At 70.2% G+C, this 57,671-nt stretch carries 43 protein-coding genes (1 of these 43 running past the window's edge); 24 read left to right on the top strand and 19 right to left on the bottom strand.

Annotated features, from left to right (window positions below; all coding sequences use genetic code 11):
* Together ACIBF5_RS18145 and ACIBF5_RS18140 are read left to right on the top strand one after the other, a co-directional pair.
* A protein-coding gene (locus ACIBF5_RS18145; RefSeq protein WP_396812957.1) for an LD-carboxypeptidase crosses the window boundary here: on the top strand, nucleotides 1-115 show its 3' portion. The gene continues 920 nt to the left of window position 1, outside the view; only the last 115 of its 1,035 coding nucleotides appear in the window; the start codon falls outside the window, past its left edge; it ends in the stop codon at nucleotides 113-115.
* A gap of 48 nt (nucleotides 116-163) precedes the next feature.
* A complete protein-coding gene (locus ACIBF5_RS18140) occupies nucleotides 164-1,372 on the top strand; it encodes an amino acid--tRNA ligase-related protein (protein ID WP_396812955.1) in 1,209 nt (402 codons plus the stop codon).
* Between the two features lie 87 nt (nucleotides 1,373-1,459).
* Here the strand turns inward: ACIBF5_RS18140 and ACIBF5_RS18135 are convergent, their stop codons facing one another.
* The 4 genes from ACIBF5_RS18135 to ACIBF5_RS18120 form a co-directional block, all read right to left on the bottom strand.
* Complete coding sequence (locus ACIBF5_RS18135) at nucleotides 1,460-6,430, bottom strand: carbohydrate-binding protein (RefSeq protein ID WP_396812953.1); 4,971 nt, start codon at nucleotides 6,428-6,430, stop codon at nucleotides 1,460-1,462.
* A gap of 532 nt (nucleotides 6,431-6,962) precedes the next feature.
* Nucleotides 6,963-8,786, bottom strand: a complete 1,824-nt coding sequence (locus tag ACIBF5_RS18130; RefSeq protein ID WP_396812950.1) for a glycoside hydrolase family 15 protein — start codon at nucleotides 8,784-8,786, stop codon at nucleotides 6,963-6,965.
* Between the two features lie 73 nt (nucleotides 8,787-8,859).
* Nucleotides 8,860-9,393, bottom strand: coding sequence for a hypothetical protein (locus ACIBF5_RS18125; RefSeq protein WP_396812948.1), 534 nt, complete (start codon nucleotides 9,391-9,393; stop codon nucleotides 8,860-8,862).
* 188 nt (nucleotides 9,394-9,581) lie between these two features.
* Nucleotides 9,582-9,809 carry an ester cyclase gene (locus tag ACIBF5_RS18120; protein ID WP_396812945.1) on the bottom strand — a complete coding sequence of 76 codons (228 nt, stop codon included), beginning with the start codon at nucleotides 9,807-9,809 and terminating at the stop codon, nucleotides 9,582-9,584.
* 22 nt (nucleotides 9,810-9,831) lie between these two features.
* On the opposite strand from ACIBF5_RS18120, the gene ACIBF5_RS18115 reads away from it, so the two are divergent.
* From ACIBF5_RS18115 to ACIBF5_RS18095, 5 genes are read left to right on the top strand one after another with little or no spacing between them, the layout of a single operon-like run.
* The gene (locus ACIBF5_RS18115; RefSeq protein WP_396812943.1) at nucleotides 9,832-10,362 is read left to right on the top strand and encodes an RNA polymerase sigma factor; all 531 of its coding nucleotides are present in this window, start codon (nucleotides 9,832-9,834) and stop codon (nucleotides 10,360-10,362) included.
* Complete coding sequence (locus tag ACIBF5_RS18110; RefSeq protein WP_396812941.1) at nucleotides 10,359-11,153, top strand: zf-HC2 domain-containing protein; 795 nt, start codon at nucleotides 10,359-10,361, stop codon at nucleotides 11,151-11,153. The genes ACIBF5_RS18115 and ACIBF5_RS18110 overlap by 4 nt, the downstream gene beginning before the upstream one ends.
* A 20-nt stretch (nucleotides 11,154-11,173) precedes the next feature.
* On the top strand, nucleotides 11,174-11,929 hold the full coding sequence (locus ACIBF5_RS18105; RefSeq protein WP_396812939.1) for an ABC transporter ATP-binding protein: 756 nt from the start codon (nucleotides 11,174-11,176) through the stop codon (nucleotides 11,927-11,929).
* Nucleotides 11,926-13,185 (top strand): hypothetical protein, encoded by a 1,260-nt coding sequence (locus ACIBF5_RS18100; RefSeq protein WP_396812937.1) that lies wholly within the window; start codon nucleotides 11,926-11,928, stop codon nucleotides 13,183-13,185. Before ACIBF5_RS18105 ends, ACIBF5_RS18100 begins: the two co-directional genes overlap by 4 nt.
* Nucleotides 13,182-13,856 (top strand): hypothetical protein, encoded by a 675-nt coding sequence (locus ACIBF5_RS18095; protein ID WP_396812935.1) that lies wholly within the window; start codon nucleotides 13,182-13,184, stop codon nucleotides 13,854-13,856. The genes ACIBF5_RS18100 and ACIBF5_RS18095 overlap by 4 nt, the downstream gene beginning before the upstream one ends.
* Before the next feature lie 128 nt (nucleotides 13,857-13,984).
* Here the strand turns inward: ACIBF5_RS18095 and ACIBF5_RS18090 are convergent, their stop codons facing one another.
* The 3 genes from ACIBF5_RS18090 to ACIBF5_RS18080 all read right to left on the bottom strand — a co-directional run bounded on the left by ACIBF5_RS18090 (nucleotide 13,985) and on the right by ACIBF5_RS18080 (nucleotide 19,691).
* A complete protein-coding gene (locus ACIBF5_RS18090) occupies nucleotides 13,985-15,289 on the bottom strand; it encodes an SGNH/GDSL hydrolase family protein (RefSeq protein WP_396812933.1) in 1,305 nt (434 codons plus the stop codon).
* 1 nt (nucleotide 15,290) lies between these two features.
* Entirely contained in the window at nucleotides 15,291-17,705 is a 2,415-nt protein-coding gene (locus ACIBF5_RS18085) for a glycosyl hydrolase family 95 catalytic domain-containing protein (RefSeq protein WP_396812931.1), read from the bottom strand.
* 117 nt (nucleotides 17,706-17,822) lie between these two features.
* Nucleotides 17,823-19,691 carry an alpha-galactosidase D gene (locus tag ACIBF5_RS18080; protein WP_396812929.1) on the bottom strand — a complete coding sequence of 623 codons (1,869 nt, stop codon included), beginning with the start codon at nucleotides 19,689-19,691 and terminating at the stop codon, nucleotides 17,823-17,825.
* 726 nt (nucleotides 19,692-20,417) lie between these two features.
* Between ACIBF5_RS18080 and ACIBF5_RS18075 the strand changes: the two genes are divergently transcribed.
* The 5 genes from ACIBF5_RS18075 to ACIBF5_RS18055 all read left to right on the top strand — a co-directional run bounded on the left by ACIBF5_RS18075 (nucleotide 20,418) and on the right by ACIBF5_RS18055 (nucleotide 32,493).
* Entirely contained in the window at nucleotides 20,418-20,786 is a 369-nt protein-coding gene (locus ACIBF5_RS18075; protein ID WP_396812927.1) for a PadR family transcriptional regulator, read from the top strand.
* A gap of 2 nt (nucleotides 20,787-20,788) precedes the next feature.
* On the top strand, nucleotides 20,789-22,153 hold the full coding sequence (locus ACIBF5_RS18070; protein ID WP_396812925.1) for a permease prefix domain 1-containing protein: 1,365 nt from the start codon (nucleotides 20,789-20,791) through the stop codon (nucleotides 22,151-22,153).
* A gap of 786 nt (nucleotides 22,154-22,939) precedes the next feature.
* Nucleotides 22,940-28,090, top strand: a complete 5,151-nt coding sequence (locus ACIBF5_RS18065; RefSeq protein ID WP_396812923.1) for a hypothetical protein — start codon at nucleotides 22,940-22,942, stop codon at nucleotides 28,088-28,090.
* Nucleotides 28,090-31,272 (top strand): hypothetical protein, encoded by a 3,183-nt coding sequence (locus ACIBF5_RS18060; protein ID WP_396812921.1) that lies wholly within the window; start codon nucleotides 28,090-28,092, stop codon nucleotides 31,270-31,272. The genes ACIBF5_RS18065 and ACIBF5_RS18060 overlap by 1 nt, the downstream gene beginning before the upstream one ends.
* Nucleotides 31,273-31,413: 141 nt before the next feature.
* Nucleotides 31,414-32,493, top strand: a complete 1,080-nt coding sequence (locus ACIBF5_RS18055; RefSeq protein ID WP_396812919.1) for a glycoside hydrolase family 19 protein — start codon at nucleotides 31,414-31,416, stop codon at nucleotides 32,491-32,493.
* Nucleotides 32,494-32,580: 87 nt separating this feature from the next.
* Here ACIBF5_RS18055 and ACIBF5_RS18050 read toward each other — a convergent pair whose 3' ends face one another.
* From ACIBF5_RS18050 to ACIBF5_RS18040, 3 genes are all read right to left on the bottom strand, one after another.
* Entirely contained in the window at nucleotides 32,581-33,201 is a 621-nt protein-coding gene (locus ACIBF5_RS18050; protein ID WP_396812917.1) for a TetR family transcriptional regulator, read from the bottom strand.
* Nucleotides 33,202-33,308: 107 nt separating this feature from the next.
* Nucleotides 33,309-34,292 carry a zinc-dependent alcohol dehydrogenase family protein gene (locus ACIBF5_RS18045; protein WP_396812916.1) on the bottom strand — a complete coding sequence of 328 codons (984 nt, stop codon included), beginning with the start codon at nucleotides 34,290-34,292 and terminating at the stop codon, nucleotides 33,309-33,311.
* A 59-nt stretch (nucleotides 34,293-34,351) separates the two neighbouring features.
* Nucleotides 34,352-34,924: a TetR/AcrR family transcriptional regulator gene (locus ACIBF5_RS18040; RefSeq protein WP_396812914.1), complete on the bottom strand. Its 573-nt coding sequence runs from the start codon at nucleotides 34,922-34,924 to the stop codon at nucleotides 34,352-34,354.
* 252 nt (nucleotides 34,925-35,176) lie between these two features.
* Between ACIBF5_RS18040 and ACIBF5_RS18035 the strand changes: the two genes are divergently transcribed.
* Nucleotides 35,177-36,109, top strand: coding sequence for an SDR family NAD(P)-dependent oxidoreductase (locus ACIBF5_RS18035; protein WP_396812912.1), 933 nt, complete (start codon nucleotides 35,177-35,179; stop codon nucleotides 36,107-36,109).
* 85 nt (nucleotides 36,110-36,194) lie between these two features.
* Here ACIBF5_RS18035 and ACIBF5_RS18030 read toward each other — a convergent pair whose 3' ends face one another.
* Complete coding sequence (locus ACIBF5_RS18030) at nucleotides 36,195-37,559, bottom strand: aldehyde dehydrogenase family protein (protein WP_396812910.1); 1,365 nt, start codon at nucleotides 37,557-37,559, stop codon at nucleotides 36,195-36,197.
* A 228-nt stretch (nucleotides 37,560-37,787) separates the two neighbouring features.
* Here ACIBF5_RS18030 and ACIBF5_RS18025 point away from each other — a divergent pair, with 228 nt between their 5' ends.
* From ACIBF5_RS18025 to ACIBF5_RS18005, 5 genes are read left to right on the top strand one after another with little or no spacing between them, the layout of a single operon-like run.
* Complete coding sequence (locus ACIBF5_RS18025; protein ID WP_396812908.1) at nucleotides 37,788-38,609, top strand: helix-turn-helix transcriptional regulator; 822 nt, start codon at nucleotides 37,788-37,790, stop codon at nucleotides 38,607-38,609.
* A gap of 57 nt (nucleotides 38,610-38,666) precedes the next feature.
* Nucleotides 38,667-39,233, top strand: coding sequence for an RNA polymerase sigma factor (locus ACIBF5_RS18020; RefSeq protein WP_396812906.1), 567 nt, complete (start codon nucleotides 38,667-38,669; stop codon nucleotides 39,231-39,233).
* A complete protein-coding gene (locus ACIBF5_RS18015) occupies nucleotides 39,230-40,045 on the top strand; it encodes a zf-HC2 domain-containing protein (RefSeq protein WP_396812904.1) in 816 nt (271 codons plus the stop codon). Before ACIBF5_RS18020 ends, ACIBF5_RS18015 begins: the two co-directional genes overlap by 4 nt.
* Nucleotides 40,046-40,054: 9 nt before the next feature.
* Nucleotides 40,055-40,867, top strand: coding sequence for an ATP-binding cassette domain-containing protein (locus ACIBF5_RS18010; protein WP_396812902.1), 813 nt, complete (start codon nucleotides 40,055-40,057; stop codon nucleotides 40,865-40,867).
* Entirely contained in the window at nucleotides 40,864-42,183 is a 1,320-nt protein-coding gene (locus ACIBF5_RS18005; RefSeq protein ID WP_396812900.1) for a hypothetical protein, read from the top strand. Before ACIBF5_RS18010 ends, ACIBF5_RS18005 begins: the two co-directional genes overlap by 4 nt.
* 14 nt (nucleotides 42,184-42,197) lie before the next feature.
* On the opposite strand, the gene ACIBF5_RS18000 is transcribed toward ACIBF5_RS18005, so the two are convergent.
* Nucleotides 42,198-44,510 carry a low temperature requirement protein A gene (locus tag ACIBF5_RS18000; RefSeq protein ID WP_396812898.1) on the bottom strand — a complete coding sequence of 771 codons (2,313 nt, stop codon included), beginning with the start codon at nucleotides 44,508-44,510 and terminating at the stop codon, nucleotides 42,198-42,200.
* A 212-nt stretch (nucleotides 44,511-44,722) separates the two neighbouring features.
* A complete protein-coding gene (locus tag ACIBF5_RS17995; protein ID WP_396812896.1) occupies nucleotides 44,723-45,568 on the bottom strand; it encodes an SDR family oxidoreductase in 846 nt (281 codons plus the stop codon).
* 213 nt (nucleotides 45,569-45,781) lie between these two features.
* Here ACIBF5_RS17995 and ACIBF5_RS17990 point away from each other — a divergent pair, with 213 nt between their 5' ends.
* Entirely contained in the window at nucleotides 45,782-46,249 is a 468-nt protein-coding gene (locus tag ACIBF5_RS17990; protein ID WP_396812894.1) for a MarR family winged helix-turn-helix transcriptional regulator, read from the top strand.
* A gap of 131 nt (nucleotides 46,250-46,380) precedes the next feature.
* Here the strand turns inward: ACIBF5_RS17990 and ACIBF5_RS17985 are convergent, their stop codons facing one another.
* On the bottom strand, nucleotides 46,381-47,712 hold the full coding sequence (locus tag ACIBF5_RS17985; protein WP_396812893.1) for a hypothetical protein: 1,332 nt from the start codon (nucleotides 47,710-47,712) through the stop codon (nucleotides 46,381-46,383).
* Nucleotides 47,713-48,000: 288 nt separating this feature from the next.
* On the opposite strand from ACIBF5_RS17985, the gene ACIBF5_RS17980 reads away from it, so the two are divergent.
* Entirely contained in the window at nucleotides 48,001-48,366 is a 366-nt protein-coding gene (locus ACIBF5_RS17980) for a hypothetical protein (protein WP_396812891.1), read from the top strand.
* A gap of 76 nt (nucleotides 48,367-48,442) precedes the next feature.
* Here ACIBF5_RS17980 and ACIBF5_RS17975 read toward each other — a convergent pair whose 3' ends face one another.
* Both ACIBF5_RS17975 and ACIBF5_RS17970 read right to left on the bottom strand, forming a co-directional pair.
* The gene (locus tag ACIBF5_RS17975; protein ID WP_396812890.1) at nucleotides 48,443-48,829 is read right to left on the bottom strand and encodes a hypothetical protein; all 387 of its coding nucleotides are present in this window, start codon (nucleotides 48,827-48,829) and stop codon (nucleotides 48,443-48,445) included.
* 95 nt (nucleotides 48,830-48,924) lie between these two features.
* Nucleotides 48,925-50,403 (bottom strand): PepSY-associated TM helix domain-containing protein, encoded by a 1,479-nt coding sequence (locus ACIBF5_RS17970; protein ID WP_396812888.1) that lies wholly within the window; start codon nucleotides 50,401-50,403, stop codon nucleotides 48,925-48,927.
* Between the two features lie 334 nt (nucleotides 50,404-50,737).
* Here ACIBF5_RS17970 and ACIBF5_RS17965 point away from each other — a divergent pair, with 334 nt between their 5' ends.
* The 4 genes from ACIBF5_RS17965 to ACIBF5_RS17950 all read left to right on the top strand — a co-directional run bounded on the left by ACIBF5_RS17965 (nucleotide 50,738) and on the right by ACIBF5_RS17950 (nucleotide 54,482).
* Nucleotides 50,738-51,448, top strand: coding sequence for a YcnI family protein (locus tag ACIBF5_RS17965; RefSeq protein ID WP_396812886.1), 711 nt, complete (start codon nucleotides 50,738-50,740; stop codon nucleotides 51,446-51,448).
* Nucleotides 51,445-51,639, top strand: coding sequence for a DUF5959 family protein (locus ACIBF5_RS17960; protein ID WP_396813218.1), 195 nt, complete (start codon nucleotides 51,445-51,447; stop codon nucleotides 51,637-51,639). The genes ACIBF5_RS17965 and ACIBF5_RS17960 overlap by 4 nt, the downstream gene beginning before the upstream one ends.
* A gap of 112 nt (nucleotides 51,640-51,751) precedes the next feature.
* Nucleotides 51,752-52,315, top strand: coding sequence for a TetR/AcrR family transcriptional regulator (locus ACIBF5_RS17955; protein WP_396812884.1), 564 nt, complete (start codon nucleotides 51,752-51,754; stop codon nucleotides 52,313-52,315).
* Nucleotide 52,316: 1 nt separating this feature from the next.
* Entirely contained in the window at nucleotides 52,317-54,482 is a 2,166-nt protein-coding gene (locus ACIBF5_RS17950) for an MMPL family transporter (RefSeq protein ID WP_396812882.1), read from the top strand.
* Nucleotides 54,483-54,675: 193 nt separating this feature from the next.
* Here ACIBF5_RS17950 and ACIBF5_RS17945 read toward each other — a convergent pair whose 3' ends face one another.
* The 3 genes from ACIBF5_RS17945 to ACIBF5_RS17935 form a co-directional block, all read right to left on the bottom strand.
* Nucleotides 54,676-55,194 (bottom strand): DUF6879 family protein, encoded by a 519-nt coding sequence (locus ACIBF5_RS17945; RefSeq protein WP_396812880.1) that lies wholly within the window; start codon nucleotides 55,192-55,194, stop codon nucleotides 54,676-54,678.
* Nucleotides 55,195-55,320: 126 nt separating this feature from the next.
* Nucleotides 55,321-56,595, bottom strand: a complete 1,275-nt coding sequence (locus ACIBF5_RS17940; RefSeq protein WP_396812878.1) for an MFS transporter — start codon at nucleotides 56,593-56,595, stop codon at nucleotides 55,321-55,323.
* Nucleotides 56,592-57,671: thioesterase domain-containing protein (locus ACIBF5_RS17935; protein WP_396812876.1), on the bottom strand; the 1,080-nt coding region annotated here is incomplete at its 5' end. The genes ACIBF5_RS17935 and ACIBF5_RS17940, both read right to left, overlap by 4 nt.

Below are 57,671 nucleotides of genomic sequence, written 5' to 3'. Positions count from 1 at the left end.
CGAGTTCGAGATCGGCCACACCAACCCGATGCTCACCATCCCCAACGGGGTCGAGGTCGCCGTGGACGGCGACGAACTCGTCATCCTCCAACCGGCGGTCGAGCCGCCCGCCTGAACCGCCGCTCATCCACCTGACACCGCACTGAATTCGGGGGTACCTTCCATGTCCCAGGTCAGCCTGACCGGCCGGGTGTACGGTCTGCGCCCGATGGGCAAGCGCCTCTGCTTCGGCACGTTGCGCTGCCCCGAGGGCGAGTACTTCTGTGTCTTCCCCGGCCGCCCCGACTTTCCCGCCGAGAGCGTGGTCCAGGTCCACGGGACACTGCGCCCGAGCGAGCGTTCGAGGCAGTTCGCGCAGGAGTTGTCGGTCGAGTCGTACGCGCTCGTCTCCGCCGGCGGTACGCTCACCAGCGCGCAGCTGAAGCAGGTCCCGTACAGCAAGGCGGTCCTGCCGAACCAGCACGTCTACATGCGGCTACCGGAGGTGCGCCGCCGGCTGTTGCACAAGTGGAATGCCATCAGGGACATCCGGGACCTGATGGCCGGGGAGAGTTTCGTCGAGGTCCAGTCGCCCCGGATCGTCGGTGGCATGGCCGATGGCGCGACCATGAAGTTCAAGGTCGACTTCTTCGGCACGCCGGCCAGCCTGAGCCTCAGCAACCTCCTGTTCCACACGGCGTTCGTGGCCGCCGACTTCAGCTCCGTGTTCGAGGTCGCGCCGTTGTTCCGGGCCGACCTCAACTACAGTTCCCAGCACCTGAGCGAGTTCCTCATCCTGGAGGCGACGGCCGCGTACCGCAGCCGGCGGGACATGATGCGCCTGTCGGATCGCGTCGTCCGGTCGGTGTGCGCGGGGGTGGACTCGCACATCCCGGAGAAGCATCTCGACGACATCCCGACGGTCACGTACCACGAGGTTTGCGCCATCACCGCACGCGCGGACACCGCTCCGCTGCGACCCGGTGGCAAGATCAAGCGTTATCACGCCCAGGCCGTCGCCGAGCATCTCGACCGGACTTTGTTCTGGGTGGTCGACCTGCCGGCGGAACACAAGGCGTTCTTCTCCTCCACCCGGTACGAGCCGACGGTCGACGCAGACGTCGCCGACGACTTCCGGCTCTACTGGGAGGAGATCGACATCGTGGACGGCGGCGAGCGGGTCACCGACCCACACCGGCTGCGTGAGCGTCTCGCGGAACAGCACCTCGACCCCGATCACTTCAGCTACTACCTGGAGGTCCTGAACAGTGGTGTTCCGCCGCTGACCGGATTCGGACTCGGCATCGAGCGGCTGCTGGCCAAGGCGATGGGCCTGGACAACATCCGCCAGCTCGTACCGTTCCCCCGTTTCGTCGGACACCTGGAACCCTGAGTCCGCGCGCGGACCCGGCCGGATACCGCCCCGCCGGGACGACGCCGGCCCGGCACCGTTCGGTGCCGGGCCGGCGCGAGTCAGAAGCTAGCTGACCAGCTTCCACGGACCGTTGGCGTCACCCGGTTCCTGGTTGCGGGTGTACCACTTGGCCTCGTACACGTGACCCTTGTAGGACACCCGGTCCCGGGCGTTGTAGACCGTGGTCGGCGTCCAGGCCGCCGGGCTGTTGTCCGGCGGCGGCGGAGCGATCTCCTCCCACGGGCCGTTCGGGTCACCCGGCGTCTGGTTGCGGGTGTACCAGCGGGCGCGGAACTTCTTGCCGTTGTGCGTCGCGACGTCGCCCGAGTTGAAGACCCGTGACGCCGTCCAGGTCGGGACACCGTCCTCGGTCATGCCGAGCTCCTGCCACGGCCCGTTCGGGTCGCCCGGCTTCTGGTTCTGTGCATACCAGGAGGCCAGGTAGACCTTGCCCTGGTAAGTAACCTTGTCGCCGTTGTTGTAGACCTTCGACGAGTTCCACGCCGCCGGCAGGTTCACCGTCACGGTGACGGTGCCCTGCGCCGGGTTGAGGAACGCGCTGCCGGAGTACGACGCGGTGAGCGTGTGGTTGCCGGCCGCGAGACCGACCGGAAGGACGAACGTCGCGGTGTCGCCGGTGAGGGCGGCCGATCCGCGGACCGTGGTGCCCTCACGCAGTTCCACCGTGCCCGCTATCGGCGCGGTGCCGGCGGCTACCTTGACCGTCACCTTCGCCGCCGTGCCCCAGTCCGTCGGGACCGAGGTCGCGGTGACCGTGGGCGCACCCTTGGCGGTGCTGAACACGGCCGGCTGGGCCACAGCCACGCCGTCGTCGGCGCTCTTCGCCGAGACGATCCAGGCGTAGGCCCTGCCCGGGAGCAGTCCGGTCCAGTTCAGCTCCGCGGTGCCGTTCGCGGTGACGTCGTCCGTCCCGATCGCGCCGGACGGCACGTACGCGGCCAGCGAGTCGGTGGAGAAGGACGTCTTACGGGTGGAGAGGTCCACCGGCAGGGTCAGATTGTCCTCCGCACCGTTGTACCTCGGCTTGGTCTGGCTGCCGTCCTGGCGGATGTCGTACTCGGTCGCACCGAAGTTCTTGAGGAACGGCGAGTACGTGTCGATGTGCATCTCGGCGCGATCGACGTCGAACTGGAGCAGGCGCAGGAAACTCGCGCCGAACTGCAGGCGATCGGTGGACCTGTGGTCCGGGGTGCCGTCGCCGTTGATGTCGATGTTGCCGTTGATGTCGACCAGACCGGGCCAGAGTTCACCGGCGGGCACCGTGTAGAACTGGTAGTCCGCCAGCAACTCGACCACGTCGTGCGACACGGTCACGCCGACCTTCGACTTCAGGTTGGTGCCGACGCCGTGCTCGTGGCCGGCGAGGACCAGGAACACGTTCGGGTTGGTCTCGACGACCTGCTTGTAGAGCGGTGAGCCGTCCGGTGCGGAGAACTCCGCCCCCCGCCCGTCGGGGTTGGTCGACGGCTTCAGGTAGTCGTGGGAGAGCAGGATCCCGTTGCGGTCCCTGTACCGCTTGAAGATCGAGTCGGCCCATCTGGCCTCCGGCGCCGTCACCCCGTACGACAGGCCCACCGCGACGAAGTCCAGCCCGCCGGCGGAGAAGAGGGTGTAGTTGTTCTGGTTGTCCTTGCCCGGAGTGACGGTGCCGTCCGCGTTGTCGACCTCGTCCCACGCGTGGTACTCGGTGCCGGCCGGCCACGACTTCGCCACCTGGTAGTAGCGGTCGGCGCCGAACGTCTTGCTGAACCGCGAGGTGGGACCGGTCTCGGCGCCCAACTGGTTGTCGTGGTTACCCGCGATGACCTGGTTGACCACGCCGTTGTCGTCGAGGATCTTCTGGTAGCCCGATGCGAGCGCGAGTTCCTTGTCGACCTCCGCGTTCAGGCCGGGGCGCTGGAGCGAGCCGTCCGGGTTGGTGGCGAGCGGATCGTAGTAGTCGTTCTCGATGATGTCGCCGGTGTGTGCCGCGTACGCGATCTTGCGGTCGGCCGCGTTGTCGGCGATCCACTGCATCTCGTCGCGGTACGTCGCCGCCCAGAGCGCCTGCTCCTCGGCGGTCGTGACGTCCGAGGGCTCGGCCTTGCCGTCCCAGTCGTCGTACGTCCCGCCGGCCGCACCCTCGGTCAGGTACTGCGTGTCGGTGAAGTGCGTGATCGCGAAGTCATACGAGTCCGGGTCCTCGAAGTGGTCCTTGTCGTTCTGCGCGGACGAGTCGCGTGGGGACAGGTCGTCGGCGAACGGGTCCTCGCCGGTGACCATCACGTGGAAGGCGTCACCGTCGCGGTACTGCGCACCCAGCGGGGCGGTGAGGACGGTGCTGTGTTCCGCCTGACCGCGCGAGCTGGTGACCACGTCCCACTTCTTGGCGGCCGGGTCCCACACGCGCAGTGCCACGACGCGCGCCGGGTCGGCGGTTCCCTCCCACCGCAGGGTCGGCGTCTGGTTCGTGGCGCCGAGCGGTACGTCGTACCGTTGGAACACCACGTCCCGGCCGGACGGGGTGTCGATCGTCTTGCCGTCGAGCGGACGCAGCGAGCCGACATCGACGGACTTGTCGTGCTTGACGTCGAGCGTGGTCGGCACCACGGTCGCCTCGCCCTGGTAGCCGGTCGACGGGCTCGCAAGGTCCGCCTTGGTGAACGTGGCGGTCAGTGCGACTCCCTCCTCGCCGGGAATCTTGGCCGAGAGCTTGGCCGAGGGTGAATTGGTGCCCGAGACGACCGCGTTCAGTTCGGTCGGGACGTCCGGGATGCTCGCGCTGGTGAAGTGCACCTCGCGAGTGACCGTGTTGCCGAGCGTGTCGGTTGCCGTCATCGCGATCGTGTGGGCTCCGGCGGGCAGGCCGTGGCCGATCTGGTCACCCTGGTTCACGGCGACGCCGTCCAGCGTGATCGTGGGCGCGCCGGCGATGCCCGTGGCGTCCTTGATCTTGATATTCAGCGCGACGGTCGAGGTCAGTCGCTGCCCCTCGGCCGGAACGCTGCTCTCGATCTCCGGCGCGGTGTTGTCGACGGTGAACTGCCGGGTCGACGTCTTGTCGCCGACGACGGCCTTGATCGAGTGCTTGCCGTCCCCGATCGACGTCGTGTCGACGTCCGCCCGCTTGCCCAGCGCCCGCAGCGCGGAGCCGTCCGACGCGGTCACATCGAACAGGATCGTCTTGTCCAGAGCGGCGTTGTGGCTACTGCCGCAGGTCCCGTCACCGATGAAGACGGTCACCGGTGAGCCCGCCGGGTAACTCGCCGAACCGATCGTGACGGTGTTCTGGGCGATCGCCTTCGTCAACTGGGTCGCCTTGCCGTCGACCGGGACGAGTGCGAAGTTGCTCAGCGTGAAGTCGTCGAAGTTGTCGCAACCGCCCGGTGTCGCGCTGCCATGGTTGCTACCGGCGACGAAGTCCAGGACGTTGACGCCGGGAACGAGCCACTCGTTCGGGAAGGAGAGGTCCGCGACCTCCCGCTCCCAGACGCCGAGGTCCAGCGGGATGCCGTTGATGAGCACCTTGTTGTCGTACCCGCTGTCGGTGCCGTTGCCGCCGACGAACACCCTCAGATGCGCGTCTCCCCCGCTGCCGAGGGTGTCGATGGTGCGGGTGGTCGGCGCCCCTGCGACGGTGAAGTGGAATTCGGCGTCGTTGTTGGCGCCGCACGTCCCGTCACCGAGCGGGAGCGAGGCCGCCGTGGTGGGTGACTTGGTCACGGTCGTACCACTGGTGGTGACGAGGTACGTGGTGCCGGCCGTGACCGTCCCCGGCGTACTCAGCGCCAGACTCGCCGTACTGCGGGTGATCTTGAAGTCGTCGTGGTTCGCGCAGGTCGCGCCGTTGGCGGTGCCGTTGTAGTCACCGGTCTTGACCTCGACGGCGTTGTCCCCGATTCGCAGGAGGCGAGAGGGGAACCTGAGGCTGACGTTCTCCGCACCGCCGACGCCGTAGTCGCCACCGAGGTCGACCCGGTTGCCGTTGACGAGCACGTAGTTGTGGTACCGAGCCTCGACCGAGTTGCCGGCCTCGATCGTGAGGCCGAGGGTCGCCGTCCCCGTGCCGACCGTTTCCGCGTTCTGCGCGGGCCGGTCGTCGATGGCCAGCGACTCGACGTTCTCCTTGCTGCCGTTCGGCAACGCGGCGATCACCGGACGCGTACCCCGGACGAGGGCCCCGTCGGCGGGGGTCACCTTCGCCGCCCCGGGCGACGCGTTGTTGACCTCGACGGTGACGCTCTCCTTGGCGCCCGACCTGGTGGTCGCGCTGACGGTGTGCGTGCCGTTGGCGAGGGCGGTGGTGTCGAGGTCGGCGCGGAGACCGGCCGTACTGCCCGGCTCGCCGGAGACGACGAAGGTCAGATCCTGGGTCAGCAGGCGACGCGAACTGCCGCAGGTGCCGTCGCCGAAGCTGTAGCTGAACAGGTTCTGCTCACCGTCGGCGACCACGCCGAGCAGGCTGAGGCTGGCGCTGCTGACCGCGAAGTCGTCGTAGTTGGGGCAGCGCCCGCCCTCGCCGTACGGCAACGCCTCGTACCCGACAGCGCTGGTGTTGGTGGAGTCGACCCAGTTCGCCCCGGCGTGGACGGTGATCGTGTTGACGCCGGAGTGCAGCCACTCGCCGGGGAAGTCGAGGGTGCCGCTGCGTCCCCCGGCAATGTCGGGGAAGGAGACACGGTCCGCCTCGGTCGTGTGTCCGTTGACGGTGATGTAGTTGTGGTACCGGGCCTCGGTGCCGTTGCCGCCCATGTCAAAGGCGAAGTGAGCGGTGCCGGCGGTCTTGCCGGAATCGATCGACTTACCGTCGACCGCGATGCCCGCGACGGAGTCGTTCTCGGTGGTGGGCTGGGCGGTGACACGAACCGTACCTTCGAGGGTCTGCCCGCCGCTCAGATGGAGCGTCGGTGCACTACCTACGGTAGGTGGTGGGGTTTCCCCCGCTCCCGCCACCGACGCTCCGAGTGCCGTTCCGGCCCCGGCGACGAGTGCGATGGCCACCACGGACCAGAGCACACGCACGCGCTTGCTACCCAAGCGCAGTTGATGCGCCATAACGAGGTTTCTCCTTAGGTGACTGTCGGACAGCACCAGCGTGAGAACGCACGCCGGACCTCGGCCCGGCCGGCGTCATCCGGGTATGCGCAAGGGCCACTCCGGGTCCACGGGTGCGGTGGCGCGTCAGCGGACGCGACCGGGCCGGAACTATGCCGAGCCTTGGCGAACCCGCAGACGTGGCCCAGTGATCAGAAGAGGATGTCGACGTGAACAGTTGGTCGATCAACTATCGGTCGACGACGGACAGCCCGGCGAAACCCAGTGGTTAGGCCCAGATCGGCCTCGCGCCGGCCGGGCTGCCAGGTACGGGAAATAGTGCCGACTGTGGACCCTCCACGCGTGCAGCGCGTCGAGGCCGGCGTCGCCGCCCTCGCTGGTGTCGTGACCGTCGCCGCCGGCTATTCGTGGTGGTGGCCGCTCGCTCTCTTCCTCGCCTTCGACCCCTCGATGCGGAACGTTCCTTCAGGCGGTCCGGGCGATGTTCTGGCGGACGCGCTCGGGTCGACAGCCGTCACCGCGCCGACCCGACCTGTGCCGCGCGGATGGCGAGGGCGGCCTGGACGAGCGTGGCGTGGGTCAGGGTCTGTGGATAGTTGCCGAGGTGGAGCCCGGTCGCCGGATCCATCTGCTCCCCGTAGAGCCCGAGGGGACTTGCCCGGTCGAGCAGCGACCGGAACATCTCGATCGCCTCGTCCACCCGACCGGTTCGGGCGAGGGCCTGGACCAGCCAGAACGAGCAGGGCAGGAACGCGCCCTCGGTGCCGGGAAGGCCGTCGTCTCCGGGCGGGTAGCGGTAGAGCAGTGGCCCACCGGCGGAGAGCTCGGTACGGATGGCCTCGATCGTGCCACTGGTCCGGACGCAGGTGCTGGGCTCGAAGTCCAACAGCGGCAGGACCAGCAGCGACGCGTCGAGTTGAGTTGACCCGTAGGCCCGGACGTAGCTGGACCTGAACGGGTCGAAGCCGTGTGCCCGTACGTCGGCGGCGACGGCGTCACGGGCGTCTCGCCACCGCCGCCGTTGCCGGTCCGGTAGCCGGTGGCTCTCGGCTACGCGCAGCGCCCGGTCCAGTGCCAGCCAGCCCATCAGCTTGGAGTGCACCTGCTGGGAGGTGTGGCGCAGTTCCCAGATCCCGGCGTCGGGTTCGTGCCATCGGCGGGCGACGACATCGGCGAATCCGCGCACCGCCCGCCACGTCTCCGGATCGAGCCGGTAACCAGCCTGTACGTACACCCAGGCGGCGTCGATGACCCAACCGTAGCCGTCGAGCTGGTGCTGACCGGTCGCGCCGTTGCCGGTCCGTACCGGCACGCTGCCCGCGTAGCCGGGCCAGCCGTCGAGGGTCCGCTCCCTCGGCACGGCCAGTCCGTCCAGGGTGAACAAGGCGGGCAGACGCGGTCGCTGCAACCGGCTCGCGCGCAGCAGCCACGCGAGAAATCCTCGGGCCTGGTCGGCCTTGCCGACGCCGAGGAACGCCGCGACGCCGATGCTGGCGTCGCGTGGCCAGACGTAGCGGTAGTCCCAGTTCCGTACCCCGCCCGGATGCTCGGGCAGCGACGTCGTGGCCGCCGCGACCGGGGCCTGTGCGGGCGAGTAGGTCAGCAGACGCAGGGTGAGCAGGCTGCGCGCCACGGCGTCACGGAACGGAAGGTCCTGGTCGATCTCGGCGATCCAGTCGCGCCAGCGCGTCTCGTCCCGGAGCAGTACCTCCCAGGCCGCGTCCGGCGCGACGTCGACCAGCGGCTCACGGTGGGCCACGGTCAGCACGGCGAGGACAGGTCGGTCCGGGGTGACCGTCACCTCGCTCGGTCGACCGGGTACGGGTCTCAGCTCGGGGGCGCAGTGCAGGGAGACCGCCAGACCTCCCCAGACGCAGACGAGCACCTCTCCCCGGTACCGGACGCGCGGCGCCCGGTGCCTCGGTCCCAGGCGAGGGTCGAAGTCGACGACCGCCGACACCGGGCCGCCCTCGACGGACAGACGGCGCACGAGCAGGGTCGTCGGTAGGAGTTCCCCGGCGACCTCGGCCACCATCGCTTCGGTGAGCGTGAGCCGGCAGCCGCCGACCGCCCAGACGGTTTCCATGGTCGCCGTGTGGGGCAGGTACCGCCGCCCGACGACGGGAGCCGGGGCAGCCGGGCCGATCCGGTACGTCCCCGCCGCCGCCCCGCCGATCAGCCGGCCGAACAGCGGCTCGCCGTCGAACCGGGGTACGCACATCCAGTCGATCGCTCCGCCGCTGGAGACCAGGGCGGCGGTGCGGGTGTCCCCGAGCAGCCCGTAGTCGCCGATCGGTGGGGGCGCCACCCCGTACGTCGGGTACGGGTGGTGCGTCATCACGCTCCCTTCCCTCGGGTCGAGGCCCGGCGCGCGCCGCCGTAGGGCAGGTTGACCGGGCGGTGTCGGCGACTCAGCGGGCCTGGAGGAACAGGCCGAGGACGATTCCGTAGAGGATGTGTACGACGGCGGTGACCACCGGCGTCTGGATCCCGTAGTTGAGGGCGAACAGGCCGGGGGGTTCGAGCAGGGCCCTGCTCGATGGCCCGGCGCGCAGCGAGGCCATGCGCGGATGCACCCCTGGCAGCAGTGGCAGGAGCACGGTCAGGGCGACCCCGACGTGCACCACGCCGAGGGCGGCGCCGAGCCACCAGCTGGAGCGTCCGAGCAGCGCGAACGTGGCCGCGTAGCCGAGCGCGAAGCCCTGGCCGGCGGCAAGGTGGATGAGGAAGCCGGCGACCCGGGCTCGGTCGGGATCCTCGACGACCATCGAGCCGAGGATCAGGGGCAGGTCGACGCGGGTCAGTCCGACCAGTTGAGCGATGATCATCGCTGCGGTGAGCGCGGCGGTGGCCAGCACACCGAAGAGTGCCCAGCCGGCCCAGTCCATCTCAGTGGCGGATTCGGGTCGGGGCTCGCCGATGATCCGGGCCACGGCGCCGTACATCCATCGGTCAGCCCTCCCAGCGCCGCGCGGGTCGTCAGTCGTCCACGTGCGTGCGTCCCCGCTGGCTTCTCGGACCCCACGGTAGGCCCCGGGTACCGGGCTGACCAGGCAACTCGCCGGTGCGGGGGACGGCAGTACGGGATGCCGGACCAGATTGCCGCGCCACCGGTCGGCGACCCTGCCGGAGTTCAGCCGATCTGTTGGTAGAGCGTCGCCATGTCCGAGCGGATCCACTCCTCGGCGACGAGCCCTCCGGCGATGCGGTAGAACTCGTGGCTCTGGTACGCCACCACTCGTCCGGTCGCCGGGATGCCCTGGAATTCGCCCCGGTGGGTGCCCCGACGCGTCATGCGAATGGCGACGCGGAACCTTTTGCAATGCAGTCGCAATGTTAATCGGAGAACCGATCCGCCCACCGCTGCGTCCTAACCTTGCGTGATGGAGGAGGACGACAGGCAGCTCCTGCGCCTCGTCGGCAAGGGTGACCGACGGGCGTTCGAGGTGTTCTATGCCCGTAACGCCCCCTGGCTGGCGCTGCGTCTGCGCCGCCGGTGCCGGGACGCGGACCTGGTGAGCGAACTGCTCCAGGAGACGTTCCTCGCCGCCTGGCGGGCCGCCGACAGCTATCGGGGCGACGGCGAGGTGGTCGGCTGGCTGTGGTCGATCGCCTCGCGTCGCCTGATCGACGCGAGCCGCCGGGCCCAGGTCCGTCCGCAGACCGTCGACGCGCCCAACGAGGCACAGCTCACGTCGCCGTCCGCGGAGGAGGAGGCCATGGCCGGCGCGTACGACGCCAGGCTGGAACAGGCGTTGGCCGGATTGTCGCCCGAGCTGCGGGCGGTGCTCCAGGCGACCGTTCTCGACGGCCTCAGCATCCGGGAGACCGCCCTGGTGCTGGGGTTGCCGGAGGGCACCGTCAAGACCCGCGCGATGCGCGCCCGCCGAGAGCTGAGGGCTGCACTGTCATGACCGCCGAGGACTTTCACATCCACGACCTCGTACTGCGTGCCTATGCCGAGGACCGGCTCGGCGACAGCGACAGTTGGTCGGTCGAGGCCCACCTCGGCCGCTGCCCGTCCTGCCGCGCCCGCCTCCCGCTGGACGAACCGACGAGCCAGCAGATCGCCGTGGTCGGCGCGAGCCTGCGGGACGACCTGCCCCGACAGGGGCGGCTGCGGGCCGGCACCCGCTGGCGGCGGATCACCGTACTCGTCGGATTCGGGCCGGCGGCCAGACTGGGCTGGTTGATCTCCGTCGCTGTCACGCTGGGCCTGCTGGTGGCGCTCGCCGCCAGCCCCGCGCCGTCCCGCTCGTGGCTGCTCCTGCTGATCGCACCGGTCCTGCCGGTGCTCGGCATCGCCGCCTCGTACGGCCTGCGCACCGATCCGCTGCACGAGCTTGTGGCCGCCACCCCGTACGCCGGGCTGCGGATCGTGTTGTGGCGGACCGTGTCGGTACTCGCGGTGACCGCCCCGGTCGCGTTCGTGGCCGGGACGGCGTCCGGCATCGGGCTACCGGTCATGTGGTTGCTGCCGTGCCTGGCGTTGACCGGCCTGACCCTCGGGCTCGGCACGGTGATGGAGATCGGGCGGGCCGCGGCGGTGGTGGTGGCCGGCTGGGCCGTCGTGGTGCTCGCACCGCTCGGCGAGGCGTGGATGGTGGCACCGGCGACCGGCACCGCGTGGGTGGTGGTGACCGGCGTCGGGGTGGCGTTGACGTTCTGGCGCAGGGATCGGTTGGAGACCGGGGTAAGACGATGACAGGGATGCTGGAGGGGACGATGACAGTGGTCGTGGAGGGCCTGCGGGTCGGTTACGGAAAGCGGGTGGTCCACGACGGCCTGGATCTGGTGCTCACCCCGGGCGTGCACGGACTGCTCGGACCGAACGGCGCCGGCAAGACCACGCTGATGCGGGTGCTGGCGACGGTGGCCCGGCCGGACGGCGGTCGGGTGCGGCTACTCGGCCAGGACATCGCCGACCGGACGGCGTTGCGGAGGATTCGCCGACAGTTGGGCTATCTGCCGCAGACGTTCGGGTTCTATCCGCGCTTCACCGTCCGCGAGTTCGTCGAATACTTCGCCTGGCTGCGGGAGCTGCCCCGGGAGGAGATCCCCCTCGCGGTCGACCGGGCGTTGGCCAGGGTGGGGCTGTTGGAGCGGGCCGACGACCGGATGAAGCACCTCTCCGGCGGGATGCTGCGCCGGGCCGGCATCGCGCAGGCGATCGTCAACGACCCCCGCCTGATCCTGCTCGACGAGCCGACCGCCGGACTGGACCCGGAACAGCGGGTCGAGTTCCGCGCCCTCCTGCGCGAACTGGGCGTCGACGCCTGCGTCCTGGTCAGCACGCACCTGGTCGAGGATGTCGCCGCCGCCTGCACCCAGGTGAGCCTCGTCGACGGCGGCCGGCTGGTCTTCGCCGGCACACCGCAGGAGCTGGCCGCCACGGGCGGAGACAGCGACAGCGGCGACTCGGCGATCGAGCGGGGATACACGGCGGTCCTGCGCGGCGCACGCGCGGCGGTCGCCCGATGAGGCGTCCGCTGCGGGTCGAACTTCTCCGGGGTACGGCACCAGCGGCGGCACTGGCCACGGCCGGCGGCACGGTGTGGATGCTGAGTGTGCACACCAACGCCTGGGCCGGCCGCTGGGCGGGACTGGCCGGCTACTTCCGCTCCACTCTGCTGATCCTCTGCGCCCTGATGGTCGCCGCCGGTGCCTGGCAGGCCGGCCGGGAGCGTCGCCGCGCGATGGGCGAGATGCTCACCTCGACCGCACGCCCGGCGTGGCAACCGATGCTGGTCGCCTGGTTCGCCGTCGCCCTGGGAGGCACGATCGGCACGGTCGCCGTGCTCGGCGGCGCGGCGTTGCTCATCGCCCCCGCCGCCACGTACGTGGGGCACGGCTGGTGGTGGGCGCTACTGGTGGGGCTGCTGGCCCTCTGGACCGCCGCCGCGCTCGGGGTGTTCGTCGGGCGGCTCGTCCCGTTCCGGGCGGTCGCCCCGGTGGCCGGCCTCGCCACCTTCGTCGGACTGTCCGCGGCCACCTACCGGAGCAATGACAGGGCCTCCTGGCTCTCCCCGATCCAGGACACCAACCTCGCCGCCGGACAGTTCATCCCCGGCGAGCTGCACCTGACACAGGCCGCGTGGTTACTCGCCCTCGCCGCCGCCCTGCTCGCCCTCGCCTCGCGGCTGCGGTGGGCGACGCTGCTCACCGTGGCGCTCGCCGCCACGGCGGCGGTGCCGTTCCTCACCGGACCACGGGTAGGACGCCTCCCGACCGATCCTCAGGCGATCGAACCGGTCTGCACCGTCGACGGGCCAACGGTCTGCGTGGCGCGGATCAACGCCTTCATCCTCGGCGACGTCGCGGCGGTGACCCAGCCCCTGCTGGCCCGGATGACGAAGATTCCCGGTGCCCCGACCCGGGTGGCGGACCTGGACACCCTGCCCGACGGGCAGTACCCGGAGGACCACGTCGACACCGTCTGGCTGAATCTGAGCGAGCAGCCGAGGGCGCTCGGCGGCCTGGCACGTGGCGACTCACTGCGTCACATGTTCGGTCAGGCCAGCCTCCCTACCTGTGACGGGGTGGCCGAAGAGGCCGACAGGACCCAGTACGTCGCCCGGGAGTGGCTGACCGACGAGCCGCAGCCCTTCGCCGACCTGCCGACCGACCAGCTCCGGGCGTTGCCACCGGACCAGCAGCGCGCCTGGTTCGGCGAGTACCTCGCCGCAGCGCGGGGCTGCGACCAGGAGCGCCTGGTCCAGCTCGGGGCGCGACTGTGAGGCGGTCCTACCCGAGCGGTGGCCGCCACACCGGGACGGCCCCGAGGCGCGTCCGCCTGGCGGAGTTGCACCTGCGGGCCCGGGGCGGGCCGGTCTTCGCCACAGGTCTGGGGCTGGTCACCCTGCTGACCTGGGGCGCCGGGACCTGGATCGCCGGGAGGCCGTACTTCGACGGGCCGGCGTCCCGGGTGCCGGTCGTCATGCTGGCCCCGCTACTCGCCGCGGTGTTACTCAGCCCCACCCTGGCTGGTGCGGACGAAGAGCTGGAACGTGGCACCGCGCGGCCGTGGCGACGGTGGCGCCTCGGCCACCTGCTGCTCGCCGTCGCCGGGATCGGCGCGGCACTCACGTCGACCGGACTGCGAGCGCCCGAGGTGTTCGGGGCACACGCCCTGCTCCGCAACACGCTCGGCTGCGTCGGTCTGGTCGCACTCGGCGCGGCGCTGCTCGGCGCGCGGCTCGCCTGGCTACCCGCCTTCGGATACGTCTGCGCCGTCTACGCCGCCGGGCCGCGAAGCGGCGACGCGGCGCGCTTCTGGGCCTGGCCGCTACAGCCGTCCTCGGTCAGCGCCTCGTGGCTGACCGCTGGCACCCTCTTCGCAGTCGGCACGTTCTGGTACGCCAGCCGCGGCGCCCGCGCCGGTCAGGGCCAACGCCCACTGCCCGGCTGAGACGAACTGCCCGGCTGAGACGACCCGAACCTGGGACGGGACGTCACCCGCCCCGGCCGACCACCACGGTGGCCGGGCGGGACGGGTGACGCCTACCGCGGCACGACCGGCGGAGCTGCGCTCGTCGCTCAGCGGTCGCAGCGCAGCACGGACAGGTCGACGGCGTCGGCCATCGCCTGCATGCCCTTGTCGTTCGGGTGGAGGTGGTCTCCGCTGTCGAAGAACGGCAGCATCGCCTGCGGGTCGTACGGACTGCGCACGACCCTGTCGAAGTCCACCACCGCGTCGAACGTTCCGCTGTGCCTGATCCAGTCGTTGACGCCCTGGCGTACCGCCTCGCCTGCGGCGTCGTACTCGTACCAGCCCTTGTACGGCATGACGGTCGCGCCGACGACGCACTTGCCCGCCGTGTGGGCCCGGTCGACGATCTGCCGATAGCCGGCGACCAGGTCGTCCACCGTGACGCCGGTGTGGGCCTTGATGTCGTTGACGCCTTCGAGCACGAACACCGTACTGACCCCGGGCTGGGAGAGCACGTCCCGGTCGAGCCTGCGCAGGGCCGCCTCTCCGGCATCGTCCGCCAGCACCTTGTTACCCGAGATGCCCGCGTTGGCGACGCCCTTGACGGTGTTGCCCGGTGCCGCCTGAAGCCGCCGGGAGAGGTAGTCGGGCCAGCGACGGTTCTCCTCCGACGTGGAGGCCCACCCGTCGGTGATGGAGTCCCCGAGGATCGCCACCGAGCTGATCGTCGGGGACGTCTCCACGCTCACGGCGTCCAACCAGTACCAGGAGCTGGTCGGATCGGTCCAGTTGGTCGCCCCCTCCTCGGCGGCGTGATTGCCCGCGGTCGCATAGGAGGTCTGCATCGCCATGCCGTGACCGGTCGTCGGTCCCTCGGCACCCGTGACGTACAGGCTGACGACGAGGTTGCTCTGGGCGGCCAACGTACCGGCCAACGGATCGCTGAGTACGGTGCCACCCGCCGCGACGGTGACCGACCGCTGCCCGCCGAACGTCAACCGGCGGTTACTGCCCCGCACCAGTTCCGCACCCTGCCGTTGCAGGCCGGCGTAGGCACTGTCGAAGGTCACCGGGTGGTCGCCGAAGGCGTTGGTGAGACGGATCCGCAGGTCCGTCCCGCCGACGCTGGTGCGTACGACCAGCCGGTAGCTGCGGTCGGCGGGCCCGGCGCCCTGCCGGTCCGCGCTGGCACCCCAGGTGATCACGGAGTGCCGTTGCCCGCCCGTGTGGTCCGCTGCCAGCCCAGCCTGCTCCGACACCTGTGTCTGCGTCGCGGCGGGCCGGGCCTGCGCGGCCGTCGAGGCGGTCAGGGGTACGCAGACCGCCGTGACCAGCGCGGAGACGGCGGCCAACGGTCGGCGCCAGGAGCCGGGATGTCCTCCTCGCGAGGCGAGGCGCCCCAGGTCGACCATCTCAGAAGCTCCTCAACGTGACGGACTCACCGGGCTTGAGGTGGACCGGGCGGGTGGTGCCGCCGGCGACCACGGTCGTGCTCCGGCCGCCGACGCTCGTCAGCCTGGCCTGGGTGACCTTGCCGTTCTTCCAGCCGAGGTCGACGACGAAGCCGCCTCGGACGCCCACGCCGGAGACCGACCCGGAGGCGGCCCAGGCTGCGGGCAACGCGGGCAGCAACTCCACCCGGCCCGGCCGCGAGTAGACCAGCATCTCGATGATCGCGGCGGGCGTTCCGAGGTTCGCGTCGATCTGGAAGATGCCGCGCCCCGGCCCCGTCTCGTAGATGTCGAAGAGGTTCATCGCGGTGCCGTTGCCGCCGCCCGTCGAGGGCCTGAGGTTGTTGACGACAAGTTGGTACGCCTTCTCCGCGTCCTTCAACCGGGCCCAGCACAGGCTTCGCCAGGCGTTGGCCCAGCCGAAGCTGTTCATGCCGCGTGCGGTGAGCAGTGCCTTCGTGCCGGCGACGATGTCCTGCGGCGTGGAGTCGTCCGGGCGGATCCGGTCGCCGGGGAAGAGTCCGATCAGCGGGGAGAGGTGCCGGTGTGTGGTCTCGCCGAGGTTGTCGGGCGACATCCACTCCTCCAGCCAACCGGTGCTGGGGCTGACTCCGGGGAGGTACAGGCGCTTACGGAGGCCGTCGATGGTCCGGGCGTAGCGGGTGTCCCGACCGAGCACCTCCGTCGCGGTGCGGTAGTTCTCGAAGAGGTTCCACACCAGTTCCTGGACGTACGTGATGCCCAGGGCGTCGAGCGGGCCGTGCTCCGGCGACCAGTCACTGTCGGCGACCAGGACCTCCCGGGAGGCTCCGGACGCGTCGGTGACGGTCGTGCTGATCAGGCGGGCCTCCCAGAACTCCACGGCTCCCTTGATGAGCGGGTAGACCTTCTGCAGGTAGGCACGGTCCTGGGTGTACTCGTAGTGCTCGAACAGGTTCTGGCAGAGCCAGGCGTTGCCGGCCGGGTGCCACCACCAGCCGCCCCCACCGTACGGGTTGGTGGAGATGGCGACGGTCCATCCGGCGATCCTGCCGCTGGAGTTGCGGTACCGGTTGGTCGGGCTGTTGAACAGGCGCCGGGTGACGTCCGTCCAGGAGGAGAGCTGTGCGAGGCAGTAGTCGGCGAAGGCGTCGAAGTAGTCGCCGAGGCCCGCCCGGTCGGCGAGCCAGTAGTTCATCTGGATGTTGATGTCGGTGTGGTAGTCGGCCATCCAGTCCGGGTCGTTGCCGTCCAGCCACGGGCCCTGCAGCCCGATCGGCAGGCTCCCCCGCGACCCGGAGATCATCAGGTAGCGGCCGAACTGCAGGTACGCGGCCTCCAGTTCCGGGTCGGGAACGTTGTCCCGGTGGCGTGCCTGCACCCGTTCCCAGGTGTCCAGTTCGCGCTGCGCGGCGGAGGACGTACCGAGGTTGACGTCCAGTTGTTCGAACGCCCGGCGGAAGTCGGCGACGTGGGTGTGCAGCAGGTCCCGGGCGGACTCACGGGCTGCGGTCAGGACCTTGCTCCGGGCGAGTCGCTCGGGGTCCACGGACGGGTCGCGGAAACGCGTAGCCGCGTCGGGGGTGTAGTTGGTGCCGCCGGTGACGACGACGGTGAGGTCCCGGCAACCGGTGAAGGTGATCGACGTTCCGTCGACCACGACCTTTCCGCCGCTGCCGTAGGCGGTGACGGCGGCACCGTACCTGAGCCCGTTGGCGAAGGCGGCGCCGAAGGTGGCGTACCGGCCCGCGCTGTTGGCGGTGGTGGACTCGCCGTGGGTGCCGGCCAGGGAGATCGTGCCGGTGTAGGTGCCTCGGCCCTGCTGGGAGAAGTAGGCGACGATGACGTCGTCGGGGTGGCTGGCGAAGATCTGCCGCTGGTAGGTGACGCCGGAGACGTCGTACGCGGTGGTGACCAGGCCCTGGGCCAGGTCGAGGGTACGGCGGTAGTTGTCGACGGAACCCAGGTCGTGATCGGGAATGTCGACGGTGAGCGTGGCCAGCAGGGTCAGGGAACCGAAGTCGTCCCGACCGTACGGGAACTGCCCGTCGCTCTGCAGGTTGTCGTTGAGGCCCCCGGTCCAGAGCGTGGCATCGGTGATCATCAGGAGTTCGCTGGCCGGGTCGTTGCTCACGAGCGCGCCGAGGCGACCGTTCCCGACCGGCAGCCCCTGCTCGATCATGGAGTTGGCGGAGCCGGGCGCCTGCCACCAGAGCTGGTTCCTCGTGGCGTCGTGATCGGCGAGCACGGGTGATTCGGCGGGGCGCCGGGGGGCCGCCGAGGCGGAGAAGGCGGGCAGGCCGCCGAGGGCGGTGACCGCACCGGAGGCCGCGGCCATGGCAAGAAAGCCTCTGCGGCTCGGGCGGAGGTCGGGCGAGTCGGTGTTCCGGTTGTCCACGGATACTCCATCTTGGGCGAGCGGCGGATGCGCGGCGACAGGTGTGGCGCCTCAAGTGCCTGGTCGGTGGTCACTCGTCGTGGGGCCCGGCGTGCGCACCGGGCCCCACGGGGTACGTCAGAGGGTCCGCGGCACGTCGATCTTGTCGATGTCCGGTGCGAACCAGGTGCCGCTGTCGAAGGTGACGGTGTTGGCGCCCGCCTTCAGGGCCAACTGGACGCTGACGTTCTCGACCGTGCCCCAGTCGCCGGTGAGGGGGAACTTCAGGCTGGTCCCGTTGCCGCTGTTGGAGTAGACGGTTACCGAGCGCGAGTCAGCGCTGATGTAGGCGACGTTGATGGTGTAGATCCCGTCCTTGGCCACGGTGACGTCGTTGAACTGCACTTTCCCGCCGACGTAGAGGTTGCCGATCTTGTTGCCGCCGGAGCAGGCGTCGCATCCAGCGACGACGGCGTTACCGCTGAGGGTGTTGGCCGCCGACTCCGCCTCGTAGGTCGTGGTGACCAGCGTGGTGCCGCTGGGCCGGACCGTGAACAGCCGTGAACCATGAGCGGGCAGCGCCTCAGTGATCTTGTTCTTGTACGTCCCGAGGTTCTTCTTGTTCCACAGGTCGCGGACCGAGGCGTTTCCGGTGAACCCGAGCGACGCCCAGTGGGCGGTGACGGAGGCGGGCGCCTCGCCGAGATTGAACAGGGCGACGGTCCAACTGCCGTCCGGGTTCTTCGCGGTCCAGACCTGTTGGTCGCCGACCGCGGTGACCGGCCGGGCCGGGGCGGCGCCGTTCTGGTCGATCGCGATGACCTCACGGTTGGTCAGCAGGGACAGCCCGTAGTCGTCGAGGCGGGTGAGGTCGTCACCGGTGTAGAGGGGAGACTTCGAGATCGCCCACAGGGTCATGTACGTCTGCCGTTCGGCCTTGGTGAGGCCGTCCATGGCACCGTTGCCCACGTTCAGGGCGTCGAGGTCGTTCCAGCCTCCGGGCCCGGCCTTGCGGCTCCAGGCCGGCGCGTCGTCGAACCGGTCGTCGACCGAGTTCTCCCAACTGACCAGGGTGTTGCAGTAGCACTCGACGTCGGTGTCGATCCGCCACCCGTTGGAGTACCTCTTCCAGTCGGCCGCGTGGTTGATGTCCAGCGACCAGGAGAGCTCAAGGTGGATCGGTCGGCCGGTGGCGGCGATGGCGTCGTGCCAGGCGGCCACGTCGGCGACGTTGTTGTAGTTGTCGCCGGACTTGAACGATCCTGGGCCGACGCCGTCGAGCTTGAGGAAGTCGTATCCCCAGTCGGCGAACATCTGCGCCTGCGAGTCGACGTACTCGCGTGCGCAGGCGTTGTCGAAGTTCAGCTTGTAGGCGCTGTCCCAGCCGTTGGTGGTGCGCAGGTCCGGGTAGACGATGTCGGCGGTGGTGCATCCGGGCGCATTCCAGATCGGTGTCACCCCGTTGCCGTACGCCTCCTTCTCCAGACCGACGGGCAGGTAGATGCCGGCCTTCAGGCCCTTGGCGTGGATGTGGTCGGCGACGGCCTTCATGCCACGGGGGAAACGCACCGGGTCCGGCGTCTGCCGCGCGTACTGGTCGAACTCCGGCGTCCAGTTGTTGTCACGCCACCAACCGGCGTCGATGTTGACGTACTCGTAGCCGTACTGCTTCAGCCTGGCGGCGAGCGCGTCCGCCTGCTTCAGCACGTTCGCCTCGGTGAGGTAGCTGTAGTCGCCGTCGGGGTTCAGGCCCGGGTACCTGGAGGTCTGCATACTCCAACTGCTCCAGCCCAGGTAGGGGCGGGCGGCGAGGGCGGCGGTGGCGGACGGGGACGCGGTCGGCACCGCCGATGTCGACTCCGGCTTCAGGGTGGGCGCGGCGGCCTGCGCCGGCACGACGCCCGCGCCGAGGGTCGCGGCGAGCGTGGCGGCCAGGACGGCGGTGCGTGCCCGGCGCCGGCCGGCGCCGGTTCGGGGTTGTCTGCCTGGTGTGCTTGGTGACTGCATTGTCAACCTCCTGCTGACGCGGTGGGTGGTGGCGGTCGCGTTACGGGTCGGACGGGGGCCCGGTGATGCCGCGGGTCAGGGAACGGCGCGCGATCGAGGTCCTGTCGCGGCCGGCGCCGCCGGCCGTCCCGGTGGACCTTCGGCCAGCGGCGCCGCCACCGCCGGCAGCCCGGCAAGCGAACCGGTATCGCTCTCGGGAAACATGGCCGAAATCCTAGGACAATAATTAACTTCGTCAAGTATTGATTTGGTTCACGAGCCGCCCTACTGTCGACGGCAGCGACGGATCCACCTGTGTCACGACCAACACCACCCGGCCGGCGTCGTGGACACACTCCGGTGGGGACGGTCGGGTCGCACTCAAGCGCACGTCCGACGGGTGCCGGACGTGCACGGGCCCAGCTCAGCGCAGCCCGGTGGACACACCCGCGACACTCGGCACACGGCGTCGAAGGCCCCGCCACCGAGCGCCCCGCCTCCGCCGGGTGTGCGAGCGCGCTACGCGGGAGTCGGCGGTGCCGGTCGGAGCGGAACCGGTGCCACGGCAGCCCCTCGGATCTCCAACGGATGACGTGGTCATCGGTTAGTTGTCGCCGGCGTCCGCGGTATCGGCCGCCAGCATCCCCTCCCCCGCGTACGGCCCGTCACCGTTCGCCGCTGGCCGGGATTGCGTGGTCGCGATACCTAGAACTACTATGCATTGCAGTTCTAGGGTTAGGAGGTCACATGCACATCACCAAGGACCTCGTCGCGGCCTCGGCGACGCCGCTCGTGCTGGGGATCCTCGCCGAAGGAGACAGCTACGGATACGCGATCCTCAAACAGGTCAATGAATTGTCGGGTGGGCAACTGGAGTGGACCGACGGCCTGCTCTACCCGCTGCTGCACCGCCTGGAGCGGCTCGGTCACGTCGAGTCGGCATGGGAGACCCCACCCGGGGGACGCCGCCGCAAGTACTACCGCATCACCAACCAGGGCCGCGCCGAGCTTGCCGAGCAGCGTCGCCAATGGGCTGCGGTCGTCGACGCCCTGCGGGGTGTCTGGAGCACGACCCAGTCCGTCAAGCCGATCATGACACCGGCATGGGAGGCGTGACGATGCCCGTCGAGAGTGACCTTGAGGGCCAGATCGCCGAGTGGCGGGCCTACATGAATCGCCGCCGGGAGCTGCACCGCACCGACACCGAGGAGTTGGAAGACCATCTTCGCGGACGAATCACCGACCTGACCGAGTCGGGCCTGCACACCGACGAGGCGTTCCTCATCGCCGTCAAGCGCATGGGCAGCCTCGACGAGCTGTCCCGGGAGTTCGCCCGCGAGCATTCCGAGCGGCTGTGGAAGCAGCTCGTACTCCCCGGGGAGCCGGACGCGCCGGCCGCCGCCCGTATCCGTCGCGAATTGCCCGTCATGGTGCTCTGCGCGGCCATCGCGGCGCTCGCGATCAAGGTGCCGGGCTGGTTCGGGCTGGACATGGCGGGGGACGATTCCGGCTTCTACGCGCGAAACCTCAGCCTTTTCGCGCTGCCGGCGCTGGCCGCGTACTTCGCCTGGCAACGCCGGGTCGGCACCCAGGTCATCGGGATACTCGCGCTGCTGTTCGTTCTCGGCGCGGTCGCCGCGAACGCCTATCCGCTCGACAACGACTCGCACACCACCGTGCTCACGGCGATCCATCTGCCGCTCGCGCTCTGGTTGGTCGTCGGTGTCGCGTACGTCGGCGGCGACTGGCGTTCAGACCGGAGGCGGATGGACTTCATCCGATTCACCGGGGAATGGCTGATCTACCTCACCCTCATCGGGCTGGGTGGTGGCGTACTCATGGCCTTCACGATGGGCACCTTCAGTGCCATCGGGCTCAACGCCGAGGGATTCGTCCAGTCGTGGCTGCTGCCGTGCGGCGGAATGGCCGCCATCATCGTCTCGGCGTGGCTGGTGGAGGCCAAGCAGAGCGTCATCGAGAACATGGCGCCGGTGCTGACCCGCGTCTTCACCCCGCTTTTCGCGGCCACCCTGCTGGCCTTCCTGATCGCGTTCATCTGGACCAACAACGGCATCGACGTCGAGCGCGACGTGCTCATCCTCTTCGACCTGCTGCTCGTCGTCGTGTTGGGTCTGCTGTTGTACGCCATCTCCGCCCGTGACTTCGCGGCCCGATCCGGTTTCTTCGACCGCTTGCAGCTCGCGCTCGTCGTCAGCGCTCTGCTCATCGACGTCATCGTGCTGGTGGCGATCACCGGCCGGATCACCGAATGGGGCTTCAGCCCCAACAAGACCGCGGCACTGGGCGAAAACGTCATCCTGCTCACCAACCTGGCATGGACGGCATGGCTGTTCCTCGGCTTCGTACGCGGCCGGATGCCCTTCGCCCGCCTGGAAAACTGGCAGACCCGTTACGTGGTCGTGTACGCCGCCTGGGCCTGGGCCGTCGTCCTCGCCTTCCCACCCCTGTTCAACTTCGCCTGAGCCGGATCCGGCCCGTTCGACCCCGCCACTGCCGGACGGGGTCGGGCGGGCCGTCCCGCATCTTGGCACCGGCGCTGGGGAGCACCGGCAGCGAAGCGACCAAGACCGAGGGCACCTGGGCCGCTGACCGGGGCCGGCTCGTCTGAGTCGTACGGACGGTTGCGCTGGTTCCTCTCGTTCGCCACGTCGTGCCACGTCGCACATTGACGGCATTCCAGCGGAACTGTTGGATCTTCGACCGTTACCGGGCATGGCGAGGATTCCCGGCCGGCAGCCCGGTACCCCCTGACCGGACGGCGGTTCCACGACCACGGCCTGCGGACACGGTCTTCCACGATCGGTCCTCGCGCGCGTTCGGTCCCCGGCCCGGGCCCCTCCCGCACGATCGGTGCGGACCGAACCCGATCGTTCGACGCCAGTAGATCCTCCAGCCATGGACATGCTTCAATAGCTGCGTACCGTCCCCTTCGAAAGGCGGCGGCCATGCGCCTCCGTGGTCCAGGTCCTTGTCGTTTAGCCGATGACCGCCAATCCCGCCGGAAGAGTCACGTAGACGATCGACGCGGGGGCGGCTGACCGTGACGAGATTCGCGGCTGCCCCACTCCATGCGGGTCGGGGTACCAGTCGTCGGTCCGACAAGTGGTCTCGGCGCATTCACGACCTGCCACTCGGCCTGCCCGACGAAAGCTGATTCCCGATTCAGCTCCCCCGTGCCGGATCGTCGACTCCCGTCGATCCGGGGTCCCTGCACGGCTTGTGAACACGAAGTGGATGGGGATTCTCTGATGGCCAACTTGCGGGATTACCTGGACTCTCGAAGCCTCACCAATCAAGTGCTGATCGCACCGGACATCGACACGTTGCTGCGGTCGGTGGATCAGGTGGTGGTCCGTCCCGGCACACCGACGACGCTCGACGGTCGAATCCTGGTGAACCCGGTGCTGCCCGGTTTCCTCAGCTTCACCGTGGCCACCGGACACCCCGCGATGGTGACCGTGGAGGGAACCCCCGTCAACTGGCGCGTGGACATCGCCCTGCTGGGCACGGCGGGCCCGCTGTTCTACCTCCCGACGACGCCGCCGCTCGTGCCCGCCGAGCCGCGTTCGGGCGGCACGGGCGCCGGCCGGCAGGAGTGGCTGGAGCCGGTCGCGGGGCGGCTACGGGTGGACGGCGAACTGGTCGTACGGGTGACGGGTACGGCGGGTCAGGCAGCGCGGATGCGGTTGCTGCCCAAGGGACTGGCCGAGGACGAGCTGATAACGGTACGCCTCAACCCCCCGGCGATGTTGTTCGGTACGACCGGCGTCGGTATGGCCTTCACCGGCGGCGTCATCCTGATCGACGACAACCCGACGCTCTCCCCGCCCGGTCAGGAGCCGGCGTGGCGTGGACTGTCGATCCCGGAACTGAAGCTGTACGTGCCACGTGGTGTTCCGCTCGCCGGCGGCACCACGGTCACCGCCAGCCTCTCGCTGACCAGCCCGGCGGGAGTGGACGCCACGGCAACCGTACGACTGCCGGCGGTGGACGGCCGCCCCGAGTTGACCGCCACCGTCGAGTGGCGGGACCCTGCGGCGACCCGCCTCGGCGACCTCCTGCCGACGCTCGTCGACATCGTCGCGGTGCTGCCGATCGACGGCACGACGGTTCCCGCACTGGGTGAGGAGCTGACTGTCGGCGGCGGCAACCCGACGAGGGTCCGGGTCCGCTACGCTCGCGACCCCCGGCAGAACCCGGTGGTCATCGGGTTCACCGCGGCCCTTGAGTCCGACGGTGACCAGGGCCTGATCGCCGTACGCGCCACCGCGCAGTCGTCGGTGGCCCCCAAGGCGGTCATCACCGCCGCGGCACTGGCCACCGCGGTCATGGCCGACGCACCGAAGCCCCCGCCACGCCCCGGCGACGACGGCAGCGGGGCACTGGTGCACGGCCTGCTCGTGGCCGCGCTCGGGCTCAGTGCCCTGCTCACCCAGCAGGGCCAGGTCGTCGTGCACGGGGTCACCATCGGCTACACCACGGCCTCGGTGTTCGACTTCACCGTCGACTACAGCGCCGACATCGTGGTCAAGCCGCTCACCGTGGGCGGTGGCAACGGGTTCGGCGTGAGCATGGATCCGGCCCGGCCGATGCGGGTGCGCTTCCACGGAGTGCGGCTGCGGGTCGACATGTCCGCCACCGGGCTCGACCGCTACACCCTCGACTACCGCACCGCGCGGGTGGACGTCGAGGACCCGGGGGGCTGGCAGGTCGAACACCTCGGGTCGCTCTTCGACGTACTGGGCACCCGGTCGGGCAGGGGCTCGACGTGGTTCGAGGTGGATCTGTCCTTTGCCCTGGACCTCGGGCCGGTACGGGTGGAGGGCGCCACCATCCGGGCCACGGTGGACGGTGGCACGCTCGACGTCTCCCTGCGCGGGCTGGCGGTGACGCTGGCCTTCCCCGGCGCGGGCGGTGGTCTGGACGTCATCGAGGGAAGGGGACAACTCAAGATCCTCCCCGACGCCACCACCGGCCGCCCGATCACCGACATCCGGTTGGCGGCGAGCATCCCGCCACTGAACCTCGCCGCCGACGCGTACCTGATGACCGCCGACCACGGCCCGGACGGCAACCAGATCCTGGTCGCGTTCGCCATCGACCTGCCCGGACCGGTGCCGCTGGGCCCGACCGGCCTCGGCGTCTTCGGCTTCATGGGCGTCTTCGGCGCCAACACCGCGATCACGCTGCCACCCGGTGACGACATCGTCGCCCAGCAGCTCTCCTGGGACCCACGCCGGACCGGCCACACCCGGTTCGAGCCGGGTAGCACGACCCTCGGCATCGGCGCGGTGCTGGGCACCGTTCCGGACCTGGGGTTCACCTTCTCCGCCAGGGCGATGTTCGCGCTGAGCGTGCCCGACGTGGCCGTCAACGCCAGTCTCAAGGGCACACTGCTCGGGCCGAGGGCACGGCTCAGCGAGATCGGAGCCCCGCCGAACGGAGACATGATCAATTACCTGGGCGGGCTGGCGTACGGCGACGACGGCCTCACCATCGGGCTGCGTGGCAGCTACCGCGTACCCGTGCTGTTCGAACTGACCGTGCCCATCGGCGCGCACTTCCCCAAGCACGGCAAGGACTGGTTCCTGCGGGTCGGCGGCGACCGCAAGCACGACCGGGGCGCCCCGGTGCTGGCGACCATCCTGCCGGACATCCTCGACGAGCACGCCTGGGCGTTCCTCATGATCGGGGGCGATGGCCTGCCCGACCTGTTCGACGACGGCCGCGACCTCAGCGGCTTCTCCGTGGGCATGGGCGCCGGCTGGCATCGCGACCTGCGTTTCGGCCCGCTGGGCCTGAAGATGTCCGCGTCGCTGGTCGCCGGGATCGGCACGATGCCCTACGAGAGCGGAGGGGAACAGTCACCGGTCCTGGCCGCCGAGGGCCACCTGGCCGGGTCGCTCGACCTCGGCCCGGTGTCGGTCGCCGCGAGCGCGGCGCTGAAGCTCCAGGTCGGTCCCGGCACCCGGCACCTGGTCGACTTCCACGTCTGCGGGGAGGTGGACCTGGCCTTCTTCTCCATCGGCGGCTGCGTGGACTTCCGCCTCGGCGACGAGCCAGGGGCGCCGCCGATCCCGCTGGTCAGCCCGCTCACCGGGGTCGCGCTGATGGACCGCAACGGCCGTACGATCGCCGACGCGGCCACCGACCCGGACAACGCACCGGTGGTGTGGCCGGACGTGGTGCCGGTGCTGGCCTTCACCGTCGGTCCCCGCCCCGAGGCGGACACGCCCGGCGACCTCGGACCGTTCCGGCTCGTCGACCCGCATCCCAGCACCGGTGAGGTCGGCACCACGGAACTGCGGTACCACTACGCGCTCACCCACCTGAACATGGTCAGCGTCACCGACCAGGGCGAGATCCCGTTGCCCGGCAATCCGGACGCCACCTGGTGGATACCGGCCGCCGACCAGAACTCGCCCAACCCACTGACCAGCGCGCGGCACCTCAGCCTGCTCTCCACCGACCCCGTCCCGTGGATCCAGACCCTGGCCGACGGCGGCGAGAGCCTGCCGGAGGACCCGCTGATCCCGCTGCGCAACCTCTGCGGACCGTCGCTCACCGCCCAAGCCGGCTGGCTGCTGGGCGCCGACGCCAGACGTACCGCGACCGGCTGGGAGGTGCCACCGGAGGCGTTGCCAGCCGACCGGTTCCGCTCGCGGGTGACGGGGCGGGTGACGGTCACCCTGGACAACGAGCCGCTACGGGCGTCGTGGTTGGCCTCGGTTGGTCTCCCCGCCCCGATCCACCCCGGTGGTCCCCGTCAGATCACCGGCGGGCTCTCCACCCCGGACCGCGCCTTCACCGGCGGGCTGCTCCTGCCCCATCCCCTCCAGGGAGAATGGCGCGCGGCTACCGGCGCGCCGATGCTCGCCCTCGCGCAGTTCACCTTCGACGAGCCCATCTCCCAGCCCAGGCTCTGGCTCCGGGTGCGGGCGACCACGACGGAGGACACCATCCGCGTGTTCTCGTGGAACTCCAACACCGAGTGGACCCGCGCACACACCCTCAGCCCGGACCCCAACCATCGCGTCTACTGCTACACCCCGCCCCCGAACGTGCTTGAGCGCGGCTTCCGCCTGTACTACTACGCGCGCAACCGGGTCGAGGTGCTGGGCGTACGCGGGATGCACCACCTGGCGCAGAACGATGCGGCAGCAGTGAACGCAAGCAGGTCACAGGCTGCCGCCGCCGGCCGCACGGAGGCCGACCGGCCGCTGGACGACACCACCAACCTGCTCCGGCCCGACACCCTCTACAAGATCACCAACACGGTGTTGGTGCGGGCCGGGCAGGAGCAGGCGGTCCTGCCGAGCACGGACTACTACTTCCGCACCGCACCGGAGACCGGCACGAGAAAGGCGCCACCGCCCTTCGCCGCGAGCGCCTTCACGCCGATCTTCCGAGCCGTCGACCGGTTCGACCCGGCCTACCTCGAGCGGTACCTGCTCGGCTACGTGCCCGGCGACGGCACCCGGTTCTGGTATCACGACGATCCGGTCGCGGCGAGCTTCAGCCGGAAGCACATCACCGCGCTGGCGGGGCGCTACGAGTACGACACGCTCCTGCGACTGCGCCGTACCGACACCCAACCCGAGGCGTCCCCACCGCCCGACCCGGTCACCGCACGCCTGGTCGGGCTGATCGGGGCGTGGCAACTCGCCACGGCTGACCGGCGGCTGCACGCCCTGGCGCTGGCGTCCACCGGGGCATGTCGTCGCCCGGCCGTCGGGGCGTCATTGGTGCCCGAGGTCCCCCTGGAGCCACGCGGGACCTACGACCTGGCCGTCTGGTTCCGCAGGCGCGGACAGAGCCATGGGGGTGTCGGCCTGCCCGGCGTGGTGTTCACCACCTCCCGCTACGCCTCCGCTCTCGAACAATTCGGCGACCTGGGTTTCATCAGCACCGGGACCACCGGCATCGCCAGTGACCTGGCGGTGACGGCACCCACGACACTGCCCCCGCCGAGCAGCGGCGACGGTGTGTTCGCCCGGGTACTCCGCGACCTGGGCCTCGACCTGCGCCCGGCGCCCCGGGCCAGGACGAGCGCGCTGTGGATCCGCAGCGGCTCCGGTTGGGTGCTGTCCGGGGTGCTGCTGGAGTCGCCGGAACCGCTGGAGCGGCCGGACATGGGCCGGGAGCCCGGTGCCGACGGGAACGCCCCGCCCCGGGTCCAACTGCGGTCGCTGAATGCTCCCAACGTCTTCGACCAGGTGTGGCGGGACAGTTCCGGGTGCCGGGTGCTGCTGCGTACGACCTCACCCGCGGTGCCCGCCTACGGATTGCGGCTGGCCATCCAGGAAAACCGCCCCCTCGCCACCGGCGGGACCACCACGGTGACGACGAACTTGCTCTGCTCGTGCAACACCACACCCCGCTTCGCCGAGGAGATCTGATGTCCGACAAGGGATTCTCGCGTCGCACCCTGCTCGGCGGCGCGGTGGCCAGCGGCGTCGCGTCGGTGGTGCCCGGCAACCCGGCCGCCGCCCAACCGGCGGCAGAACTCGCCGCCGCCGGCCGGTCGATGGTGGCCCCGTCCCACCTGCTGCGCGCGTCGGCGATCACCACGGCGGGCGACCCCTGGCTGCCCGACGGCACCCACCTGCGGGTGAACCTCGCACCACGGCTGGGCTTTCCGCTGCACCCGTTCACCGCGTTCCGGATCGACGTGGTGCCGATCTACACCCGACCGGACAAGCTCGAACCCTCGACGACCCACGTCTGGTTGAACGCCGACCTCTCCGTCGCCGGCACCGGTGGCGGAATCCGGCACACCAGTGCGAACGACGTCCACTACCTCGTGATCCACGGCTGGCAGTGGACGTTCCGGGCGGTCCGGTGCTGCTTCGTCCGCCTGCTCACCCAGTCGGGCAGCGCCTTCCGGGTCGACGTGCTGGACCCGGCGACCGAACTGCCGGATACCGAGCCCAGAGTGCTGGCGAGCCGCACCGCGTCGCCGTACGAGTTCGGCGGCACCGACATCATGCTGCTGCGGATCAGTGGCGCGGGCGTGGTCGACCTGGTCGAGATCGTCAGCACGGAGTCGCCGTACATCACGATCGACCCCGCCCGGGCGGTCTCCTTCGGTCTGCCGACCGGCGCCGGCCCCTGGTACGTGCCCGACCCGACGACCAATCCGGCGACCGCGGCCCGGACCCGCGTCGAGCAGGATGCGGCCAAACGCATGGGCCCGCCGGACCGTCCGGACGGCGCGGTGACCGCGCTGACCCCGGCCGACGAGGTGAACCGGGTGCAGGCCCTGTCCGGCGCGCCGTCGGGCCTCGACTACTGGCTCGGCCGGTGCTTCACCGATCCGGTGACGCCACCGCTCGACACCTCGGTCAGCCTCGCCGGGGGCGCGGTCCCGGCCGCCTCCGGCTCGATCTCCCCACTCTCCGCGCTGCTCGCCTCGGCCGTCGACCCGGCTGTCGCCCGCCACCTCGGGCTGGCCACCCGGGTGGAACCGCCGACCAGCGCGTCGGCGTGCACCCTGTGGATGGTCGCCGGACTGTGGCTGCTGCCGATGGACCGGCCGCACGACGCCGGCACGCTACGATCGCTCGTCACCGGCTTCCCGCCGCCGGCCAACGTCGTGTCCGCGCTGTACAGCCGGTATCCCGGCCTGTCGACACTGGCCGCCCAACGGCTGGCCCAGTTGCAGGCGGCGCGACCCGGGGACGGCTGGACCGCCGTACCGCTGATGGCGGTGGCCGTCGCGGCCAAGACCGCGCCGGACCGGCCCGCTCCCCCGCGCACCATCGCCATGCCACCGAGCACCTGGCGGGTGACGACCGGTCAGCGGCTGTGGACCCAGCGGATCCCGCTGCTGGGCCCGGCCGCCGGCGGCATGCTCGGGCTGGCCAGGCTGACCCCGGGGGCCCCGGTGTCACTGCACGACACCATCCAGGTCGGATCGGTGCACCGGGCACGCGCCATGGTCGCCCACTGGGACAAGCACCACAACGACGCGGGCATGGTCACCGATCTCGCGGTCCCCGGTCAGGCCGCGTCCTGGGGGCTGTGGCGGGCCGACGAATTCGGTCGGTGGAGCGACCGCACCGTGGTCACCGCGTCCGCGCCACCCACGGTCGGCCCGCCGACACCCACCGTCGAAGCCGAGTTCCGGCCCGCCACCCCGGTTGGCGGGCTCCAGCCACGGTCGCCCGGCACGCTGCGGATCCGGATCGGCGTACCCGGGCCCACCCTGCCGGGCCGGCTGCCCTCCCGGGACGTGATCGGCCCCGGCGGGGCGCCGGCGACCCTCGCCCTGCTGACCGTGGACGGCGTGGAACAGCCCACGGTCCCGGTGCCCTCGGGCGCGACATCGGTCGTGGCCACCGTCGCGGTACGCGAGTTCGGCGTGGGCGAGACGGCGGCGATACCCGTCATCGCCCGGCTGGTCGACGCGGCCGGTCAGGCGTCCGAACCCGCACAGGTCGACCGTACGGTGCACGACCCACGGGCCTACGCCCCGCTGCACGTCGCGCCGACCCTGCTGTTCGCCGGCGAGCAGGATCCGATGGGTGACAGCGAGGTCGGCCTCGAGTGGAGCGGTGGCGCGTGGGGATATCGGGTGTACCTCGGCGACGAACACCGGCTGGGCGGCTCGGGCAACGGCCAACGGTGCACGCGGGCAGCCGAGGTCTGGGCACGGTCGGGAGAGCTCACCGACCGGCGTCGCTTCACTCTCGTCACACCGAAACCGCTGCGGGCCGCGCCGGATGGGGTGGTGCGCTTCACCCACCGACTGCCCGGGTCGCTGCGCCACGTGCAGTTCGTCCGGGTGGTACCGGTGACCAGCGCCGGGGTGGAGACCGCGTTCGAGACCTGCGGACTGACGCCGATCGCGGTGCCCGCCCCGGACCGCCCGCCCGCGCCGGTCGTGCGGGTACAGCCGCGCGCGGACGGCCGGGTGGACGTCACCATCACCGCCACAGGGCTGCGCGACGACCTGCTCACCGGGCACACCGAGCCGCCACAGGCACGGCTGCGCCGCGGACGCCTGACCAACAACGACCCCGAGTACGTCCCCGTCGTACAGACCGGAATTCCGCTCACCCGTGATGCCGACGGCACCTGGTCGGTCACCGTCACCGACGGTCCGGCCGCAGGCTTTCCCGGGTTCGTCCGGCTGACCTGGCTGGCCGAGGTGCGCTACCCGGCCGAACCGCACCTGCCCACGGGCGCCCTGCCCGTCGAGAGCCAGATCCATCCGATCGCGGGCGCCCAACCGGGTCCGCAGGTGTCCGGCTGGGGCCCGACGTCCCCACCTGCCAGCACGCTGCTCACGCCGGAGACCGCACTCGTACCCCGGGCCATGGTCCGGTGGGGTCAGTTCAACGAGATCCTCGTGACGAACACGCCGGTGTCCCACCGGCATGCGATCGCACCACATCAACTCGTGGTCCACCGGATCTACCCACCCGGGGCGAACCCGACCGTCGTCCTGCCCCCGGTGCCGATCACCGGCACCACGACGGTCGTACGCGACACCGCCGTCAATCCCCGCCCCCTCAGGTACGCGGTGGTGATCGTCGACCCGACCAACCGCTCCACCGCCCCCGTGTACGTCCAGTGACCGCACTCGACGGCAGGGCCGAAACGGTCCGCGTCCCCGCCGTCAAAGATTAGTAAAGTTTGTGAACAGAAGATGTTACAGTCACTCCTATCAATGCGGAGCCGACTGTCGGTCCGCAGGATCCCAGGAAGGAGTGATCACATGTCCAGACTGCGCGCCCTGGTCGCGCTCGCGGCACTCGTTGTCGCCAGCGCACTGGTGGCGATCATCCCGTCGACTCCGGCATCAGCGGCGGCGTGCTCCGCATCGTGGCAGTCCTCGGCCGTCTACTGGGGAGGCAACCAGGTCTCGCACAACGGCCGCAACTACCAGGCCCTGTGGTGGACCCAGAACGAGGCACCGCCCGGCACCACCGGCGTCTGGCGGGATCTCGGCGCCTGCGGCGGCGGCACCACGCCGCCTCCCGGCGGAAGCTGCAACTACCCGAACTGGGCCGCCGGCACCTGGTACCCCACCGGGAGCATCGTGCGGTACACCAACGGGCTGTACTACATCGCCGAGCACGAAAACCCGGGCTACGACCCCATCATCAGCACCTGGTACTGGGAGCCGTACACCTGCGGCGGCCAACCACCCACCACCCCGCCCCCGACCAACCCCGGCGGTTTCGTGGTCACTGAGGCCCAGTTCAACCAGATGTTCCCGGGCCGCAATTCCTTCTACACGTACTCCGGACTCGTCGCCGCCCTCACCGCCTACTCGGCGTTCGCGAGGACCGGCAGCGCCACCGTCCAGCGTCAGGAAGCCGCGGCCTTCCTGGCGAACGTGCACCACGAGACCGGCGGACTCGTCCACATCGTGGAGCAGAACACCGCGAACTACCCGCACTACTGCGACTACGGGCAGTCGTACGGCTGCCCCGCCGGGCAGGCCGCCTACTACGGGCGCGGCCCGATTCAGCTGAGCTGGAACTTCAACTACAACGCCGCCGGGAACGCCCTCGGGTTGCCCCTGCTGACCAACCCCTGGCTGGTGCAGAACGACGCGGCGGTGGCCTGGAAGACCGGCATCTGGTACTGGATGACCCAGAACGGGCCGGGCACCATGACCGCCCACAACGCGATGGTCAACGGCGCCGGGTTCGGCGAGACCATCCGCAGCATCAACGGCTCGATCGAATGCAACGGCGGTAACCCCGGCCAGGTGCAGAGCCGTGTGACGAAGTACCAGCAGTTCGTGGGCATCCTCGGCGTACCCGCCGGGGCCAATCTCTACTGCTGATCCGCGGTCGGGCCTCGTCCATCGCCGCCGCGACGACGAGGCCCGGCAAGCGGGCGCGGGCCGGGCCGCCCAACTCGGGCGGCCCGACTATCGGCTCGTCGTCCCAGCCGCCGTGTCCGGATTCGACGGGGCGCCGGCGGGCGAACCGGGTACGGCAAGGCCGGCCCGGATCACCGGGTAGACGCGGCGCATCAGCTCGTCGTCGTCGCGGAAGCGCCGCATCGCCTGTAGACCGACGATCAAGGTCTTGACGTCGGCGGCCCGTACGTCGGGCCGGACGGTTCCGGCCCGCTGGGCCCGGGCGAGGATGTCCGCCACCATGCCCATGAACTCACGCTCGGCGTCCGGCAGCGCCTCCGCCAGGTCGAAGCCGGTACCCGCCAACGCGTCCGAGAACCCGAGATCGCTCGCGCCCTGCTCGGCCATCTGGAACAGGAAGGCGTAGAGCCCCTCCCCCGGGTCGGTTTCGGCCTGGGTGCGTGCCCGTTCGACGACCTGGTGCATCCGGTCGGCCACGATCGCCTGGAGCAGCGACTCCTTTGTCGGGAAGTGCCGGTAGACGGTGCCCGCGCCCACGCCGGCCCGGCGGGCGATCTCGTCGATCGGGACACCCGCGCCTTCCTCGGCGAAGGTCTCGTACGCGACCCGCAGCACGCGCGCTCGGTTGCGGGCCGCGTCGGCGCGCAGTGGCCGAGTTTTCTCCGTCAACGATCCTCCTGACAGGCCGGGCGCACGTTCCGCCGCCCCTCAAACCGGAACGTGCGCCCCGATTATATCGGAGAAAGCCGTACGCGCAGGAACGCGACGGAGTCGCATCACTGCACGTCGATCACGACCTTGCCGGTGCTGGCGCCACTCTCCACGAGGGCGTGCGCGTCGGCGACGGTGGCCAGGGTGAACCGCCGGGGGTCGAGGAGAGGCTTCAGCCCGCCCGCGTCGGCCAGGGCGGCGGCCTCGCGCAGAATCTCGCCGTGGTGCTCGCGTCCCTGACCGGTCAGCATCGGCATCAGGGTGAAGACCCCGGAGTAGCTGGCGCCACGGAACGACAGCGGCGCAAGGCTGTGGGTGCCCCAGCCGAGTGCGCTGACGACGTGGCCGGTGTAGGTGCGGACCGCGGTGAAGGACAGGTCGAGGGTGGCGCCGCCGATGGTGTCGAAGACGACGTCGAAGCCCTCGCCGTCGGTGTGCTCGGCGACGTAGTCCTCGGCCGGGGTGGTGCTGTAGTCGATCGGAGTGGCCCCGAGGCGTGCGATGGTCTCCAGGTTCCGGGTTGATCCGGTGGCGAAGACCTCGGCACCCCTGGCGCGGGCGATCTGGACGGCCATCTGTCCGACTCCGCCGGCACCGCCGTGGACCAGCACCCGCTGCCCGGCGCTCACCTGCGCCCGGTCCACCAGCGCCTCCCAACTGGTGACGACGGCGAGCGGCGCTACCGCGGCCTCCCGCAGGCTCAGCGACTCCGGTTTGGGGGCGATCAGCCGGGCATCGACGGCCACGTACTCGGCAAGTGATCCCTGAAGATCGCCGACGCCGCCGGTCAGCCCGTACACCTCGTCGCCGGGAGCGAAGCCGGTGACCTCGGGGCCGACCTCGGCCACGACGCCGGCCAGGTCCATACCGAGTACGGCCGGCAGTTGGCTCCGCGCGTGTGCGGCCTTTCCCGCTCGGATCTTGGTATCCAGCGGGTTGACACCGCTGGCCGCGACCCGGACCAACACCTGTCCGGGACCGGGTGCTGGTTTCTCGATTTCCTCCAGGACCAGCGGGCCGCCGAATTCCCTGAGCAGTACGCCGCGCATGGCGCTTACCTCTTCTTCGAGTGCCGAAAGTTCGATCTGTAGCTATTGAGGAACGGGGATCAGGACGCGTGGGCGACCAGTGACCGGGCGGCGTCTTTCGCCTCGTCCACCACCGCTCGGTCCTGGAGCAGTCGACCGGAGGCCAACGCGCCATCGATCAGGAGCCCGATCTGCCGGGCCAGTGCGACCGGGTCAGCCGCACCGACCCGCGTGGTCAACTCCGTGAGCCACGCCTGCCGGCGCTCGATGTGACGAATGGTGATCGAACGGGCCTCCGAGTCCAACGGCGCCTCGACCGCCGCGCTGACGAAAGGGCAACCGAAGAAGCCGTGCCGGTCGAAGGCGTCGAGGAGCGCGTCGAAGAGCCCGACCAGTTGATTAGCCGGCTGGTCACCGGAGCGCGCCGCGGCTGCCTGCAGTTGCGCCATCCAGGAGTCGTCGGTCCGCCGCAGGTAGGCGGCCACCAGTTCGTCCTTGGTGCGGAAATGTACGTACAGCGTCGACTTGGCCACCCCGGACTCGGCGATGACCTGCTCGATACCGACGCCACGCAGCCCATTGGCGTAGAACAGCTCCCCGGCGGTGCGGAGGATGCGCTCCTCGGTGTTGGTCTTCCTCGTTCTCGTCGCCATGATCCCTCCCTTAATCGAACAGACTAGTCCGTTCGATTAAGAGCGACAACGTGGCCGCCGCCACGAAAGCCAGTGCCTCCAGCCGCATCACCGTCGCGGTCAGCCCGGCCACCGACCGCCCGCGCTCCGCCGGCGGCCTCCGCGCGCAGTGGCCGGAATCTCCTCAGCTCACGCCCCCCTGGCAAGCGGGGCGCACGTTCCGGTACGGTCATAAACGGAACGTACGCCCCGATTATCTTCCGGAGGAAGAATATGCCCAGGCAGCGGTGGACCGCCAACGACGTCCCGAGCCAGCACGGCAGGGTTGCCGTGATCACCGGCGCGAACACGGGCGTCGGCTTCGAGACCGCCAAGGCGCTCGCCGTACGCGGTGCCGCCGTCGTGCTCGCCGTACGCGACGTCGACAAGGGCAGGCAGGCCGCAGCCCAGATCACCGACGCCGCCAACGGCGCCGACGTCACGGTGCTGCGGCTCGACCTCGCCTCGCTGGCTTCGGTCCGCGCCGCCGCCGAGGAGCTACGCACCACCCACCCCCGGATCGATCTGCTGATCAACAACGCTGGCGTGATGTACACCCCGCAACTCACCACGGACGACGGCTTCGAGCTGCAGTTCGGCACCAACCACCTGGGCCACTTCGCCCTCACCGGACTGTTGCTCGACACGATCCTGCGGGCTCCCCGCTCCCGTGTGGTCACTGTCAGCAGCGCGGGTCACCGGCAGGGCGGCCCCATGGACCTCGACGACCTCAACTGGACCACCCGGTCGTACGGTCGGGTCGCCGCGTACGCACACTCCAAGCTCGCCAACCTGATGTTCACCTACGAACTCCAGCGCCGACTGTCCGGCAGGAACGACACCATGGCCGTCGCGGCGCACCCTGGAGGATCGGACACCGGAGGATCCCGAACCTCGGTGTCGCTGCAACCGGCGATCTTCCGGGCGGCGTTCGCCGTCGTACGCCCCATGCTGCTCCAGCCCGCCGAGATGGGCGCGCTGCCCACGCTTCGCGCCGCCACCGATCCGAGCGTGGCGGGAGGCCAGTACTACGGTCCCGAGGGCTTCATGGAGAGCAAGGGGCACCCGAAGGTCGTACGGTCGAGCCCACAGTCGTACGACGTCGCCACCCAACGGCGGTTGTGGTCGATCTCCGAAGACCTGACCGGCGTACGGTTCCCGGCGTAGCAACCGGCCGAAGGAACGACTGTTCGACGCGGTGCCGGACGCGATCGTGAGGCGGACGGCGCGACCATCCCCGAACCGCGGACCGTCAGGCGGTCGCGGCGGTGTGGTGCCGAACGGTGATGGTCTGCGCCTCGGTGAACTCGATCAACCCGTCGTGGCCGCTCTCCACACCGATGCCGGACTGCTTACGTCCGCCGAAGGCCACCTGCGGAGTGAGGTGCATGATCTCGTTGACCCAGACGGTGCCGGCGTCGAGCCGGCGGGCGACGGCGAGAGCGGCGTCGGGGTCGGCCGACCAGACCGAGGCCCCGAGGGCGTACTCGCCGGCGTTTGCTCGGGCCACGACATCGTCGACATCGTCGAAGCGCAGCAGCGGCAGGACGGGGCCGAACTGCTCCTCGCGGACGATCCGAGACTCCTCCGGCGGGTTGTCCACCAGTGTCACGGGAACGAAGAAGCCCGGGCCCGGCTCCGGCGTCCCGCCGGTCAGGAACGTGTACCCCTGTCGTCGGCAGTCCTCGACCAGGTCAAGCACGGTTTCGTACTGCCGACGGTTGGAGATCGGGCCGAGTTGAGTGCCCTCCTGCCTCGGATCCCCGATTCGGACCGTGGCGGCGTACGCGGCGAGGGCCTGGGTGAGTTCCTCGTAGATGTCGGCGTGGATGTAGATCCGCTTGGCTGCCAGGCAGATCTGGCCGGTGTTGCTGAACGCGGCCCAGAACAGCTTCTCCGCCATGCCCGGTACGTCCACGTCGGGCAGCACGATCGCCGGATCGTTCCCGCCCAACTCAAGGGTGATCCGGGTCAGGGTCGGTGCGGCGCCGGCCATGACCGCGCGACCGGTCTGGGTGGAGCCGGTGAAGCTCACCTTGTCGATGCCGGGGTGTCCGCTGAGCCAGGAGCCCAGGCCGCCGCTTCCCGAGACGACATTGACCACGCCGGCCGGCAGCAGGTCACGCAGCAGCTCGCCGAGGCGCAGGGTGGAGAGCGGGGTGAACGCCGAGGGTTTCACCACCACGGTGTTGCCGGCCAGCAGCGCCGGCCCGAGCTTGAAGGAGAGTTGCCCCATCGGGTAGTTCCACGGGGTGATCGCGGCGACCACGCCCAGTGGCACCCGCCGGGTCACCGACAGGCGCTCGGCGCTGTCCTCGTTCACCACTTCGGGCAGTGTCAGGGCGGCGGTCTCGCGCAGCCAGTAGCTCAACCCGGCCACCTCGGCCGTCGCCACCGCCAGCGTCTTGCCCTGCTCGGCGGTGACGAGCCGACCCAGTTCGACGACGTGCGCGTCGACCACGTCGGCCATCTGGAGCAGCAGTTTCTGCCGCTGTTCGAAGGAGACGGCGGCCCACGCGGGTGCGGCGGCACGGGCGGCGGCCACGGCGGCGTCGAGTTCCTCCCGGCTGCACTCCGGGGCGAACGCGACAACGGACTCGTCGGCGGGGTTGATCACGTCAAAGGATGACCTTCCGGACACCGCTACCCCGCCGATCGTCATGGTCAAGTTGGTGGTACCGGTCGACAACTGCGACATAAGAGGACTCCAGTGAGGGTGGATTCGGTGACGACATCTCGTCCCCGAATCCACCCTCGCGCTCTTCGACCGCCCGGAGAAGGCCGTGACTACCAGGGAGTACGGCACCCTGGCACGCCTCCGACCAGGGGCTCTACGCTGGTTGACATGCGCAGCGGCAACGCTCTTGGGGAGTTCCTCCGGGCCCACCGGGCCCAGGTCGATCCCCGAGATGTCGGGCTACGCGGGGGCGGCGACCGTCGGGTAGCCGGGCTCCGCCGCGAGGAGATCGCCGTGCTGGCCGGAGTGAGCGTCGACTACTACGCCCGCCTCGAACAGGGCCGGGAGCGCAACCCGTCCCCGCAGATACTCGACGCGATCGGACGGACCCTGCGGCTCGACCCGGACGGGCGGGGCCACCTTTTCCGGCTCGCCGGGCTTAATCCCAGGCTGGGTCCGGACAAGTCCCGTGACCTGGTCCATCCCGCGCTGCTGCGACTACTGGATGCCTTCCCCACCTCGGCCGCGTACGTGCTCAATCCCGCATTCGACGTGCTCGCCACCAACAGCGTCGCGGCGGCGCTACTCTCCCCGTTCGCGGGCACGACCAACATGGTGCGGGTGCTGTTCCAGCACCCGAGGGCACGCGCCGTCTTCCTGGACTGGGCGACCCTGACGGAGAACACCGTGCACGCCCTGCGCCTTGGCGCCGGGCTCTTCCCCGACGACCCGGAGATCCAGGCGCTCGTCGCCGACCTGCGGCAGAGCTCGCCGGAATTCCGCGCCCTGTGGGAGGACCAGAGCGTGCGCGGACTGACCCGCCTGTTCAAGGTCTTCCACCACCCGGACGCCGGGCGGATCGAGTTGACGTACCAGACCTTCGATGTCCGCGACGCGCCCGGTCAGCAACTGCTCGTCGGCACGCCGGAACCGGGCAGCCGCAGCGCCGAGGCGCTCGCCTACCTGGCCGCCGTACACACACCCGCCTGAGATGCAGGTCACTCCCGGCGGAGAACCTTGAGCGGGGCTCCGGTCGTCTAGCCGGGTGTGAGTGGACGTGACGCGGCGGGAGCACCCGAGCCGGACGACGAGGCGCTGGTGCGCCGCATCGCCCGGGGCGACGATGCCGCGTTCGACGAGTTCTATCGCCGTACCGCGCCGTGGCTCGCCGTACGACTGCGTCGGCGGTGCGCCGACGACGATGTGGTGGCCGAGGTGATGCAGGACGCGTACCTGGCGGTCTGGCGAGCGGCGGCCGGATACGCGGGCTCGCGGGCCGGAGGTAGCGCCGCCGGCTGGCTCTGGACCATCGCGGCGCGGCGCCTCGTCGACGCGTACCGGTCCCGGGCCCGGCGGTTACCGCCGGGCGCCGGTCTGCCCGAGACCGTCCTGACCGTTCCGGGGGCGGAGGACGAGGTGGTGGGTCGCCTCATGGACGACCCGGTTGCCAGTGCGGTGCGTGATCTGGCACCGGAACTTCGGGAGGTGGTGCAGGCCATGGTGCTCGACGAACTCTCCGTACGCGAGACGTCGGCGCTGCTCGGGGTGCCGGAGGGCACGGTCAAGACGCGCGCCCGGCGGGCCCGGGCGCTGCTGCGGGAGGTGCTGTCATGACCGCCGGCCACGCCCCGCCCGGGCTGCTTGTCCGGTACGCGACCGGTGATCATCTGCCGGCGGACGCCGTCTGGGCATTGGAAGCGCACCTGGAGGGCTGCGCCGGGTGCCGGCACCGGCTCGGCGAGGCGGTACGCGCGCAGTCCCCCGCCGTCGCGGCCGTTGTCGACACCGTGTTCGCCGCCGTGGCGCCCGTGGTGCGGGCCGAACCCGCGTCGCCGCGTCGCCGGTGGCCGGCGCTGCTGCGCTGGGCGGCCCCCGTCGCCCCCGCCTGGCTGGCGACGACCGTGGTCGTCCTGCTCGCGGCGATGCTGCTCGATCTGGCCTCGGCACAGGTCGGGCAGGTCCGGCCGTCGCTGCTGCTGCTCATCGCACCAGTGGTCCCGATGCTCGGCGTGGCCGCGTCGTGGAACCGGTCCCTCGACCCCGCGTACGAACTGGTCGCCTGCACCCCGCGCGCCGGGCTCGGCCTGGCGTTACGCCGTACCCTTGCGGCGCTCCTGGTCGTGATGCCGCCACTCGCGGTGGCCGGGGCGGTGGTCGGGGCGGCTCCGGTGCGCTGGCTGCTGCCGAGTCTCGTGTTCGTGGTCGGCGCGCTCGCGCTCGGCGCGTTCGTCGGCGTCGGCCGGGCGGCCACCGCCGTCACCGTCGGGTGGGTCGGCGCCGTGGTGGCGCCGAGCCTGGTGCGGTCGCGGATGCCGACCGTCCTCGACCCCGACAGCACCCCTGTCTGGGCGGCCTGCGCCGTGCTCGCGGTCGGTGCCGTCTTCCTCTGGCGCGATGCCTTTCAACGCGACGCCAGCCATCGATAAGGAGATCACGTGGTACGCACAGTGAGCGCCGACGAGACGGCGCCGACGACGTACGCTTGGCCGGTCCAGGCGCGGGAGCTGCGCCTACGGGCCGGTCGACACATCGCCGTCGACGGACTAGATCTTGCACTGGGGGTCGGCGTGTACGGGCTGCTCGGCCCCAACGGAGCCGGCAAGACAACGCTGATCCGGGCGCTCGCCACCGTGCTGCCACCGGTATCCGGTCGGCTGGAGATCCTCGGGCAGCCCGTCCACGGCGGCGGGAGCCTGCGGTCGGTCCGGCGCGCTCTCGGGTACCTGCCGCAGGACTTCGGGTACTACCGCCGGTTCACCGTCCGGGAGTTCCTCGAATATGTCTCGTGGCTGAAGGAGATGGCGCCGCGCGACGTACCGGACGCGGTGCAACGGGCGATCGACCGGGTGGGGCTCACCTCGCGGGCCGGCAGCACCATGCGATCGCTCTCGGGCGGCATGCTGCGCCGCGTCGGTATCGCACAGGCGATCGTGAACGAACCAAGTCTCCTGCTGCTGGACGAGCCCACGGTCGGCCTTGATCCGGAGCAGCGGATGGATGTTCGGGCGATGCTGCGCGACCTCGGACGCGACAGCTGCGTGGTGGTGGCCACACACCTGGTGGAGGATGTGGCCGCCGCGTGCACCGACGTGGTGCTGCTGCACGAGGGCCGACTCGTCTTGCAAGGGGTACCCGCCGACCTTGCCCGCGCGGCCGGTGCGGAGCCCGAGGCCAGTGGCGACAGTGAGATGGAACGCGGGTACTCGGTGCTGATGCGGCGCCACCGCGAGCAGGGCGGTCGGTCATGAGTCACCGGATCGCCTGGATCGAGCTGCGCCGCTCGGCCGCGCCGTGGGTCGGTGCATTCGTCGCCGCCCTCGCCTGGGCCCTGACGACGGACCCCGAGCGCTGGGACGGACTGTGGATGGCGACGGCTGTCGTTCACCACGACAGCCTGTGGATGTTGTGGCCGCTGGCCCTGGCCGCCGGTGCCTGGCAAGGCCGGCGCGACCACGCCGCGCGGATGACCGAGCTGGTGACGTCGACACCGCGCCCCGGTGCCGCCCGGATGGCGCCCCCGGCGGTGGTCCTCGTGGGGTGCCTTGTCGGCGGATACACGCTGGGCCTCTTCGACGGGCTCGGCCGTGCTGCGCTGACCGCCTCGTACCAGCCTGCGGGTTGGTACTGGCCGGTCCTGGTCGGCGCCCTCGGCGTCGCGGCGGCCGGGGTGCTCGGCCTCTGGCTCGGCCGGCTGATGCCGTCGCTGCTGACCGCGCCGCTGCTGGTGATCGGCGGGCTCGTGCTGGTCGCCGGCCCGCAACTGCTCTGGGAGGAGACTGGCTCGCGAGCGCTGCTGCTGACTCCCGGCTACCTCGGGTCGACCGACGAGTACTCGGCACCGGACTGGCGCGCCAACGTCGGGCAGGCGGTGTGGTTCCTGGCGCTTCTCGGCACGGGCTGGGCCTTGCTCGTCGCCGGTAGGCGCCGGACGAGGCTCCTCGCCGTACTACCGGCCGCCGTCGGTTTGGCGGTCTCCCTGTCCGTACTGCCGCCTCTCGACCGTGCGGCGCCGCGCGATCCGCGCGCGGTCGAACTGGTCTGCGCCGACGGGGAACCACGGGTCTGCGTCACCCGGCTGTACGAACCGGTCCTGCCGCAGCTCGTCGAACCGGCGCGGCGGGCGCTGACCGTGCTCGGCCGGCTGCCCCACCCTCCGACAGCGGTCATCCAGGAACCCGGCCGGTACGGAACCCACGTCGCGCAGCGCCGTGACACCGTCCACCTGAACATGACGGTGTTCAGCGACGGGACGATCAGCAGTGGTCCGGGCTCGATCGAGGAGGCGATTCTCGATGGCGCCGGCACCTGGGCCTGCGGCGCCGCCGATGACGACACCGACGCGTGGACCCGGATCGACGCTGCCCGCGTCGCCGCCGGACTCTGGCTGAGGGGTGCGGACGCCGCGCCGGAACACACGTGGGCACCGGTCCGTGAGCTGGCCGACCAAGCGTTGACAACCCTGCGCACGCTGCCGGTGGAGGTGCAGGTCGCCCGGGTGGCCGCCATGCGCGACGCGGCCCTCGACTGCAGGCCGGACCTGTACGACGTGCTCACCACCACCTGACGTCGCGCCGACGTTCAGGATCGCATGTGCAGATCGACGACCGGGACCTTCTGATAGCTGAGGGTGAGGCACAGTACGACGAAGATGCCGGCGATCGCCGCCACCAGGGGTGGTGCCATGAGCAACCCGGGCGTTATGCCGGCGATGACGAGCAACGCCACGGGGCCGCGCCACGGTCGGCGAACCTGGTACATCACCATGCCGAGCAGGGTCCGCCCGACGATGTGCAGGCCGATTCCGCCGAGGATGGTCAGTGACAACGCCGGGTTCACCTGCCCCAGCGGTCGGCGGATGTACATCTCGGCGCCGACCGCCACCACGACCGTTCCGGCGATCATGATTCCGTGGCAGTACGCGGCTGCCACCGCGGTCTTCGGGGCGGTCGTGTCGACCACGGTCCCGAGATTCCGCCCGGCTGGCAGGAAGTAGCTCCACAGCATCAGAGTCGCGTTGGCGAAGGCGAGCGCGAAGGCGAGCGTACGGAGGTAATCGAAGCCCGTCCTGCTGTAGGCGAGGCCGCTGAGCAGGACCAGCGCGCCCAGGGAGATGATGTGGACCTGTCGGTACCGCTCGGCTATGTGTTCGCCCATCACCTTCAGATGCGCCTGCGGCGCACGGTTCAGCTTCGGCACCGGCCAACCGAACCAGGCACTCAGTCCGTCGACCACGATCGCCGCCGCCCACAGCAGGAGTCGTTCCGAGGCGGGCAGGAAGGCCCCCACCAACCACAGGACGCCGGAGATGGTGAACCAGACGAGGACCCGCGCCGAACGTACCTGCAACGGAGAACCGCGCAGGGCCGGGACGAGCACGAGTCCCCGGACGATGTGGATCGTGGCGTAGGCGCCGGCGAACAGCAGGCCGTGTTCACCGAAGGCGGTCGGCACGGCGGACGCCATCAGAAGTCCGGCGAACATGATGCCGATGATGAGCTGTTGCAGTCGCGGCTCGTCCGGGTTGAACCAGTCCGTCGACCACGCCGTCGCGACCCAGATCCAGTAGACCCCGGCGAGGAGGACCATCGACTCGGCGACGTTGACCAGGCTGAGGTCGGCGAGCAGTCGCTGCGACACCCGGGTCAGGGCGAAGATCATGGCGAGGTCGAAGAAGAGTTCGTAGGAGGAGATCTGCCGGGGGTTCTTCCGTTTCCTGAGGAGCCGTTCCAGCGGAGTTCCCACGGGGGCCGCGCTGTGGTCGAGGCGTCGATAACTGAGCACGACGCCGAGCAGCACCAGGCTGACCGCGCCCGCCACGGCGAGCGGCGGCAGCCGCACCATGACGGGGGACATGGCCGCGATGACCAGCATCCCGACGGGGGCCCGCCAGGCGACCCGCCGGAACACGTCCCAGGCGTACAGGGCGCGTCCGCCGAGAAACAGGAAGGGCCCGGCCAAGATCGCCGCCGACCATGGGGCGCGGGCCTCGCCCAGCGGTTGGGAGATCAGTATCTCGGCACTCATCGACGTGACGACGATCCCGAGGATCATGACCAGGTGGGTGTACGAGGCACGAACCGCCACCCCGGATGGTCGCCGGTCGAGCACTTCCCCGAGGACGAGCCCATGCGGCAGAAAGAAGGACCAGGCGATCAGTCCGGTGATCGCGAACGCGAGGGCGAAGGCACCGATCCTGACGATGTCGAGTCGGCTCTGGCTGAGGGTGATGCCGCTCGTCAGGATCAGTTCCCCGACCGCGATGACGAAGACCTGCCGGTGACGCTCCGCGATGTGATCACCCAGCACCCGCAGGTGCTCCTCCGGTAACCGTGGCAACCCGGGCACCCGCCAGCCGATGCCGACGCCCACGTAGTCCAGGACCAGCGCCACCGACCACACCGCCAGCCTCGGCGTCTCCGACAGGAACGCCCCCGTGATCCAGAGGACCGCGGTCGCGCCGAACCAGATCGCCGCTCGCACCGAACGCGTTCCGACCGGGTGACCACGCAGCGCCCCGGCGATCGAGAGGTGCCGTACGAGGTGCGCCGCGACGTTCGCCCCGGCGAAGACGAGACCGTGTCTACCGAAGGCCTCGGGTATGGAGGCGGCGAGCACCAACCCCGCGAACATCATCCCGGTGATGATCCACTGCACGAACGGCTCGCCCGGGTCGAGCCAGTCGGTCGTACGGGCCGCACCGACCCAGACCCACCAGATCGCCGCCAGGAGGACCAGGGTCCGTAGCGCGTTCTCCCAGCCGAAATCGCGCAGGAGCTGCTGCGAGAGCTGGGTCAGCGCGAAGATGATGGCCAGGTCGAAGAAGAGTTCGAGGAAAGAGATCTCCCGAGGCTGTCGGCCATTCCGCAGGAGCCGTTCCGCTCTGGTCCGCACCACAGCTCGTCCGCCTCATGATCGTGCTACCGAATATTCGTATCACGGTCGAGGAACTGACCGGGCTGTTATGCGGTGCAGCCGGGGGCAACGGATCGGTGGCCGAAGCACTCGACCACAGACGGGCACGGGCGTCGCCACCGGTCCGCGTGGGCGCGGCGGGCCGCTCGGTGATGTCCCCACCGGACGGCCCGTCCGCAACCCTCGCCGGATCAGGCGCGGGAGAGCTGCTCGCGGTGGTCGTGGATGAACTCGGCGATGCCCCGCGGCGACCGGCCGACGATCCTGGCGACATGGTCGTTGGTGAAGTCCCCCCACCCCGAGCCGTAGGCGACCCGGTATTCGGTCAGAACCTCCGCCGTCCAGTCGTCGAGGCCCGCCTGAAGCAGGTTGCGGTGCGTCTGTTCAGGGCTCTGCGGTACGTACCGCGCCGGTCGCCCGAGTGCCCGGCTGGCCTCCTCGGCCGCCTGGTGCAGCGAGATGCTCTCCGGGCCGGTGAGCGTGTAGATCATGCCGTCGTGTGGATCAGGTGCGACGAGAATCTCGGCCGCGACCGAGGCGATGTCCCGTACGTCGACCGCACCGACCCGCGCCTCGCCGAAGAGCCCGTGGAGTTCCTCTCCGGCCAGGGCTCCGAGCAGGTTCTGCATGAAGTGGCTCGGCCGCAGGATCGTCCAGGCGATGCCCGAGTGGCGCAGTTCGGTGTCGGAGAGCGCGTGCAGCCGGCCGTTTCGGGTGGGAGCGTCGTGCGCGGCGCCGATCGCGGAGAACCTGACGACGTGTCGCACCCCGGCCTGCCGGGCGGCCCAGAGCGCGTTCATGCTCTGGCTCGGTGCGAGGGGACCCATCGCGGTCAGCAGCCACAGCGTCGTCACTCCGTCGAACGCCGGCGTCAGTGTGGCGGGACGGTCCAGGTCACCGACGGCGAAGTCGACGCCGTCGAGGTCAGGTGCGCGCGACTTGTCCCGGACGAGGGCGCGTACCGGCGCCGTGCCGGCGAGTTCACGCAGCACCTCGCTCGACACCATGCCGGTTGCTCCGGTTATCAGGATGGTCATGACTCTCCTTCGGTTACGCGGGTCGCGATCCTGGCGAGGCAGGTCCGCGACAGGCATGCGGCGGTGCCGCCGCGCCGGGCGGACCGGTGGACCGTGGCGGGTGGGTGTCCCGCCGTCGCGTCCAACGGTCGGCCGTACTGTCGTGCGGGTCGGCACGGTGGTGCCGCCGACGATATAGTCCAAAAATGAGACCGTCCAATGATTGGACTAAACATGAGGCGCAGCACACAGAAGGAGCAGGATCCCGACCTCGGCATCCTGGCCGTCCAACTCTCCGCACGGGTCCAGCGCGAGATCTTCACGCGCGCCGCGGACCACGGGTTCCATGACGTCAGGCCCCGTCACGGCGCGGTCATGGCATACCTGGACGTGGAGGGCACCCGCCCCGGCGAGCTGGCCCGGCTGGCAGGGCGCAACAAGCAGACGATGGGCGCGATCCTCGACGAACTGGAGCGGCTGGGCTACGTCCGGCGCACCCCCGACCCGGCCGACCGCCGGGCCAAGCTGATCGTGCCAACAGAACGGGGACTCCGATTCATGGAGGTCTCCGACGGCATCGTGGACCTGATCGAACAGAACCTCTCCGACACGCTCAGTCCGGACGGGTACCGGGAATTCAGGGCCGCGCTGCGCAGCGGTGTGGCGAGCCTCCCGGCAACCGGCCACGACACCGAGGGCTGAGGCGACCGCACGGCAACCCGCGTCCGCGGTCTCCACCGATCACCGACGGAAGCCTTCACGGCCCCCTTCACCCAGTCCTCGATCCGGCCACCACCCAACAGTGGCATCGGCAGCGGCCATGGGCGGTGCCGCTACACGGCGAAGAGCAGCAGCAGGCCGGCGACGGCGTAGAGGATCATCAGGACAAGCAGCGGGAGCCGCCCACGTGTCGCCTCGGTCGGGGCGAACAGCCGCAGTGCCCGGTCGTGGGCGAGCAGCGTACCGACGAGGTGGCCGAGCACGATCACGGTGATCTGGAGGTTCACGACCCCGGTCGGGGTGACGAGGTCCGTACGGGTCGACCAGCCGGCGGTGCCGAACACGTTCGCGCCGGTGTCGAGTGGGTCGGAGAGCAGTGCGATGGTCCGCTGGCCCTCCAGGACCAACAGCGAGTAGTAGTGCGCGACGAGGTAGCCGACCATGACCGGCACCATCGAGTGCACCAGCTCTCCCGGCATTGACGTCGGGTCGGCGTTGCCCCGTCGGGCGGCGGCACGGGTCGCGGTCACGTATGCCAGGCCGACTGCCACGATGACGCCGACCAGGCCGGCGCTGCCGGTGAGCACCGTCGGCAGCCCGCTGGCCCGCTGGAAGCGCAGCCAGAACAGGGCGTCGGAGATGCCGTCGTACATGGTCGACCCGAGCAGCACCACCACGACGGCGACCAGGCCCGGGGCTGGTACGAGCGAGGCGATCCCATCCAGCGGGTTCCGCCACAGCAGGACCCCGTCGGCACCGCGGCCGATCACCGCGAGGCGGCCGACCACTGCGCTGAGCACCTCGAACGGGTCGCCCCGGTCGAACCATGCGGCGCCGTACAGCACGGCGCCGACGAGCATCGCGGTCAGGTATGTGGCGAGCCAGGCGCCGATGACGGGCAGGGTCGCGCGCCCGGGCGCGACGAGTTCCAGCCAGACGAACGCGAGCAGGCCGGCGGCGGCCGGCCAGTACCCCAGCCGGGGTGGCAGTGGCCGGAGACCGACGGCCGGGTCGCGACGCAGGGCGAGCGCGGCGATCAGGTGCAGGGTGCGTACCGGGTTCAGCGCCCGCCATACCGGCCCGAACGTCAGCGACAGCGGCACCAGACCGACCCAGAAGAGCACGTAGAACGCCCCGGCGGTGGGATTCTGCGCGGTGTCCGGACCGGCGAGCAGGCCCACGCAGAACCAGCCGGCGAGGGCGAGGCCGAGCAGGCGTACGCCCCCACCGCAACCGGCGGAGCCGAGCACACGGGCCAGTGGTACGGGCACCGGCCGACCGGCCGCGTCGTCGGTGTCGAGTCGAGGTTGGCGCCAGTGCGTGCCCAGGGCGAGGAGCGTGACGATCAGTACGAGAGCCACGCCGACGACCAGCTCGGTGAGCGATACGGGCAGATCCTGCCGGCCTCCCACCCCGTGTGCCAGCGCCGGCGGTGCGGGTGTCATCGGACGGCGGGCGGACGGTCCGCGAGCACGGCCCGGGCACGGGCGAGAAGGCCGTCCCGGAGTATTTCTCGGCGATCCATCAGCTACTCCTCCCACCGGGAGGGTGGCACGGTGACGGTCCTCCCGGAGAAGTAGTCGACGACTGACGCCAAAGAGTTCCGTCGATGTCCGCAGCTCCCGCAATCGGGCGCCCGGAGAGGCAGATGGCGCGACATGCCTATCTGTCAATCGCCACCTTGCCTACCGTGGTGACTGTCCGTGACACTGCGGTGGCCGTAGGAGGTTGTCATGCGTCGTATCGGGATACTGGCCGGACTGGTGATCGCAGGGCTGTTGGTGGCATCACCGGCCCAGGCGTTCGCGCACAACGCGGTACACAACACGTACCTGCACGCGGTACTGGACGCGCTGACGCTCATCGTGGTCACCGCTCCGCTGTGGACCGCGTACGCCTGGGGTCGCACGCGGCGCGGCCTGCTCCTGGCACTGGTCGCGGTGGTCCAGGTGCCGGTGGCCGTCATCGGCTTCGTACCGATCGACAATCCGACGGTCCACCTGGCCGCGTTCGCCACCGCCCTGGCCCTGACCGCTGGCTCACTCTGGGCGGTCCGCCGCGCGCCGCAGGCGGAACCGCTTCCCGGGGTAGCCGATTGACCCGCTCGCTCCGGAACTCAACAACGGAAGGTGCCGTGGGACGACGAAACCGGCCGGGGCCAACCCGACGGCCAGCTCATTCGGCCGGAACCGGTGACGTCGTCCCTTCCGTGATCCAACGTCCGTCGGGCGTACGGACCTCGAACCCGACCACCGCCGCCTCCGGTCGTTCCCGGACGACCCGCACCGACGGGCACCCGACGGTGGGCGGATGCCAACCGCCGTCGGCGGCACGGACCGCCGAGGCGCGACAGTGCTCCTCGTCGGCGTACCCCCAGGCCATCAGCAGTTCCCGACCGCCGTACCAGTAACGCCCGACGGTGGCGGTCCGGCCGTTGTCGTCACGGTGGTAGAACCGCGCCGTCAGGCCAGGTACGGCCACGCCCTCGAACGCCGCATCACTCTCACTGCGTTGCAGCCGGTACGCGCCGAGGTCCGGCAGGGTCATACGCTCGGTCTCCATGAACGAAGGGTGTCGCCCGCCGGCCGCCGGTGTGCACGCTTCGCCGGCATAGGCCGCCGGTGTCCACCGCACGGGTGACCGGCACGCCGGTCGGGTCAGCTCCCGGCTGGCGCCGGTGATGTCGGCACCGTCGTGTCCGTACGCCGTCCGCGTACCGCACCGACGATCACGTCGACGACGAGGAACCCGAGCAACGGAACACCGAACAGCGGCAGCACCCAGCCGATCGCGAAGACCACGGGCACACCGACGGCGATCACCCAGGCCGGAAGTTTCTGCCAGGCACCCCGGGCGACCGGCGGCGCACCGACGACGGCCCGCCGGTCGGCACGGGTCGGCCGGCGCTGCCACCACATCCGGTAACCCCAGACGATCACGCAGAGCAGTCCGAGCGCGAGTGCGGCCAACAGGATCTGGTTCGCCAGGCCGAACAGGTTCGCCATGTGCGCACTGATACCCAGACTGCTCACCTTCGCCAGCAGCGGCCAGTCGGCGAAGTCGCTGCGGGCCACGACCGTGCCGGTGGCGGGGTCGATCGCGGCCCGGTCCTTGCGCACCGGCCAGGTGTCGTCGACCTGCGTCACGGTCCACGCCGAGGAGGCGTCGACGGGCAGGCCCACCTCGACCGGGCCGGTCAACCGGTTGTCCCGGGCGACCCGGAGCACCTGGTCGATGGCGGCCGGGTCAACCGACACGGGCGCGGGGGCCTGATCCCCAGCGTGGTGCCCTCCCCCGGCCTCCGGCCGACCAGCACCGGTCAGCGAGGTCGACAACTCCGGGGTACGGGCATCGACCGCGTCCAGACCCGTGCTGAAGTTCGCCCCCGCGTACCGTGACCAGGTCAACCCCGTCGCGGACAGGAACAACAGACCGACCACAAGCCACACTCCGGTGCTGGCGTGCCAGCCACGGGTACGCCGCACACCCTTACGGGCGGCAAGATCCGGCAGCACCAGGCGGCGCACCCTGCCCCTGGCACCCCGCTGACGGCGCCACCACAACGCCAACCCGCCGAGCGTGACCACCCACAACCAGCTCGCCGCGAACTCCGAGTAGTGCCGCCCCACCACACCCAGATGCAGATTGCGGTGCAGGTCGTCCAGCCAGGTCCGCACCGGCGTGTACCCGAACCAGGTTGTCAACTGCCCCTTCACCTGGGCCGTGTACGGGTCGACGTACACACTGTGCTGCTTCTCGCCGAGTTCCGGCGCGGTGAACACCACCTGGGTGGTGGTGTCAGGCGCCCCGACGGCGACGTACGAGAGCGTGCCGTCGGGATGGGTCGCCCTGGCCGCGGCCACCTGCTCCGAGAGGGGACGAGCCGTCCGGCCAGCGGGCTCGGCGTGCAACTCGGTGTCGTAGACGATCGCGTCGAGTTGCGGGGTGACCGTGTACGCGAGCCCGGTCAACGCCGCCACGACGAGGAACGGTGCCACCAGCACACCGGCGTAGAAGTGCAACCGCAGCAGCAACGCGCCCAGCCCGGAGGACCGGCGTGCCGCAGTCGGCTCGTCCGACGTGACCGGGGGCGGCGCTTGCCGAGGCTGCTCGGCCTGGGCGGAGGTGATGGACATCGGCTCCTCGATCGAACTCGCGTCCGGCGTCGTACACCGGCTCCTGATTCTGGTCAAGGCTCCGCCCGCAGGCCCCCCACCTGCCGTGACGTCGCCGGACGCCGACAGCTACCGGCGTCCGCTCAAGTAGTCGATGTCTGCCCCGGAGAAGTTCCCGGCCTCCGCGCAGCCGGCGGAACCCTCTCGCGTCACCACCGGTTGGCGAAGCGGCACCAGAGGGTCGCCGCGACCTGGAACTTTCGTGGCCGTGCGAGCGACCAACACCGGGGTGCCACCAACAGCGCCCGTCCCGCCCGGGCGCCTCGGCGCCGCCGTGAGGAAGAAGGCTCTCTCCATGAACCGCGCCCTGCTCCTGCGGACGGCAACGGTGGTCGCCGGCAGCGCCGCCCTGATCCTCGGTATGGTCCTGCCCGCATCGGCCCACGTGACGGTGAACCCGAGCACCGCCACCCAGGGCGGCCACGCCAAGGTGGCCTTCCGCGTACCGAACGAGAAGGACGACGCCGAGACGGTCAAGGTCGAGGTCAGCCTTCCCGCTGACAAGCCGATCTCGTCGGTGTCGCTGCGGCCCGTCAACGGTTGGACAGCTCAGAGCGAAACCACGAAGCTGGCCACCCCGGTCACCGTCAACGGCAGCGAACTCACCGAAGCCGTCACCAGGATCACCTGGACGGCCGATGCCGATGCCGCGATCAAGCCCGGCCAGTTCCAGGAGTTCGAGGTCTCCCTCGGCCCACTACCCGCCACCGACCGACTCGTCCTCAAGGCACTCCAAACCTATTCCGACGGCGACGTCGTCCGGTGGATCGACGAACCCGCACCCGGGACCGAGCCCGAGCACCCCGCACCCGTACTCACCCTGGCCGCCCCCACGGCAACCACGAGCGCCACCCCCGCTCCCGCCGCACCGACCACGGAGGGCGACAGCGGCGACGGCGGCAACGGCAACGCGTACGGCGTCGCCGGCCTCCTGCTCGGCCTCGCCGGCCTCGTCACGGCGCTGCTGGCCTACCGTCGGGCAGCACAGACTCCGGAGAACCGCTGACAGCACGAGGGCCGTCCCTCGGCATCCGACTCACCGGTGAGCGTGATTGCCCGGAGGTAGTCGTCGAGGACGAGTCGGGGTCCATGGTCACCGTGCGGGTGCCGCTCGTGCCGCCGGACCACTGGGTTGCCGACCATCGACAGCGTCCGGGGCAAGTGATGAGTTACTGGGTTCCGCTGCTGTCAGCGTAGGGATACGGGCACCGGCCAGCAGACGAGCGCGCGTCCAAGGGTGAGGATCCATCGCGGAAGAACCCTCGCTCGTGAACTGACCGATCGGTCAGGCATACTGACGCGGACGGAGGTGATCGCGCTGACACGCAACCACACCCGGGAGGACATCCTCTCCGAGGCCGCCAGACTGTTCGCGCGAGCGGGCTTCAAGGGCACGTCGCTGCACGACATCGCGGTGGCGGTGGGCTGTTCGAAGGCAACGCTGCTCTACCACTTCGCCAGCAAGGACGCGCTGCTCTTGGCGCTCGTCGAACCCGCCGTACAGGAGTTGCGCGCCCTGGACGGCCGTCTTGCCACACTCGATGGTGAGGACGCTCGCGCCACGGCCATCGACGGCTTCGTCGACTTGGTGCTCCGGTACCGCCGACAGGTCACCCTCGTCTACGACAGCCTGCAGGCGGCCGAGATTCCACGGTTCCCTGGCATCGACGCCCTGGCCGAGCGCCTGGTACGCGCGTTCGCCGGCTACTCCGACGAGCCGGTCGACGACATCGCCGCGAGGGTCGTCCTCAGCGGCATCTGCACCGTCGTCATCGAACACGGCGACTCCGACGGCATCGAGCTCCGCGACGCACTCACCACAGTGGCCGCGCGGGTGCTGCGACCCAACCCCCGCCCCCGACAAGAAAGTTGACATGGCAACCATCCTCTACCGGCTCGGCCGGGCATCGTTCCGGCGCCGCCGGCTCGTCGTCGTGCTCTGGCTCGTCGTCCTCGCCGCGCTGGCCGGCTCCGCTGCTGCCTTCATGGGCGAGACCTCCGACAAGATCTCCATCCCCGGCACCGAGTCACAGCGCGCCCTCGACGCCCTCGCCCGCGAGTTCCCGGAGGCGTCCGGGGCCACCGGCGCGATCGTGCTGGCCGCGCCGGAAGGGCGACAGTTGGCCGACTACCGGGCCGCCGTCGACGAACTGGTCACAGAGGCAGGACAGCTGTCCGGCGTGGTCGGCGCCGTCAGCCCGTTCGACGCAAGGTCCATTTCGGTCGATGGGCGCTACGGGCTCATCCAGGTGCAGTTCGCCGAGCGGGCCGACGGCGTCACCGAGCCGCAGCGCACCGCGTACGAGGAAAGCGGTGTCGCCGCCCGGGCCGCAGGGCTGCGCGTCGAGCACGGCGGCGAGGTGATGTCCGCCCAGCCGGAGATCGGCAGCACCGAGGGACTCGGCGTCGTCGTCGCGCTCGTCGTCCTGCTCATCACCTTCGGCTCACTCGTCGCCGCCGGCATGACCATGCTGACCGCGCTGATCGGCGTCGGAGCAGGCATGGCCGGCCTGTACGCGCTCAGCGGCGTCGTGTCGCTGACCAGCACCGCTCCCGTCCTCGCCCTGATGCTGGGCCTGGCCGTCGGCATCGACTACGCGCTGTTCATCGGCTCCCGTTACCGCCAGAACCTCCTCGACGGCCACGAGCCCGAGGAGGCGGTCGGACGCGCTGTCGGCACCGCCGGCTCCGCCGTGGTCTTCGCCGGCGTGACCGTGGTCATCGCCCTCGCCGGCCTGGCGGTGGTGAGCATCCCGTTCCTCACCACCATGGGCCTCGCCGCCGCGGGCACCGTCGCGGTCGCCGTCCTCGTCGCCATCACCCTGCTGCCCGCGCTACTCGGCTTCGCCGGCCGCAAGGTGCTCTCCCGAGCCCAGCGCCGCGCCGGCGTCGCCGCGGCGTACACGGAGGGCTTCGGGTTCCGCTGGGCACGACTCGTCATCAGGCTGCGCGTACCGGTGATCCTGGTGGCGATCCTCGGCCTCGGTGCCCTCGCGCTACCCGCAGCGGACATGCGGCTGGGCCTGCCCGACGCGACCGCCGCGCCGGTCGGCACCCCCGCCCGGGACGCCGCCGACCTGACCAGGGAAGGCTTCGGCGCCGGCTTCAACGGTCGCCTCGTCCTCGTCGTGTCGAGCGACAACCCGGCCGCGACCGCGGCGGCGGCGCAGCAGGTGACCACCGCGCTACAGGGTACGGAGAACCTGCTCGCGGTCACCCCGCCGAACCTCAGTCAGGACCGGAAGACCGCCCTGCTCGCGGTCATTCCCACCACCGGCCCCACCGACCCGGCCACTGAGACGCTGGTGCACGCGGTCCGGGCGAAAGCCAGCACGGTCGACGGCGCCAGCATCGCACTCACCGGTCAGACGGCGATCGGCATCGACGTCTCCGAGAAACTCTCCGACGCCATGCCCTGGTACCTACTGCTCGTCGTCGGTCTCTCGGTGCTGCTGCTCATGCTGGTGTTCCGATCGATCCTCGTGCCGATCAAGGCGGCGCTGGGCTTCCTGCTCACCGTCGGCGCCACGTTCGGCATCACCGTCGCCGTTTTCCAGGAGGGCCACCTGGCCGGGCTGCTCGGCGTCGACACCCCGGGGCCGCTGGTCAGCTTCCTGCCGATCCTGCTCATCGGCATCCTGTTCGGCCTCGCCATGGACTATGAGGTCTTCCTGGTCTCCCGGATGCGCGAGGACTTCGTACACGGCGACACCCCGCGCCAGGCCACCATCAACGGCACCGGCCACGGCGCCCGCGTCGTCACTGCCGCCGCCCTCATCATGACGTCGGTGTTCGCGGGCTTCATCCTGGTCGATGACCCGGTGATCAAGAGCATGGGCTTCGCGCTGGCACTCGGCGTCGCCATCGACGCCTTCATCGTCCGGATGACGATCGTGCCGGCGGTCATCTCGCTTCTCGGTCACGCCGCCTGGTGGCTGCCGGCCTGGCTGCACAAGGCTCTACCGAACGTCGACATCGAGGGCGAGGGCCTGCGCAAGCAGCTCACCGTCGAGCCGCAGCGGGAGACCGTCAGCGTCTGAGGTCTCCCACCGTGGCGACACCTGGCGCAGCACCGGCCGGGGCCCGAGGGCGTGCGCAACAGGCCGCCTCGATGCCCCGGCCGCTCTGCACTGTGACGGCCCTCGCTGGCCTTGATGATCTCCTGGTGCGGTCAGGCCCAGACCCGCGGCCGAGACGAACTTCGGTACACCCAGGGTCTGCCGAACGGCGAGGTCAGACTGGCGTGTACTCGTCGTGGTGCAGTGCTCGCTTCCACACTTCGTCGAAAGCCTGCGAGTACATTCGCGCCTCGACCGGATCCTCCTTGATCTCAATCTCCACAAGATTTCCGCGTCCGTCGTGGTGGCCGGTGACCACCGTCAATCCGTCGAATACCCAGAAGTCGTTCGCGGGTACGAGCAACCGGGCCGTGTTGCGTCGGGGCAGCCAACGCACCTGTTCACCGGCGGCGATGTTGCGCCACGTCGTGGCGTGTTCGGAGCGGATGTAGTCACTGACGGGTTCGGAGACGATCCGAGCCCGGCGGATCTGGACGCCGCTGGCGACCGTACTGGAGATGAGCTCCAGCCATGGCGTCCACCACGTTGCCCGGTCGGACCGGTCGACAGGTAGGCCCTCCTGCCACAGACGAGACGTGGGCATGTCCTCAAGGTATTCGCTGCGCAGTTCGAGGTGGTCCGCTGATCGTTCACATCTTGAGAACAGCGCGCAGAACTCGTCAAGGGATGCCATGTTCCCACCTCCTGTAGGGCTCTGCATGTCAACGGGGCGACGACCACTTGGGTTGCGCACAGGGACGCTGCTTCTCGTCGCGGACCCGAACGGCATCCCGGCGCCTCGTCGCCTGCCGCGAGCCGTCTACCTCGTGGTCGAACTGCTTCGGCGGCGGCTCGGCGGACGGCGGATCGAGTCGTGTACGGGGCCCAGGACCGGCCGCGTGACCCATGCGGTTGCGGCCAGTGCCGTACCGATGCCCACCAGTTGAAGCATCGCGCCGCCCCGAGTGCCGACGTCGAGCAGTGCCGCCGTCATGGCGACCAGCGGTCCGGCTGCCAGAAGCCCGGCGATCGTGCCCGCCTGCACGAGCATCCTCCGCAGCGCGAACACGCGGCCCTGCGCTTCGGGCGTGATCGCGTCCTGCCACAGCACCTGCGAGCAGGAGACCACCACCGGCACACCGAACGAGAACACGAATGCGGCCACGCAGAGCACGACGGGCTTCGGATAGAGGCCCGCCACGATGACAGCGGCGGCGCTGACCGTGGTGGCCGCCCGGATCCACTCAAAACGGCGACGCGGACCGCGCCACAACGACATGGCGAGGCTGCCGGACGCGAGGCCAAGACCGGCCGCCGTGCTCACCACGGCCACGGCCACGCTCTGCCGTGCTGGGGGCACATCCGCCAGGATCAGTGGTAGCAGCAGGACGGGCGCGGCGGCCTGCACGGCGAACAGGGCGGTCGCCAGGCGCAGCAGGTACACGAGACGAGGGTCGTCTCGGATGAGACGCCGTCCCACCCGGATCTCCGCTCGCCATCCCGGCCGGTCCGCTGCGGCCGGTCCGGTCACCGTACCCGGCTCGGGAAAACGCACCACGGCGAGCGTGAGCAGCCCGAAGGCGATCGAGGCCGCGTCGACCAGGAGAACCACGGTGAGACCGCCCACGGTGAGCAGCGCAGTGGACAGGGCCGGGCTGAGCAGTTGGGCGGTCGACAGGGCCGTCTGCGTCATCGCGCCGGCCCGCCCCCGCTGCGCGGGTGAAACCATCGTGGTCACCGCCGCGGAGAGGGCCGGCCATTGAAAGGCTGCGCAGCCGGACTGGACGGCGACCAGCAGGTAGATCTGCCACACCGCGAGGTGGCCGGTGCTCTGGACGGCCACCAGCGCCACGCTGCCGCAGAGCGCGACCCCGTCCGCGCAGAGCAGGATGGTCCGCCGGCGATACCGATCGACGAGCACGCCGGCCCACGGAGAGAGCAGCAGGCCGGGCACGAAGGCGAGGAACAGGCCGATCGAGTACTGGGTGACCGACTGGGTCTGCTGGTACACCCACAGGCTGAGCGCGAATGCGCTGGTCTTCGAACCGAGCACGCTGATGAGGCGGCCGGCCCAGATGGGGAGGAACGTGGTCACGAGAACGTGGCGGCGAGCACGACCCCTACGTGGGCGAGTGGTTCGTGCCCGCACATCCCGGCATGGTCGGAGTCGACCGCATGGACGTCCAGCGAGCCGGACACGTACGGCTGCCACTGCCGCTTCGCGCCCTCCGGGGTGAAGCGGCCCCGGGTCGCGGTGAAGTGGATCGCGTCGCCCCGGAACTGCGGCGGTTCGGCGCCGTGGTGGAGGCGCATACCGGTACGCACGTTCCGCAGGTAGGTCCGGACATGCTCCTCCCCCACGGTCCAGGGGAGGGCGTCGTCGACGAGGCGTGCGGTGTCCGGTGCCGTCAACGGGGCGGGAACGGTCGCCGGGTCGACGCCGGCCGCGCGCAGCAGGTCGGCGAGGAGCGTCTCGTCGTTCGGTAGTGGCACCGGCGCGGTGGCCGGATACGCGTCCATCATCGCCAGCAGCGCCACCGCGTCACCGTCGCCTTGCAGTGCCACGCCGACGGCTTGGGCGAGGGTGCCGCCCGCCGACCAGCCGAGCAGGTGGTACGGGCCGGCAGGTTGGATCCGGCGGATGTGCCGGACGTACCAGGCGACCAGGTCGGCCGTGTCCGGGTCGGGCTGCCCGGCATCGAGCAACGGCGCCTGGAGTCCGTAGATCGGCCGGTCGGCGTCCAGGTGTTGGGTCAGGCCCGCGTAGCACCAGCTCAGACCGCTGGCGGGAGGCAGGCAGAAGAGTGGTGGCAGGGTGCCGTGCGAGCGCAACGGGAGAACCGGCTGGAACGGATCGCCGCTCCGCTCGTCGGTGAGCAGCGGGGCCAGCGCCGCGACGGTGGGGTGCTGGAACAGACTGACGAGGGGGAGATCGGCGCCGAGGTCGGCACGGATTCTGCCGATCAGTCGGGTGGCGAGTAGGGAGTGGCCGCCGAGGTCGAAGAAGTCATCGTCCACACCCACACCGTCAACGCCGAGAACCTCGGCGAACGCCTCACACAACACCTCTTCCTCAACCGTGACCGGCCCACGACGAGCCACGACCGGCGTAAGGTCCGGCACCGGCAACGCCTTCCGGTCGAGCTTGCCGTTCGCCGTCAACGGCAACGC

The organism is Micromonospora sp. NPDC050417 (assembly GCF_044458865.1).
In the GTDB taxonomy this organism is placed as follows: domain Bacteria; phylum Actinomycetota; class Actinomycetes; order Mycobacteriales; family Micromonosporaceae; genus Micromonospora_G.
This window is presented reverse-complemented; position numbering and strand designations above follow the sequence as displayed.

Bases quoted from the DNA above. Each gene is read 5' to 3' on its own strand.
- ACIBF5_RS18140 (WP_396812955.1), top strand. From the start codon at position 164: ATGTCCCAGGTCAGCCTGACCGGCCGGGTGTACGGTCTGCGCCCGATG.
- ACIBF5_RS18130 (WP_396812950.1), bottom strand. From the start codon at position 8,786: ATGACGCACCACCCGTACCCGACGTACGGGGTGGCGCCCCCACCGATC.
- ACIBF5_RS18125 (WP_396812948.1), bottom strand. From the start codon at position 9,393: ATGTACGGCGCCGTGGCCCGGATCATCGGCGAGCCCCGACCCGAATCC.
- ACIBF5_RS18115 (WP_396812943.1), top strand. From the start codon at position 9,832: ATGGAGGAGGACGACAGGCAGCTCCTGCGCCTCGTCGGCAAGGGTGAC.
- ACIBF5_RS18110 (WP_396812941.1), top strand. From the start codon at position 10,359: ATGACCGCCGAGGACTTTCACATCCACGACCTCGTACTGCGTGCCTAT.
- ACIBF5_RS18105 (WP_396812939.1), top strand. From the start codon at position 11,174: ATGACAGTGGTCGTGGAGGGCCTGCGGGTCGGTTACGGAAAGCGGGTG.
- ACIBF5_RS18100 (WP_396812937.1), top strand. From the start codon at position 11,926: ATGAGGCGTCCGCTGCGGGTCGAACTTCTCCGGGGTACGGCACCAGCG.
- ACIBF5_RS18090 (WP_396812933.1), bottom strand. From the start codon at position 15,289: ATGGTCGACCTGGGGCGCCTCGCCTCGCGAGGAGGACATCCCGGCTCC.
- ACIBF5_RS18080 (WP_396812929.1), bottom strand. From the start codon at position 19,691: ATGCAGTCACCAAGCACACCAGGCAGACAACCCCGAACCGGCGCCGGC.
- ACIBF5_RS18075 (WP_396812927.1), top strand. From the start codon at position 20,418: ATGCACATCACCAAGGACCTCGTCGCGGCCTCGGCGACGCCGCTCGTG.
- ACIBF5_RS18070 (WP_396812925.1), top strand. From the start codon at position 20,789: ATGCCCGTCGAGAGTGACCTTGAGGGCCAGATCGCCGAGTGGCGGGCC.
- ACIBF5_RS18065 (WP_396812923.1), top strand. From the start codon at position 22,940: ATGGCCAACTTGCGGGATTACCTGGACTCTCGAAGCCTCACCAATCAA.
- ACIBF5_RS18060 (WP_396812921.1), top strand. From the start codon at position 28,090: ATGTCCGACAAGGGATTCTCGCGTCGCACCCTGCTCGGCGGCGCGGTG.
- ACIBF5_RS18055 (WP_396812919.1), top strand. From the start codon at position 31,414: ATGTCCAGACTGCGCGCCCTGGTCGCGCTCGCGGCACTCGTTGTCGCC.
- ACIBF5_RS18045 (WP_396812916.1), bottom strand. From the start codon at position 34,292: ATGCGCGGCGTACTGCTCAGGGAATTCGGCGGCCCGCTGGTCCTGGAG.
- ACIBF5_RS18040 (WP_396812914.1), bottom strand. From the start codon at position 34,924: ATGGCGACGAGAACGAGGAAGACCAACACCGAGGAGCGCATCCTCCGC.
- ACIBF5_RS18035 (WP_396812912.1), top strand. From the start codon at position 35,177: ATGCCCAGGCAGCGGTGGACCGCCAACGACGTCCCGAGCCAGCACGGC.
- ACIBF5_RS18025 (WP_396812908.1), top strand. From the start codon at position 37,788: ATGCGCAGCGGCAACGCTCTTGGGGAGTTCCTCCGGGCCCACCGGGCC.
- ACIBF5_RS18015 (WP_396812904.1), top strand. From the start codon at position 39,230: ATGACCGCCGGCCACGCCCCGCCCGGGCTGCTTGTCCGGTACGCGACC.
- ACIBF5_RS18005 (WP_396812900.1), top strand. From the start codon at position 40,864: ATGAGTCACCGGATCGCCTGGATCGAGCTGCGCCGCTCGGCCGCGCCG.
- ACIBF5_RS17995 (WP_396812896.1), bottom strand. From the start codon at position 45,568: ATGACCATCCTGATAACCGGAGCAACCGGCATGGTGTCGAGCGAGGTG.
- ACIBF5_RS17990 (WP_396812894.1), top strand. From the start codon at position 45,782: ATGAGGCGCAGCACACAGAAGGAGCAGGATCCCGACCTCGGCATCCTG.
- ACIBF5_RS17985 (WP_396812893.1), bottom strand. From the start codon at position 47,712: ATGACACCCGCACCGCCGGCGCTGGCACACGGGGTGGGAGGCCGGCAG.
- ACIBF5_RS17980 (WP_396812891.1), top strand. From the start codon at position 48,001: ATGCGTCGTATCGGGATACTGGCCGGACTGGTGATCGCAGGGCTGTTG.
- ACIBF5_RS17975 (WP_396812890.1), bottom strand. From the start codon at position 48,829: ATGGAGACCGAGCGTATGACCCTGCCGGACCTCGGCGCGTACCGGCTG.
- ACIBF5_RS17970 (WP_396812888.1), bottom strand. From the start codon at position 50,403: ATGTCCATCACCTCCGCCCAGGCCGAGCAGCCTCGGCAAGCGCCGCCC.
- ACIBF5_RS17965 (WP_396812886.1), top strand. From the start codon at position 50,738: ATGAACCGCGCCCTGCTCCTGCGGACGGCAACGGTGGTCGCCGGCAGC.
- ACIBF5_RS17950 (WP_396812882.1), top strand. From the start codon at position 52,317: ATGGCAACCATCCTCTACCGGCTCGGCCGGGCATCGTTCCGGCGCCGC.
- ACIBF5_RS17945 (WP_396812880.1), bottom strand. From the start codon at position 55,194: ATGGCATCCCTTGACGAGTTCTGCGCGCTGTTCTCAAGATGTGAACGA.